The sequence below is a fragment of the Candidatus Polarisedimenticolia bacterium genome (assembly GCA_036001465.1).
Classification (GTDB): Bacteria; Acidobacteriota; Polarisedimenticolia; order Gp22-AA2; family Gp22-AA2; genus Gp22-AA3.
This window is the reverse complement of the sequence record DASYUH010000109.1, coordinates 1-57671: the sequence shown is the minus strand read 5'-3', so window position 1 is coordinate 57671 and position 57671 is coordinate 1. Positions and strand designations below refer to the sequence as shown.

The 57671-nt window shown below is 70.5% G+C and carries 37 protein-coding genes (1 of these 37 running past the window's edge); 30 read left to right on the top strand and 7 right to left on the bottom strand.

Features of this window, described 5'->3' with window-relative positions:
* Both VGV60_18410 and VGV60_18405 read right to left on the bottom strand, forming a co-directional pair.
* On the bottom strand, positions 1-1070 hold the 5' portion of the coding sequence (locus VGV60_18410) for a S8 family serine peptidase (protein HEV8703249.1). It extends 1309 nt beyond the left edge of the window; 1070 of the gene's 2379 nt are visible here — the first part of the coding sequence; the start codon lies at positions 1068-1070; its stop codon lies off the left edge, out of view.
* Positions 1071-1120: 50 nt separating this feature from the next.
* On the bottom strand, positions 1121-1675 hold the full coding sequence (locus VGV60_18405) for an outer membrane beta-barrel protein (protein HEV8703248.1): 555 nt from the start codon (positions 1673-1675) through the stop codon (positions 1121-1123).
* Positions 1676-1988: 313 nt separating this feature from the next.
* On the opposite strand from VGV60_18405, the gene VGV60_18400 reads away from it, so the two are divergent.
* Genes VGV60_18400 through VGV60_18325 form a run of 16 tightly spaced genes read left to right on the top strand, consistent with a single transcriptional unit; the run spans position 1989 to position 20639 of the window.
* Positions 1989-2429 carry a division/cell wall cluster transcriptional repressor MraZ gene (locus tag VGV60_18400; GenBank protein HEV8703247.1) on the top strand — a complete coding sequence of 147 codons (441 nt, stop codon included), beginning with the start codon at positions 1989-1991 and terminating at the stop codon, positions 2427-2429.
* A 24-nt stretch (positions 2430-2453) separates the two neighbouring features.
* Entirely contained in the window at positions 2454-3401 is a 948-nt protein-coding gene (gene rsmH / locus VGV60_18395) for a 16S rRNA (cytosine(1402)-N(4))-methyltransferase RsmH (protein HEV8703246.1), read from the top strand.
* On the top strand, positions 3398-3925 hold the full coding sequence (locus VGV60_18390) for a septum formation initiator family protein (GenBank protein HEV8703245.1): 528 nt from the start codon (positions 3398-3400) through the stop codon (positions 3923-3925). Before rsmH ends, VGV60_18390 begins: the two co-directional genes overlap by 4 nt.
* Positions 3926-3947: 22 nt before the next feature.
* Entirely contained in the window at positions 3948-6224 is a 2277-nt protein-coding gene (locus VGV60_18385; protein ID HEV8703244.1) for a penicillin-binding transpeptidase domain-containing protein, read from the top strand.
* 26 nt (positions 6225-6250) lie between these two features.
* Complete coding sequence (locus tag VGV60_18380; GenBank protein HEV8703243.1) at positions 6251-7777, top strand: UDP-N-acetylmuramoyl-L-alanyl-D-glutamate--2,6-diaminopimelate ligase; 1527 nt, start codon at positions 6251-6253, stop codon at positions 7775-7777.
* Between the two features lie 22 nt (positions 7778-7799).
* The gene (gene murF / locus VGV60_18375; protein ID HEV8703242.1) at positions 7800-9230 is read left to right on the top strand and encodes a UDP-N-acetylmuramoyl-tripeptide--D-alanyl-D-alanine ligase; all 1431 of its coding nucleotides are present in this window, start codon (positions 7800-7802) and stop codon (positions 9228-9230) included.
* On the top strand, positions 9230-10315 hold the full coding sequence (gene mraY, locus VGV60_18370) for a phospho-N-acetylmuramoyl-pentapeptide-transferase (protein ID HEV8703241.1): 1086 nt from the start codon (positions 9230-9232) through the stop codon (positions 10313-10315). The genes murF and mraY overlap by 1 nt, the downstream gene beginning before the upstream one ends.
* A gap of 5 nt (positions 10316-10320) precedes the next feature.
* A complete protein-coding gene (gene murD / locus VGV60_18365) occupies positions 10321-11709 on the top strand; it encodes a UDP-N-acetylmuramoyl-L-alanine--D-glutamate ligase (protein HEV8703240.1) in 1389 nt (462 codons plus the stop codon).
* Positions 11709-12800, top strand: a complete 1092-nt coding sequence (ftsW, locus tag VGV60_18360; protein HEV8703239.1) for a putative lipid II flippase FtsW — start codon at positions 11709-11711, stop codon at positions 12798-12800. Before murD ends, ftsW begins: the two co-directional genes overlap by 1 nt.
* A 43-nt stretch (positions 12801-12843) precedes the next feature.
* On the top strand, positions 12844-13920 hold the full coding sequence (gene murG, locus VGV60_18355) for an undecaprenyldiphospho-muramoylpentapeptide beta-N-acetylglucosaminyltransferase (protein ID HEV8703238.1): 1077 nt from the start codon (positions 12844-12846) through the stop codon (positions 13918-13920).
* Positions 13921-13954: 34 nt separating this feature from the next.
* Positions 13955-15331 (top strand): UDP-N-acetylmuramate--L-alanine ligase, encoded by a 1377-nt coding sequence (murC, locus tag VGV60_18350; GenBank protein HEV8703237.1) that lies wholly within the window; start codon positions 13955-13957, stop codon positions 15329-15331.
* Between the two features lie 16 nt (positions 15332-15347).
* A complete protein-coding gene (gene murB, locus VGV60_18345; protein HEV8703236.1) occupies positions 15348-16259 on the top strand; it encodes a UDP-N-acetylmuramate dehydrogenase in 912 nt (303 codons plus the stop codon).
* Positions 16250-17122, top strand: a complete 873-nt coding sequence (locus tag VGV60_18340; GenBank protein ID HEV8703235.1) for a cell division protein FtsQ/DivIB — start codon at positions 16250-16252, stop codon at positions 17120-17122. The genes murB and VGV60_18340 overlap by 10 nt, the downstream gene beginning before the upstream one ends.
* Before the next feature lies 1 nt (position 17123).
* Positions 17124-18359, top strand: a complete 1236-nt coding sequence (ftsA, locus tag VGV60_18335; GenBank protein HEV8703234.1) for a cell division protein FtsA — start codon at positions 17124-17126, stop codon at positions 18357-18359.
* A 20-nt stretch (positions 18360-18379) separates the two neighbouring features.
* Entirely contained in the window at positions 18380-19624 is a 1245-nt protein-coding gene (ftsZ, locus tag VGV60_18330; GenBank protein ID HEV8703233.1) for a cell division protein FtsZ, read from the top strand.
* 49 nt (positions 19625-19673) lie between these two features.
* Entirely contained in the window at positions 19674-20639 is a 966-nt protein-coding gene (locus VGV60_18325; GenBank protein ID HEV8703232.1) for a diguanylate cyclase, read from the top strand.
* A 321-nt stretch (positions 20640-20960) separates the two neighbouring features.
* Here VGV60_18325 and VGV60_18320 read toward each other — a convergent pair whose 3' ends face one another.
* Positions 20961-21143: a hypothetical protein gene (locus VGV60_18320; protein HEV8703231.1), complete on the bottom strand. Its 183-nt coding sequence runs from the start codon at positions 21141-21143 to the stop codon at positions 20961-20963.
* A 185-nt stretch (positions 21144-21328) separates the two neighbouring features.
* Entirely contained in the window at positions 21329-21613 is a 285-nt protein-coding gene (locus VGV60_18315) for a hypothetical protein (protein HEV8703230.1), read from the bottom strand.
* A 29-nt stretch (positions 21614-21642) separates the two neighbouring features.
* Here VGV60_18315 and cyaB point away from each other — a divergent pair, with 29 nt between their 5' ends.
* The 13 genes from cyaB (at position 21643) to VGV60_18250 (ending at position 55655) form a co-directional block, all read left to right on the top strand.
* On the top strand, positions 21643-22200 hold the full coding sequence (cyaB, locus tag VGV60_18310; protein HEV8703229.1) for a class IV adenylate cyclase: 558 nt from the start codon (positions 21643-21645) through the stop codon (positions 22198-22200).
* A 190-nt stretch (positions 22201-22390) separates the two neighbouring features.
* Complete coding sequence (locus tag VGV60_18305; GenBank protein HEV8703228.1) at positions 22391-23476, top strand: NDP-sugar synthase; 1086 nt, start codon at positions 22391-22393, stop codon at positions 23474-23476.
* A complete protein-coding gene (locus tag VGV60_18300) occupies positions 23455-24537 on the top strand; it encodes a phosphotransferase (protein ID HEV8703227.1) in 1083 nt (360 codons plus the stop codon). Before VGV60_18305 ends, VGV60_18300 begins: the two co-directional genes overlap by 22 nt.
* Positions 24538-24546: 9 nt before the next feature.
* A complete protein-coding gene (locus VGV60_18295) occupies positions 24547-25563 on the top strand; it encodes an iron ABC transporter permease (GenBank protein ID HEV8703226.1) in 1017 nt (338 codons plus the stop codon).
* Positions 25556-26371 (top strand): ABC transporter ATP-binding protein, encoded by an 816-nt coding sequence (locus VGV60_18290; GenBank protein ID HEV8703225.1) that lies wholly within the window; start codon positions 25556-25558, stop codon positions 26369-26371. The genes VGV60_18295 and VGV60_18290 overlap by 8 nt, the downstream gene beginning before the upstream one ends.
* A gap of 96 nt (positions 26372-26467) precedes the next feature.
* Complete coding sequence (locus VGV60_18285) at positions 26468-26755, top strand: hypothetical protein (GenBank protein HEV8703224.1); 288 nt, start codon at positions 26468-26470, stop codon at positions 26753-26755.
* A 104-nt stretch (positions 26756-26859) separates the two neighbouring features.
* Positions 26860-28257, top strand: coding sequence for a hypothetical protein (locus tag VGV60_18280; GenBank protein ID HEV8703223.1), 1398 nt, complete (start codon positions 26860-26862; stop codon positions 28255-28257).
* An 8-nt stretch (positions 28258-28265) separates the two neighbouring features.
* Positions 28266-29339, top strand: coding sequence for a metal ABC transporter substrate-binding protein (locus tag VGV60_18275; GenBank protein HEV8703222.1), 1074 nt, complete (start codon positions 28266-28268; stop codon positions 29337-29339).
* A 4-nt stretch (positions 29340-29343) separates the two neighbouring features.
* Positions 29344-30846, top strand: coding sequence for an iron chelate uptake ABC transporter family permease subunit (locus tag VGV60_18270; protein ID HEV8703221.1), 1503 nt, complete (start codon positions 29344-29346; stop codon positions 30844-30846).
* Between the two features lie 266 nt (positions 30847-31112).
* Positions 31113-31973 (top strand): cupin-like domain-containing protein, encoded by an 861-nt coding sequence (locus VGV60_18265; GenBank protein ID HEV8703220.1) that lies wholly within the window; start codon positions 31113-31115, stop codon positions 31971-31973.
* An 86-nt stretch (positions 31974-32059) separates the two neighbouring features.
* Positions 32060-33211, top strand: a complete 1152-nt coding sequence (locus VGV60_18260; protein ID HEV8703219.1) for an aminotransferase class V-fold PLP-dependent enzyme — start codon at positions 32060-32062, stop codon at positions 33209-33211.
* 258 nt (positions 33212-33469) lie between these two features.
* Positions 33470-43231: an amino acid adenylation domain-containing protein gene (locus VGV60_18255; GenBank protein HEV8703218.1), complete on the top strand. Its 9762-nt coding sequence runs from the start codon at positions 33470-33472 to the stop codon at positions 43229-43231.
* Positions 43215-55655: an amino acid adenylation domain-containing protein gene (locus VGV60_18250; protein HEV8703217.1), complete on the top strand. Its 12441-nt coding sequence runs from the start codon at positions 43215-43217 to the stop codon at positions 55653-55655. The genes VGV60_18255 and VGV60_18250 overlap by 17 nt, the downstream gene beginning before the upstream one ends.
* Here VGV60_18250 and VGV60_18245 read toward each other — a convergent pair.
* Positions 55582-55803, bottom strand: a complete 222-nt coding sequence (locus VGV60_18245; GenBank protein ID HEV8703216.1) for an MbtH family protein — start codon at positions 55801-55803, stop codon at positions 55582-55584. The genes VGV60_18250 and VGV60_18245 overlap by 74 nt on opposite strands.
* 146 nt (positions 55804-55949) lie before the next feature.
* On the opposite strand from VGV60_18245, the gene VGV60_18240 reads away from it, so the two are divergent.
* Positions 55950-56777 (top strand): class I SAM-dependent methyltransferase, encoded by an 828-nt coding sequence (locus VGV60_18240; GenBank protein ID HEV8703215.1) that lies wholly within the window; start codon positions 55950-55952, stop codon positions 56775-56777.
* 14 nt (positions 56778-56791) lie between these two features.
* Here VGV60_18240 and VGV60_18235 read toward each other — a convergent pair whose 3' ends face one another.
* Both VGV60_18235 and VGV60_18230 read right to left on the bottom strand, forming a co-directional pair.
* Complete coding sequence (locus VGV60_18235) at positions 56792-57454, bottom strand: hypothetical protein (protein ID HEV8703214.1); 663 nt, start codon at positions 57452-57454, stop codon at positions 56792-56794.
* A 56-nt stretch (positions 57455-57510) separates the two neighbouring features.
* The coding region (locus VGV60_18230) for a DNA-binding protein (GenBank protein ID HEV8703213.1) at positions 57511-57671 on the bottom strand (161 nt) is incomplete at its 5' end.

Genomic DNA, 57671 nt, shown 5'->3' with positions numbered 1-57671 from the left:
CCGACCAGCGCATCGATCGAGCGCTCGTCCGGATCGGTCCCGTCGTGCGCCCCGATGTCGGTGCCGAGGCTCATGTTGCCGACCCACGGTTTCCCGGCGGCCGCCGCCGTCTGGCTGATGAACTGCACGGCCGCCGTCAGGTCGCAGTCGCCGCAGAAGGTCCCGCTGTTGTCGAACACCCGGACGATCAGCAGGTCGGCCTCGGGGGCCACGCCCGCGAACGTCCCGGCCGGCACGCCGTTCCCCGTCCGCAGGCCGTTGCCGGCGGCGGTGCCTGCGACGTGCGTGCCGTGGCCGTGGCCGTCTCCGGTCAGGAGCGTTCCACTCGTGGCGATCGCCGTCTGGATGACGCTCTGCGGATACCAGGCGCCGAACGAGAACCCGGCGGGCGGCGGATGGGCCGGATCGGTCAGGGTCATGTCCCAGATGCCGAGGATGCGCGTGGTCCCGTCCCCCTTCCTGAAGTCCCGGTCGGCCCAGGCGATGCCGGTGTCCACCACGGCGACGATCGCTCCGGCGCCGCGCGTGAAGATGCCGTTCGCCTCGTCCGATCCCAGGTGCGCCGCAGAGGTGCTGACCTCGTTGAGCAGGTTGTAGCCGTGGGCCGCCTTCAGCCAGGCGATCTCGGGCCTCCTGGCCAGAGCTTCCAGGGCGGCGGCCGGGACCCGGAGGGATGCGACCGTGGCGACGCGCCCCTTCACCATGACCCCGAGGCCTGGAAGATCGGGCGAGAGGGACCTCCAGGCGCGGGCCCCGTCCGGCTCGTTCGCGGCGAGGCCGGCCTTGACGTGCACCAGCGGCTCGGCCCGCCGTTCGACCTGCAGGAATGCCGGCAGCGACCTGGCGAGCCGCTCCGATCGCCCGGGCACCGCCTCCCTGAACCGCCCCTCGGCCTTCACCGTCCCCAGGGCCAGCCGCCGCAGGAACGGATCGAGCTTGCGCTCCCAGGCCGATTCCGAGGCCTGGGCTCCGTTCCGCGGCGCGGGGCCTGCGGCGGAAGCGGACAGGGCCAGCAGAATGAGGACCGGAGCGGTGCAGCAGACCCCCCGGGCGTAGCGGGAAATTCTCATGCGGCGCTAAGTGTACGGTGGGATCCGGGCCCGGGCAACGACAGGAGTGTCTAGAAGTCGAAGCGGCCGCCCACGGTGATCAGCTGCACCGGGTTCGAGAGGTCCCCGGTCATGTAGTGGTAGGCGAGCTCGCCGTGTATGGCGAACCACCTCAGGAGCTCGACGTTCAGCCCGATTCCCCAGTTGATCCCGATTTCGACGCCGTTGTGGGTGTCCCGGTCATCGGTCAGGCGGACGTCGTAGAAGCCGACCCCTCCGGCCACGTAGGGGTTCACCATGCGGAAACGGGGCGTGAAAAGGACGTCCCCCGTGAGAAAGAAGGCGCTGGCGTCGCGGGTGCCGATGCTGGGGCTGATGGTCTCCCGCCCGCTCAGCGCGAAGAACCCGGTCGCGGCGCGATAGGCGGCGTAGCCGCTCTTCTGGTACTGCAGGGCGAAACTGAGCGTCTGGTCGGCTCGGTACGAGTTGTCGCTCTTGGTGCCGGACTCGCCGATCCCCGCGAAGAACGAGAAATCGCCGGGCTGGCTTGCCGCCAGGACGGTCCCGGGAATTGAACATGTCGCAAGCAGGATGACGAACGGCGCGACGGCCGCAGCCTGCTTCATGGCCGGATGCTATCACAGGTCGATTCCTGGTTTCGCAATTTTCCACACTATCTAGTGTCTATAATGAAACGCGTTCATACATATTGAGCTGTCTGGGTCCACAGATCGAAACGTCAGCTATCTGCTTGGAGGTGTTTAAGTTTGTGCTTGACAACAATGGGGCGACTCTCTATATTCGCGCGGTGGAGTGAAGTGGTCTAAAGTGGCCATTTGACCCTAGAAAAAAATTGACCGGTGCAGACAGCTCAGGGGGGGCTGAGTCAGCGTATTCCCCCGCCGGTGCAGCACGGCCGGAACCACCGACGAGGATCGGATGCTGAGGGGAAACACCCCGGCGAAGTTGGACGACAAGGGGCGCCTCAAGATCCCCAGCCTCTTCCGAAAACATCTCGAAGAGACCTACGGCCGCGAGTGTTTCGTGACCTCCCTCACCGGCCATTTCGTGCGGGTCTACCCGATGCCGGTCTGGCTGGAGATCGAAAAGAAGATCGCCGCCCACTCGTCCATGAGCCCGCCGGTGGCCCGTTTCCGGGACTTCGTGAACTACTACGGGCAATCGGCCGCCATGGACGACCAGGGGCGCATCCTGATCCATCCGCTCCTGCGCCAGAAGAGCGGCATCGACGGCGAGGTCGCCGTTCTGGGCAACCTGTCCTACCTGGACATCTGGAACCGCGAGAAATTCCAGGCGAAGCTCGACGCGGGGCCCCTGACCGACGAGGACTACAAAGCCCTTTCCTCCCTCGGCCTTTGAGGAGAGCGTGCAACGCGGAACGACATGGACGGCACGACGCACCGGCCGGTCCTCCTCAGGGAGACGCTGGAGGCTTTGCGCTGCCGGCCGGGCGGCTTCTGGGTGGACGGCACGGTCGGGGCCGGCGGCCATGCCGAGGCCATTCTGCGGGCCACGGCGCCTGACGGGCGCCTTCTCGGCTGCGACCGCGACCCGGACGCCCTCGCGGCCACCTCGAAGAGGCTGGCGCCGTGCGGCGAGCGCGTCCTTCTCCGGCACGCCGACTATCGGCGGCTGCCCGCCCTTCTGGACGAGCTCGGCCTCGATGCCGTGTCCGGGATCCTCCTCGACCTCGGCGTCTCGTCCCTGCAGCTCGACGATCCGGAGCGCGGCTTCTCGTTCCGCGAGGACGGGCCCCTCGATATGAGGATGGATCGGACGCAGCCGGCCACGGCGGCCGACCTGGTAAACTCCGCTCCTGCGGATCGGCTCGCCTCGATTCTCGAGACGTTCGGTGAGGAGCCGCAGGCGCGGCGGATCGCGCGGGCCATCGCGCGCGCCCGGGCCCGCGCCCCGATCACAACCACGCGGGCGCTCGCGGACATCGTGTCGGACGCGATCCCGGCGCGCCGCGGCGGGCGGATCCACCCGGCGACCCGCGCCTTCCAGGCGCTGCGGATCGCCGTGAACGCCGAGCTGGACGGGCTCGACCGCCTGCTCGAGGACGCCGCCCGACGGCTCCTTCCGGGCGGCCGGATCGTCGTCATCGCGTTCCATTCCCTCGAGGACCGGATCGTCAAGGGCTCGCTGCGCGGCCTGACCCGTCGCTGCCTCTGCCCGCGCGATCTTCCGGTGTGCGCCTGCGGCCGCCCGGGAATCCTGAAGCCCGTGACACCGAGGGCGGTGCGCCCGGCGACCGCCGAGATCGAGGACAACCCGCGCAGCCGCAGCGCGCGGCTGCGCGCCTTCGAACGGCTGGAGCCGGCCGCATGAGCCATCGCGCCGAGGCCCCGCGCCTCCTGATCAACGCGCGCATGGTCAAGGAGAAGGACCGCGCCCGCGCCCGCGAGCTGCGCCGTCTCCTCGTCTACGGCGCCGCGATCCTCGTGCCGCTCCTGGCGTACGTCTGGCAGCGCGTCGACTTCCTCCGGATCTCCTACCAGGTCGAGGCGCTCAAGAAGGAGCGCCAGGAGCTGCAGGAGCAGAACAAGCACCTCGCGGTCGAGCGCTCCTTTCTCATGTCGCCGGACCGCATCGAGCGCATGGCGCGCAAGGAGCTCGGCCTCGTCGATCCGTCGCCGACCGACGTGCGCAGGGTGTCGGTGATCGACGGCCGCATCAACCAGGTGCAGGCCCGGGCCGGGTCCCCGCGCGGCGGGAGCCGGGGCGGCGCCGGCGCGGCCCCCGCGGACGGCGGGGCCGGGGACGGGACCGGCGTCCTTGAAGCGGGCCTGGGAATCATTCCAGCGGTGGGGACGGTCAGGAAGGCACGGCCGGACAGGACGAATGCGCCCTGAGGGGGGCGGCGGGGGGACGACGATGAGGCGAGGACTTGCCGGAATCATCGACGGCGGCTGGCGACGATCGCGGGGACGCACCAGGGCGGGGCGCCCGCGCTCCTTCGCGGGCGGGCAGGCGCGCGCGCCGCGCGACGAGCGCGCCCCGCGGGGCCAGCGGGCCCGGCTGATCCTGCTGGTGGTCGGCGTGGCCGCCGGCCTGCTCGGGATCTTCGGGCGCTGCGCCCATCTTCAGGTGATTCGCGCCCCCGAGCTCCTGGACCAGGCCCGCTCGCAGCAGGAGCGGACCATCACCCTCGATCCGCTGCGCGGCCCGATCCTGGACCGGAACGGCAAGGAGCTGGCTGTGAGCGTGGACGTCGACTCGGCGTTCGCCGAGCCGGGGGCCGTGGACGACCCGGCCGCGGCGGCCCGCCGCCTCGCCCCGGTCGTCGGCCTGCCGGCGTCCGATCTGCGCGAGCGCCTCGCGAGCGACCGCCACTTCGTCTGGGTCAAGAGAAAGATCACGCCGGATCTGCGCCGGCGGATCGAGGCCCTGAAGATCGCCGGCGTCGGGTTCGTGCGCGAGAGCCGGCGCTATTACCCGAAGCGCGCCCTGGCCGCGCACGTCGTGGGCGCCTGCGGCCTGGACAACCAGGGGCTGGACGGGCTCGAGTTCATGTACGACGGCGCCATCCGCGGCACGCCGGGCCAGATGGTCGCCCTGCGCGACGGCCGCGGCGGGCGCGTCCTCGACCGCGAGAAGAAGGAGCCGGCGCCCGGGTTCGGGCTGCGCCTCACCGTGGACGAGGTCATTCAATACGACGTCGAGCGGGCGCTCGACGAGTCGATGCGGGAGACCCGGGCCGAGGGGGCCACCGTCGTGGTGCTGCGGCCTCGGACGGGCGAGGTCCTCGCCCTGGCCAGCCGGCCGGTCTTCGACCCGAACGCTTACTCGGAGGCGCGCGACACCGCGCGGCGCAATCGCGCCACGACCGACTACTACGAGCCGGGCTCCACCTTCAAGGTGGTCACCGCCGCCGCGGCCCTCGACACCGGGCGCGTACACCCGAAGGAGGTGATCTGGTGCGAGAACGGATCGATCGTGGTGGCGAAGCACCGGTTCAAGGAGGACCGCCTGCCCTACGGCAACCTGACGTTCTCCGAAGTGCTGGCCAAGTCCAGCAACGTCGGGGCCATCAAGGTGGCCCAGCGTCTCAAGGCCGACGAGTTCATCGGTTACATCCGGGACTTCGGTTTCGGCCGCAAGACCGGCGTCGACCTGCCGGGCGAGAGCCCCGGGATCCTGCGCGACGTGTCCGCCTGGTCCGGGCTGTCGCAGGCGTCCCTCGCCATGGGCCAGGAGATCGGCGTGACCACGCTCCAGCTCGCGGCGATGATGGGAGCCATCGCCAACGACGGCGTCTGGAAGCGGCCGCACATCGTGCAGGCGCTCATCCCGGCCCCGAACGGTCGCGCCGGGCTCCCCGGGGGCGTGTTCCCCTCGCAGGCCTCCGCGGGCGATGCCGGCCTCCCGGTTGCGGTCCCCGCCCCGGGCGCCCCCGCCGTCCCCGACGAGCGCCGCGTGATCGAGGCACGCACCGCCCGCACGCTGCGCTCGATCCTTCAGATGGTGACGACCGACGGGACGGGCAAGGCGGCGTCGGTCTCCGGCTACAGCGTCTCCGGCAAGACCGGCACGGCGCAGAAGATCGACTCGAGCGGCCGCTACGCTCGCGGCAAGTACGTCTCGTGGTTCGCCGGGTTCGTGCCGGCCGGCACGCCGGCCCTGGCGATCGTGGTCATGGTGGACGAGCCGAAGGGCGCGAAGTTCCACGGCGGGGACGTGGCCGCCCCCGTCTTCTCGCGCATCGCCTCCTCGACGCTCATGTACCTCAAGGTGCCGCCCGATCACGAGGAGCCCCTGGTCTTCGATCGATCGCTTCTGGCTTCGGCCGCGCCCGACGACGGCGACCTGCAGGACCGCGACCGGCCGGACCGCGCGCGTTCGCGGGACGGAGTGAGCCGGGCGCGTCGGGACGCGGTGGCCGCCGGCGCCGTTCCGGCCCTCCGGCGGACCGGCGGCGCGGTGCGCGCCTCGCTCGAAGGACTGCTCCCCGTGACGTTGCGGACGCTGCCGGCCCGGACGGCCACGGCGATGCCCGACATCGTCGGGCTCAGCCTGCGCCAGGCCACCGAGGCCCTGGCGGCCGCCGGCCTCTCGTGCCTCCACGACCGGAACGGCCCGAGCGTCGTCCGGCAGGACCCCGAGCCGGGAACGCAGGTCACGCCCGCGACCCCGTGCGCGGTGACCTACTAGATCGATCCGAGGAGGCAGGGACCCAGGTGCAGCTCTGGCAGCTACTCGAAGGCCTGGCGGACGCGAAGCTGGCCGGCAGCCCGTCCACCCCGATCCGGGGCCTCGCGTACGACTCGCGGTCGGTGGAGCCGGGATACCTGTTCGCCGCCCTGCGCGGCCAGAAGAGCGACGGCAACGAGTTCGTCGACTCCGCGATGGAGAAGGGGGCCGTGGCCGTCCTGTCGCACCGCGAGCCCGGCCGTCCCACGGGCGAGGTGGCCTGGGTGCAGGTGGACAACGAGCGCCGTGGCCTGGCGCTCATGGCGCGCAACTACTACGGCCGCCCCGACGAGCAGATGACCCTGGTGGGCGTCACGGGCACCAACGGGAAGACGACGGTCTCGTTCCTGCTCGAGTCGATCCTCGCCGAAGCCGGGCTGAAGCCGTGCATCCTGGGCACGGTCCTGTACCGCTACAACCGCGACGAGACGAAGGCGGGGCGCACGACCCCCGAGTCCCTCGACCTCTATCGGCTCCTCGACCGCTACGCCACCGCCGGGGCGCGCTCCTGCGCCATGGAGGTGTCGTCCCACTCGCTGGTCCTCGACCGTGTCGCCGGCCTCCGCTTCGCCGCCGCGGTGTTCACCAACCTGACGCAGGACCATCTCGACTTTCACGGCACGATGGAGCGGTACTTCGAGGCCAAGGCGGCCCTGTTCCGCGGGCTCGACCCCAAGGCGGTCGCGATCCTCAACGCCGACGACCCTCACGCCGGGCGCCTCCGCGGGCTCACGCGGGGTCGCGTGCTCACGTTTGGACAGCGCGAGGGGGCGGACGTGCGCCTCGAGGAGATCCGCGCCTCCGCTTCCGGCACCGAGATCGCCCTGGCCGTCGCGCCGGGCCTCCCCGGCCCGGGACGGCTCCGCGTGCACGCGCCGCTTCTCGGCCGGCCGAACGCCTTCAACCTGGCGGCGGCGGCCGCGACCGCCCTGGCCCTGGACGTGCCGCCCGAGGCGGTCGAGCAGGGCCTCCTGTCCGTGCGCGGCGTGCCGGGCCGTTTCGAGCGCGTCGACGAGGGGCAGCGGTTCACCGTGCTGGTGGACTACGCCCACACCGACGACGCCCTGCGCACTCTCCTCCTGGCGGTGCGCGACCTGCGCCCCCGGCGGGTGATCGCCGTGTTCGGCTGCGGGGGCGACCGCGATCGGGGCAAGCGCCCGCTGATGGGGTTCGCCGCGGCGGCCGGAAGCGACGTCGTGGTGGTCACCTCCGACAACCCGCGGAGCGAGGACCCGATGGCGATCATCCAGGACATCCTGCCGGGCGTGCGGCGGGCGCTCGGCGGGGACGCGGCCGGCCAGGAGCGCTGCCTGGTGATCCCGGATCGCAAGGAGGCGATCCGCCGCGCCCTGTCGCTCGCCGGGGAGGGGGACTGCGTCGTGGTCGCCGGCAAGGGGCACGAGACGTACCAGATCCTGGGCGACCGGACCATCCCGTTCGACGACCGCGAGGTGGCGCGCGAGGCCCTGCGCTCGCCGGCCGGCGGATCGGCGCGCGGCCAGGCGGCCTGCTGAAGGCCGGCGGGACATGCCCAGGATGAGTCTTCAGGCCATCGCGCGGGCCGTGGGCGGCGAGGTGGCCCTGGGGGCCCGGCCGCCCGAGGGGGGCGCGGGGCGCGAGGTCGACGGGTACAGCATCGACTCGCGCACCGTGAAGCCGGGGGAGCTGTTCTTCGCGATCGTCGGCCCGCGGGTCGACGGTCACGAGTACGTGGGGCAGGCGATCGCCGCCGGTGCGATCGCGGTTGTGGTGCAGCGGGGCGGCCCGGCGCGGTTCCCGGACGCCCCGGCGATCGTGAGGGTGAAGGACACGACGCGGGCGCTCCAGGATCTCGGGGCGCACGTGAGGCGGGCGCGGCCGCTGCGGGTCGCGGGCATCACCGGCAGCGCCGGCAAGACGACGGCCAAGGAGATGACGGCGGCCGTCCTGGCGCAGCGCTTCGCGGTCTTGAAGTCGGAAGGGAACCTGAACAACACCTACGGGCTGCCGCTGATGCTCTTGCGGCTGCGCCAGGGGCAGGAGGCGGCGGTCCTGGAGATGGGAATGAGCTACAAGGGCGAAATCGCCAGGCTGGTCGAGATCGCCGACCCGGACGTCGGGGCCATCCTGAACGTCCTCAAGGTCCATCTCGAGCATTTCGGGACGATCGAGAAGATCGCCGCGGCCAAGGGGGAGCTGTTCGCCGGGATGCGGCCCGACGCCATCGCCGTCTACAACGCGGACGACCGCCTGGTGGCGCGCCTCGGCCGCGCCTTCCCGGGGCCGTCCATCGCGTACGGCCTCAGGACGAAGAAGGCGCAGATGAGAGCCGAGGCGATCGAGGTGGACGGGCTCCGCGGCTCGCGGTTCGTCCTGCGCCACGACGGCGGGAGCGTGCCGGTGAGCCTGGCCCTGCCGGGGAAGCACAACGTCTACAACGCCCTGGCCGCGGCGGCGATCGGACGCGCCTTCGGCCTGAGCGGCGACGAGATCCGCCGCGGCCTCGAGACCGTCCGCCCGGCCAGCATGCGGGGCGTCCTGCACCGCCTCGCGAACGGAGTCGAGGTCCTGGACGATTCCTACAACAGCAACCCGGCGGCGATGGAGAAGGCCCTCGAGGCGCTGGCGGCCGCGTCGCCTCGCGGGCGGCGCGTCCTGGTCTCGGGCGACATGCTGGAGCTGGGGAGCTACGAAGGGCCGGCGCACGCCCGGCTCGGCAGGCGCGTGGCCGAGGCGGGCATCGACCTCTTCGTCGCCGTCGGGCCGCTGCACCGGAAGGCCGCCGGCGCCGCCGCCTCGTCGGGGGCGGCGGAGGTGCGGCATTTCGAGGACTCGGAGGCGGCCGCGGCCTTCGTCGCCTCCGCCATGCGGCCTGGAGACCTCGTCCTGGTCAAGGGATCGCGCGGCATGAAGATGGAGCGCGTGGTGCAGGCGCTCCTCGGCGCCGCAGGCGGCGCGCCCGCGGGCGGCCCGGGAGGGGTGCACTGATGCTCTACCACCTCCTGTTCGCTCTCTATCCGTCGATCAAGATCATGAACGTCGTCCGGTACATCACCTTCCGGGCGGCTCTGGCGACTTTGACCGCGCTTCTCATCAGCCTGCTCCTGGGACCCAGGCTGATCAACCGGTTGCGGGAGTTTCAGATAGGGCAGCAAATCAGACCCGAGGGGCCTCTTTCCCACCAAACCAAGAAAGGCACTCCCACCATGGGAGGGCTCCTCATCATCACCGCCGTGGTTCTTCCGTCGCTCTTGTGGGCGGATCTCACCAACCCCTTCGTGTGGATGGTTCTCGTGTCCATGCTCCTCTACGGGGTCATCGGATTCGCGGATGACTACCTCAAAATCACACGCAAGAGGTCCCTCGGGCTGACCGTGAAGCAGAAGATGATCGCGCAGTGGACGGTGGCTCTCCTGCTCGGAATGTGGCTCCTGTGGCTGGCCGATCAGGGGCGCTACACGACGCAGTTCAGCCTGCCGTTCTTCAAGAACTGGACGCCCGATCTCGGGATGTGGTACGTGCCCTGGGCGATGATCGTGATCGTCGGCGCGGCCAACGCCGTCAACCTGACCGACGGCCTGGACGGCCTGGCGATCGGCTCGTCGCTCATCGCCTCCGGCACGTACGCCATCCTCGCGTACATCGCCGGCCACGCGAAGGTGGCCGGCTATCTCGACGTTCCGAACGTCAAGGGAGCGGGGGAGCTGGCGATCATCTTCGGTGCTTTGGTCGGCGCCTCGCTCGGCTTTCTCTGGTTCAACTGCAACCCGGCCCAGGTGTTCATGGGCGACGTCGGATCGATGGCGATCGGCGCGTCGCTCGGCACCGTGGCCGTGGCGATCAAGCAGGAGGTCCTCCTGGTGTTCGTGGGCGGGCTGTTCGTCATCGAGGCGCTGTCGGTCATCCTGCAGGTGGGATCGTTCAAGATGCGCGGCAAGCGGATTTTCCGGATGGCGCCCATCCACCATCACTTCGAGCTGAGCGGCTGGCCCGAGCAGAAGGTCGTCATCCGTTTCTGGATTGTCGCCATCATTTTCTCGCTTTTGAGCCTGTCGACGCTCAAACTGCGGTGAGAGCCATGCACGCGATCAAGGAGCACCCGTCCCCGCCGAAGCTCGGCGGCAGCAGGGTCGTCGTCGTAGGCGCCCAGGCCAGCGGCCTGGCCATGGCCCGCTTCCTGCTGTCCCGGCAGGCCCGGGTCGTCCTCACGGACGTGCGCGGCTGGGAGGAGCTCGGTCCCGCCGTGGCCGAGCTGGCCAGAGACGGCGCGAAGCTCGAGCTCGGAATGCACTCCTCCGACACCTTCGCGGCCGCCGATCTCGTCGCGGTCAGCCCCGGGGTGCCGCTGTCCATCGCGCCGATCGCCGAGGCGCGCCGCCGAGGCGTGCGCGTGGTCGGGGAGATCGAGCTCGCCTCCTGGTTCCTGCAGGGGATCCTGATCGGCATCACCGGCACGAACGGCAAGAGCACCACGACCGCCCTGACCGCCCATCTCCTCTCCGGCGCCGGGCTCAAGGCGACCGCCTGCGGCAACATCGGCCTGCCTCTGACCGACCTGATCCCGCGCGACGCGCCGGACCACTACTATGTGGTCGAGCTGTCGTCGTTCCAGCTCGAGGCGATCGACACCTTCCGTCCCTGGATCGCCGCGCTCTTGAACCTGGCTCCGGACCACCTGGACCGCTACGACAGCCCTCTGTCGTACTACCACGCCAAGACGCGCATCTTCAAGAACCAGGGGCCGGCCGACAACGCCATCCTGAACCGGGACGATCCCGAGGTGTGGGGGATGGCCGGGACGCTGAAGTCGCGCCTGCATCCCTTCAGCCGCGCCCTCGAGGTCGAGGACGGAGCCTTTCTCAGGGACGCCTCCATCGTCGTGCGCAGCGGCGGGCGCGAGATCCGGTCGATTCCCCTGGAGAAGGTGACGCTGTTCGGCGCGCACAACATCGAGAACGTCATGACGGCCCTCCTCATCGCCGACCTGTGCGGGGTCCCCCTGCCCAGGGCCGAGCGCGGCCTGGCCTCCTTCCGGGGACTGCCGCACCGCCTGGAGAAGGTGCGCCAGGTCGGCGGGGTCGCCTACTTCAACGACTCCAAGGCGACCAACGTCGCCGCCACGATGAAATCGCTCGAGAGCTTCCCGCGGAATGTCGTGCTGATCCTGGGCGGCAAGGACAAGGGGGGGGACTTCACGGAGCTCCTACCCCTCATCCGCGGCCGGGTGGAGCACCTGGTCCTGATGGGCCAGGCGCGCGACGCGATCGCCTCCCAGATCGGCGCCGCCGTCCCGACGACGAAGGTGGTCACGATGGCCGAGGCGGTCGAGGCGGCCCGATCCGTGGCCCCCGCGGCGGGCGTGGTCCTGCTGGCGCCGGCGTGCGCCTCGTACGACCAGTACACGGGGTTCGAGGCGCGCGGCGAGGACTTCCGCCGGCTCGTCCTGGCGCTCGAGGCGGGGGGCTGATGGCGCGCAAGCTGGCGTTCGACAAGACGCTGTTCGGGGTGGGGGTCGGTCTCACGCTGTTCGGCCTCCTGATGATTTACAGCGCCTCGGCGGTCATCGCCATGGAGCGCTTCGGAGGGGCGCACCACTTCCTCCTGAAGCAGTCGGCCGCCGCGGTCGCCGGGCTCGGATGCATGGTGGCGGCGATGCACGTGGACTACCGGCGGCTCCTGAAGCGGCCGCTGGTCTACTTCGCCCTCCTGGTCAGCACGCTTCTCCTGATCGGCGCCCTGGTCGCCGATCGGACGCACCAGGTGCACCGCTGGATCGTCCTCGGCCCGGTGCAGATCCAGCCGTCCGAGATCGCCAAGCTGGCGCTGGTCCTGTTCCTCGCCTACCTGATGGCGCGCAAGGAGGCGCAGGTGAACGACGTCGTGGGGACCATCATCCCGTGCGCCGTCGTCGTCGGCCAGCTCGCGCTCCTGGTCTACCTGCAGCCCGATCTCGGGACCGCGGCGATCTACGTGCTCGTGGCGATCGTCATCCTGTTCCTCGCCGGGCTGCGCTGGCGGTATCTCGTCGTCTCGGGGGGCGGCTGTCTCCTGGCCCTCGGGCTGATGATCCTGCAGGCGCCGTACCGCGTGCGCCGCATCCTGTCGTTCATGAACCCGGAGGACGATCCGCTCGGGGCCGGCTTTCAGGTGCGCCAGTCGATCCTGGCCGTGGCGAGCGGCGGCCTGCACGGGCAGGGGGTGGGCGAGAGCCGCCAGAAGCTGTTCTTCCTGCCGGAGCCGCACACCGATTTCATCTTCTCGGTGATCTCCGAGGAACTGGGGCTCCTCGGCGCGGCGGCGGTGATCGCCGCCTTCGGCGTCCTGTTCTGGCGCGGCGTCATGGCGGCGATCGGAGCCCCCGACCGCGGCGGGTATTACCTCGGCATGGGGATCACGACCTGGCTGGTCGCGCAGGCGATGATGAACATGGCGGTGACGCTCGGATTGATGCCGACCAAGGGGATCCCTCTGCCGTTCCTGTCGTACGGCGGATCGAGCCTGGTCGTCAGCCTGTGCGCCCTCGGTGTGCTGCTGAACATCTCGCAGCACTCCTCGTAGGGCGGGATCCGGCCCGGGATTCGGGCCGGCTCCCAGGGGAGAGATGGCGGCCGAGACGTTCGTCATCGCCGGCGGCGGGACGGGAGGGCACCTGTATCCCGGCATCGCCATCGCCGAGGAGCTGGCGTCGCGGCGCCGCGGGGTCGAGATCGTCTTCGCCGGCGCGGGGACCGAGCTGGAGCGCCGCATCCTGGCCGCGCACGGGTACCGCCTGATCGCGGTGTCGAGCGGGGGCGTGGTCGGGAAGTCGTGGGCCGGAAGGGTGCGCGGGATCGGACGGGCGGTGGCCGGGTATCTCGAAGCGATCCGGGAGCTCATGAAGATGAAGCCGAAGGCGGTGATCGGGGTCGGAGGGTACGCCTCCGGCCCGATGGTGATGGCCGCGGTGACGCTCCGCCTGCCCAGCCTGATCCACGAGCAGAACTACCGCCCGGGCCTGACCAACAAGATCCTGGCCCCCGTGGTGCGCAAGGTGGCGGTGTCGTTCGAGGAGACGAAGCACTCGTTCGGCGGCCGCGGCGAGCTGTCGGGCAATCCGATCCGCGCCGGGTTCCGCGGGGCGAAGCGCAAGACCCGGGGGGATACGTTCAACGTGCTGATCTTCGGCGGCAGCCAGGGGGCGAAGGCCCTGAACGGGGCGGTCATCGACGCCCTGCCCCTTCTCGTCGCGAGCCGCCTCGGGCTGCGCTTCACCCACGGGACCGGACAGGCCGACTTCGAGCGCGTCTCGGCCGCGTACCAAGCCCTGGGATTCGAGGCCGCCGTCGTCCCCTACATCACGGCGATCCGCGAGGCGTACGAGTGGGCCGACCTGGTGATCTCCCGGGCCGGCGCCAGCAGCGTGTCGGAGATCGCGGCCTGCGGCAAGGCGTCGATCCTGGTCCCCCTGCCCACCTCGGCGCACGACCACCAGCGCTTCAACGCCCGCAAGCTGTCCGACACGGGCGCCGCGATCCTGATGGACGAGTCCGCCCTGACCGGCGAGTCGCTCGCCCGCGAGATCCTGGCCCTGCGCGGCGATCCGACGCGCGTCATGGCCATGGAGCGCTCCGTCGCGACCCTGGCCCGCCCCGACGCCGCGGCGCGCATCGTGGACATGATCGAGGAGATGCTCGCATGAGCGGGCGCGCGCCCGGCGGGAGGCGGCCATGGTGATGCTCCGGAAGACGCGCCGCATCCACTTCGTGGGGATCGGCGGCAGCGGCATGAGCGGCATCGCCGAGGTCCTGATCAACCTGGGGTACCAGGTGACCGGCTCCGATCTCGAGGAGGGGGCGATTGTGCAGCGCCTGCGCGGGCTCGGCGGCACCATCGCCCGCGGCCACCGGGCGGAGCACATCGGGGACGCCGACGTGGTCGTCGTGTCGTCCGCCGTGCGCCCCGACAACCCCGAGGTGCTGGAGGCCCGAAGGCGCCAGGTCCCGGTCATCCCGCGCGCCGAGATGCTGGCCGAGCTCATGCGCATCAAGTACGGCATCGCCATCGCCGGATCGCACGGCAAGACGACGACCACCTCGATGGTCGCCCAGGTCCTGTCGGGCGCGGGGCTCGATCCGACCATCATCATCGGCGGCCGGCTCGGGGTGATCGGCAGCAACGCCAAGCTGGGCAAGGGCGACCTGCTGGTGGCCGAGGCCGACGAGAGCGACGGCTCCTTCCTGCGCCTGACGCCGACCATCGCCGTGGTGACCAACATCGACGCCGAGCACCTCGATCACTACGGCGCCCTGTCCCGGCTGCAGGACTCGTTCGTCGATTTCCTCAACAAGGTCCCGTTCTACGGCGTCGGCATCGTCTGCCTGGACGACCCGGGCGTGCAGGAGATCCTGCCGCGCCTGTCGCGCCGCGTCGTGACCTACGGCTTCTCGGCCCAGGCCGACCTGTCGGCCACCGACGTCGAGCTGGAGGGGTTCAAGTCGGCCTACGCGGTCCGGCTGCAGGGGAAGAAGCTCGGGCGCGTGAGCCTGCGCGTGCCGGGGCGCCACAGCATCCAGAACTCCCTGGCGGCGATCGCCGTGGGGCTCGATCTCGAGATGCCGTTCGAGACGATCCTCGCCGAGATGGCCCGCTTCAGCGGCGCCGATCGGCGCTTCCAGCTCAAGGGGGAGGCGTCCGGGATCATGGTCATCGACGACTACGGCCACCACCCCTCGGAGATCCTGGCCACTCTCTCCGCCGCCAAGAAGGGCTTCGGCCGCCGGACCGTGGTGGTGTTCCAGCCGCACCGGTACTCGCGCGTCCAGGCCCTCCTCGGCGAGTTCGGGCGCTGCTTCTACGACGCCGACGTCCTCGCCGTGTGTGACATCTATCCGGCCGGCGAGACGCCGATCGCGGGAGTCACGGCCGAGGGCGTGGCGCGGGCCATCGAGGAGCACGGCCACAAGGACGTGACGCTGGTGCGGGACATCAAGGACGTCCCGGCCTGGCTCCTGGAGCGGGCGCGCGAGGGAGACATGGTGATCACGATGGGGGCCGGCAGCGTCTACAAGGCCGGCGACGAGTTCCTGAAACGCCTGCCGGGGAAGACATGAGCGGGTGGTGCTGACGATGGCGGCGAAAGACTGGGTGGCGGAGGCCGAGTCGATCCTGGCCGAATCCAAGGTGCATGTCCTGCGCAACGTGGCGCTCAGGACGCGCACGTCGCTCGGCGTCGGCGGGCCGGCGCGCCTCTTCCTGGTCCCCGCCCGGGCCGAGGACCTCGCCGACGTCCTGGAGCGCTTCGCCGAGGCGGACGTGCCGTTCGACTACCTGGGGGCCGGCTCGAACCTCCTGGTCGCCGACGCGGGGCCGTCCTTCGTCGTCATCTCGTCCGAGGGCCTCGACACGGCGCCCGAGATCGTCCGGGAGACGGTGCGCGTCGGCGCCGGCTATTCGGTGCCGAAGCTGGCGAAGCGGGTGGCCGCCGCCGGCCTCTCGGGCATCGAGTTCGCCGAGGGGATCCCGGGGAGCGTCGGCGGGTGCGTGCGCATGAACGCCGGCTGGCACGAGGGGATGTTCGGCGACGCCGTCTCGTCGTTCCTGGCCGTGTCGCGGCGCGGCGAGATCGAGGACCTGTTCACCGGGCCGGGGACCTTCGCGTACCGGCAGAGCCCGGGCGTCGGCGACCGCTTCGTGGCGGCGGCGACCCTGAGCCTGACGCCGGACGATCCGGCGCGGGTCAAGGAGAGGATGAAGTCGTTCCACGATCGGCGCGTGGCGACGCAGCCGACCGCCGCCAGGAACGCCGGCTGCATGTTCAGGAATCCGCCGGACGATCACGCCGGGAAATTGATCGACTCCTGCGGGCTCAAGGGCGTCGCCGTCGGGCAGGCGGCGGTGTCGGAGGTCCACGCCAACTTCATCGTCAACCGGGGCGGCGCGACCCACGCGGACGTCGCGGCCCTGATCGACCGGATCCGGGACGAGGTGAGCAGGAAGACCGGCATCACGCTCGAGACCGAGGTGGTGGTATGGACCTGAAGCGCCGGCGCATCGCAACGAACACCCGGGAGGCGGCGCGCTCCGCCGGCGCCGAGCCGCTCCGCATTCTCAGGCGGGGGCGCGGCGGGCAGGTCCTGCGGCGCCGGCGATTCAGGAGCGGTCTCCTGCTGGCGGTTCCCCTGTGCGCGCTGGCCGTCCTCGGCGGCGCGGCCTGGGGCGCCCGCCGGTACGTGAGGCATTCTCCGCGGTTCCTGCTGCGGCGCATCGACTTCTCCGAGACGCGCTACGCCTCCGCCGGCGAGCTGCGGCGCGTGCTGCAGCGCCACCTCGGGCGGAACATCTTCCGCCTCGATCCGGCCCGCCTCGGCCGCGATCTGGAGGAGCGCCGCTGGGTGAAGCGCGCCGTCGTCAAGCGCGTCCTCCCCGACGGCCTGTTCTGCGCCATCGAGGAGCGCGTCCCACGCGGCCTGGCGGCCCTGCGCGACCGGGTCTGGCTGGTGGACGGAGAGGGGGTGCCGATCGATCCCTACGGCGGCCAGACGCAGGACTACTCGCTGCCGATCTTCATCGGGATCGACGAGCGGAACCCCGACCGCATGCGCCGGCAGATGGCGCGGGGCGTGGCGCTGGTCGAATACCTTCAGGCATCGTATCCGTCCCTGGCGAAGGAGGTTTCGGAGGTGGACCTGACGCGCGACGACCGGATGGATCTGCGCATGAACAAGGGGGGGGCGGCGGTCCGGCTGGACCCGGTGGATTTCGGGGAAAACCTCGATCGATACCTGACGCTGCGCGACTATCTCGCCACCGATTTCGGCGACGGCGCCTACGTCGACCTGAGGTTCAAGGACCGCATCGTGTTCCGCCCTCTCGTGGCCTCGAACAGCAACAGGGGAGACTGACATGGCACGACCCGGCACCCACATCGTGGGACTGGACATCGGCACCACCAAGGTAAGCGTCCTGATCGCCGAGCCCCGGGAGGGTGGGGCGATCGACATCATCGGGCTCGGGTCCGCCCCCTCCCGAGGCATGCGCAAGGGGGTCGTGGTCAACCTGGATTCCTGCGTCGGCTCGATCAAGCAGGCGGTCGAGGAGGCCGAGCTGGTGGCCGGCTGCACCGCCGATCGCGCCTTCGTCGGCGTCGCCGGCGCGCACGTGCGCGGCCTGAACAGCCGCGGCGTCATCTCGATTCCGGGGCGCGATCGCGAGGTGACGCGCGACGACGTCGACCGCGTCCTGGCCTCGGCCCGCGCCGTGAACATCCCGCCGGAGCGCGAGATCTTCCACGTCCTGCCGCAGGAGTTCATGGTCGACGACCAGGATGGCATCCACGATCCGGCCGGCATGACCGGCACCAAGCTGCAGGCCAACGTGCACATCGTCACGGCCTCGGTCGCGGCGGCGCAGAACCTGGTCAACAGCGTCAACCGCGCCGGCGTGGAGGTGGAGGAGATCGTCCTGGAGCAGCTCGCCGCCGCCGACGCCGTCCTGACCCCCGACGAGAAGGAGATGGGCGTGGCGCTCATCGACATCGGCGCCGGCACAACCGACCTCGTGATCTTCGAGCGCGGCGCCATCCGCCACATCGCCGCCCTGCCGACCGGCGGCGAGCACGTCACCAACGACATCGCCGTCGGCCTGCGCACGCCGATCCCGGAGGCCGAGCGCATCAAGAAGAAGCACGGCTGCGCCCTGGCGTCCCTGGTGGGCGAGGAGGACACGGTGGAGGTGCCGACCGTGGGCGGGCGCAAGCCCCGCGTCCTGTCGCGCACGCTTCTCTGCGAGATCATCCAGCCGCGGGTGGAGGAGATCTTCGCGCTCATCGCCGAGGAGTTCGCGCGCAGCGCCTTCGACCGGTCGCTGCACGCGGGCATCGTCCTCACGGGCGGCGGCTCGATGCTCGAGGGGATCCAGGAAGTCGCCGAGCGCACGCTGAACATGCCGGTGCGCCGCGGCGCCCCGGTGGGCCTGGGGGGCCTCGCCGAGGCGGTCGCGACGCCGCAGCACAGCACGGTGGTCGGCCTGGCGATGTACGGGGCGCGCCAGCGCCTGAAGGCGCCGATGAAGATGCCGCACCCGTTCGTCCTGTCGCGGATGGGAGACATGGTGAAGGGCTGGTTGAGCGAACTCTTTTAAGGGAGGGTCACATGATCCTGATGGACGACAAGGAACAGAGAGGCGCATTGCGGCTCTCCTTCGACGAGAACAAGGCGGTCGGAGCCAACATCAAGGTGATCGGCGTCGGCGGAGGCGGCAGCAACGCCGTCAACCGCATGATCTCCACCAACCTGCAGGGGGTGGAGTTCATGGTGGCCAACACCGACTGCCAGGCGCTGAAGGGGTCGCGCGCGCCTCTGAAGATCCAGATCGGCGCCAAGCTGACCAAGGGGCTGGGGGCCGGCAGCAACCCCGACATCGGCCGGCAGGCGGCCCTCGAGGACTCCGAGAAGATCATCGAGGCGCTGCAGGGGGCGGACATGGTGTTCATCACCTCCGGCCTGGGCGGCGGGACCGGCACGGGGGCCGTGCCGATCATCGCCAGCCTGGCGTCCGAGCTCGGCGCCCTGGTCGTCGCCGTCGTCACCAAGCCGTTCGGCTTCGAAGGGAAGAAGCGCCGCGAGCAGGCCGAAAACGGCCTCACCGAGCTGCAGGAGGCGGTCGACACCGTCATCTGCATCCCGAACGAGAAGCTCCTGAACTCGGTCGACAAGGCGATGCCGCTCGGCGCCGCCTTCCTGTTCGCCGACGACGTCCTGCGCCAGGCGGTGCAGGGGATCTCCGACCTGATCACCATCCCCGGCGAGATCAACCTGGACTTCGCCGACGTCAAGACCATCATGAGCGGCATGGGGATGGCCCTGATGGGGACCGGCGTCTCCTCCGGCCCGAACCGCGCCATCGAGGCGGCGCAGCGCGCTATCACCTCCCCCCTGCTCGAGGACGCCACGATCGACGGCGCCCGCGGCATCCTGATCAACATCACCGGCGGCACCGACATGACCCTGCACGAGGTGGCCGAGGCCTCGAGCCTGGTGCAGCGCACCGCCGATCCCGAGGCGAACATCATCTTCGGCACCGTGATCGACAAGGCGATGACCGATGAGGTCAAGATCACCGTCATCGCCACCGGCTTCAACCGCGATGAGGCGGTGGCCGTCGCGGCCACGCCGGTCCAGCGCGGCTACGGCCGCCCGGCGGCCACGGTCGATGCCGTCGCGCCGCAGGGACGCGTCGTGCGCGATCTCGATTCTCCGACGTTCCTGAGGCGCGCCTCCGCCATGCCGGCCGGGACCCCGACCGCGAGCACGGCGACCGCGCGCCAGGCCGAGGCCAACGTCAATCTGGGGTACGCGTCCCTGCAGGACGAGTTGGACGTTCCCACGTTCCTGAGGAAACAGTAGGATTAGGCTGTCCGCGCACCCGGCCTGACGACCGGATGTCCGAGGGCGCATGCCCAATCACTACAAGATCCTGATCGCCGACGATCGCGAGGACAATTTGGGCCTCCTGCGCGAATGGCTGTCGTCGCAGGACTACTACGTGCGCTGCGCCCGGGACGGCCGCGAGACCCTCGCCATCGCCCGGAACGACCATCCCGATCTCGTCATGGTGGACAAGGTGATGCCCGAGGTGGACGGCCTGGTCGTCACACGCGAGCTGAAGAAGAACGATCCCACCGTCCCGGTCATCGTCCTCACCGGCCGCGAGGACACGCGCCGCGCCGCCATCTTCGAGGACAGCGGCGCCGACGATCTGATCATGAAGCCGTTCCAGTACGAGGAGGTCGAGACCCGCGTCCGCACCATGCTCAAGAAGCGCGAGGTCTTCCGCGCCCTGGAGATGGCCAACAAGGAGCTGCTGCGGGCCAACGAACGGATGTCCCGCCTCATCCAGTTCGACGACAAGACCGGGCTGTACAACTTCCGGTTCTTCATGGAGCGGCTGAACGAGGAGTTCAAGCGCGCCCGGCGCTATGGCAACCGTCTGACGCTGGCCATGTTCGACATCGACTACTTCAAGTCCGTGAACGACCGCCACGGCCACCCGGCAGGCGACCGGGTGCTGCGGGAGTTCGGCGAGATCATGGTCCGCTCCGCGCGCGAGACCGACCTGATCGCCCGTTACGGCGGCGAGGAGTTCGCGGCGCTCCTGCCCCAGACCACCGCCGTGCACGGCCAGCGCCTCGCCGAGCGCATCCGCCGCGTCACCGAAGGCTTCCGCTTCCGCGGATCGGACGACCCCGGCCCGGTCATCCGCGTCACCGTCTCGGCCGGTGTGGCCACCTATCCCCTCAACGACCGGATCCAGCGCCCCGAGGACCTGGTCAAGGCCGCCGACGACGCCCTGTACCGCGCCAAGGGCTCCGGCCGCAACCGCACCCATCTCGACCAGCACTCACTGGCCGTCGCGCGCTGACCTCGGCCGATCCACACCCAGTCCTGGCGGCGCCTAGCCCGGCCGCCCAGCCACCGGGCCTTCTCGATGAAACGCCTCACTATCTCGGGAGAAACGGCGGCGCGAGGGTTCCCTTCCACGTGCTCGCGGATTTCCTACGGGTCGTCGGTGGTCTCGAGCAGGCGGAGGATGCATCGCTGCCTGCTCCATACGAGATCTCTTCGCAGCCGTGCGTGAGCATCGCTCATGGTGAATTCGAAGTCCCCGCGGGAGGGCGCGCGTCCAAGGCGGCGTGACGGCGCGCCCCCCCGCGGTTTTTACGCGACTGGGCCCGGCCCGGGATTACGGATTGGGCTGGGGGGTGGCGCCGGCGGGCACTTCGGGGTTCGCGCTGCCCGACGGATTGCCGTTCGACCCACCGTCGCCCTGGTTTCCGGGCTGGCCTTCGTAACCGAGAAGCCCGGGTGCCATGTCAGGGGCGATTCGCTCTTCCAGCTGCTCGATGTCGAGCCTGAGATCTTCCATGATCTGGATCCTCCAGGTTGAATCGTCCACAGTGACCTGATCAGGTACCGCGGGAAGTGTGCGCCGCAATTCGCCTCGGAACCATTGGGGAATTCCTTCAATTGCGCCGGGACATACGCCCGCACGGACACCCAGGCATTCGCCGCACCTTCATGGGGTCGCCTGGACCGGTCGCTCAGCCGGGACTATCGTTCGCGGTGGGTGGTTCCCTTGCAGCTGACGCTGTCCGGCTTGGTGTTCTCGCACCGGATCGACTCGGTCATGCCGGAGGCGAGGCCGTTGCAGGCGCTGGTGACGGCGCTCTCGATCGCCCCCTTCTCGGTGCCCGAGGCGGCCGTGCGGCAGATCGTCTCGCCGCGGTAGGTGACGCAGACCTTGCATTCGAGGGTGGCGATGCGGGTGCTGAGGTAGACGACCGTCCCGATGAACAGGACGAGAAACACCAGGGTCGCCTTCGTCGTCTTCCCCATGACGGCACTATGATAAGTTAACGGCGCTTATGAAGAAGACCGAAGTCGAGGTCAAGCTGAAAGTGGAGGACCTGGAGAAGGTGCCGGCCCGTCTCCAGCAGATCGGCGCCCGCCTGGTCCATCCCCGCGAGTTCGAGGACAACCAGCTCTACGACTTCCCCGATTTCTCCCTGAAGATGAACCAGACGCTCCTGCGCGTGCGGATCCAGGACCGGGGGTCGCTGCTCACCTACAAGGAAGCTCCGCGTGTCGAGGGGGGGGCGAAGGTGAGGGACGAGATGGAGGTCACGGTCTCCTCGGGAGAGACGATGGTCGCCATTCTCGCGAAGCTCGGGATGCGTCCCCTGTTCCGCTATCAGAAATATCGCGCGGCGTACGAGTACTCGGATCTCATCATCACGGTGGACGAGACGCCGGTCGGAAACTACCTCGAGCTCGAGGGGCCCAAGCCCCTGATCGACGAGGTCGCCGGCAGGCTAGGGTACAAGCCGACCGATTACATCGCCAAGAGCTACCTGACCCTGTACCAGGATCACCTCAAGCTGCGCGGGCTTCCCTTGAAGGACATGCTCTTCGATGCACCTTGATCAGGACGATCAGAGATATGTTCAGACCCCATAGACCATCCCGATCGAAGGATTTTTTGGTTTACCGACATGAAAACAACGCCCCTGATCAGCCCGATTCTCACGGTCCATTTTTTCCACAGGCCTGTCCGGCGCGGCCTTCAGCCGATGTCGCGCCGCCGACTTATGGTTTAATCACATAATGAAAGCGATGGTATTGGCTGCAGGGCTCGGCGAGAGGATGTGGCCTCTGACCGAGGACCGCGCCAAGCCTTCCCTCCCCTTGCTCAACCGTCCGATCATCGCGCACACCCTCGAGCACTTGGCCAGGCATGGGGTGAAGGAGGCCGTGATCAACCTGCATTACGAGCCCGAGTCGATCAGGGGGATCGTCGGTGACGGCAGCAAGCTCGGGATCAGGGTCCATTACTCCGAAGAGCCGATCATTCTCGGCACCGCCGGAGGCCTGAAGAAGGCCGAGCCGCTCCTGCGCGGGTCGGGCACCTTCTTCATGGTCAACAGCGACAGTCTCAGCGACTGCGACCTGACCGCCGCCCTGAAGAAGCACCGCGAATGCGGCGCCCTGGCGACCATGGTCATGACTCCATTCGATCCGAAGGCGGGATACAGCGCCGTCGAGATGGACGACCGGGACCGGATCGTCCGGATCGCCGGCAAGCCCCCCGGTACCGCGGCCCCCGGGGAGGGGCGCTATTTCTTTTCCGGCATTCATGTCTTCGAGCCGGACATCTTCGACGCCATCCCGGCCGGGAAGTGCGACATCAACCGGGATGTCTATCCCCCTCTCCTCGCCGCGGACAAGGCGATCCGGGGATTCGTCCACACGGGATTCTGGAAGGAGCTGGGGAACCCGCGGCTGTACCTCGAGAGCGCCCTCGCCGTCCTGAAGGCGGGGAGAGACCCCTCCATCGTGCCGCTCAGGGCGCTGGACGGCATTTACCTCGATCGCGTCTCCGTGCCGGCCGACCTGGCGCTCGAGCCCCCGGTCTTCATCGGCAGGGGATCGACGATCGGCGCCCGGTGCGCGCTCCAGGGTGGGGTCGTCCTCGGCCGCCAGACGACACTTGGCAAGGGATGCTCCCTGCGCTCGACCCTCGTCTGGGACGGGGCCCGGATCGGAGACGGCTCCAACCTGTCGGAGTGCATCGTCACCTCCGGCGTCTTCGTCCCTCCCGGCGTGAGCCTTACGGGCAAGATCTTCCTGCGCGCCGACGGCCGGCACAAGAACAGGCAGAAACTCGAGCGCCTGGGCCAGTGCTGGACCCTCAATCTGTGAGCCGGCTCCCCAAGGGGAGTCTGATCACCCCCCCAGTCACGGCACTCCTCGAGCGATCGGTCGGATCCGGCTTCAGGATCGCGGAGATCGCCGGAGACGCTTCGACCAGAAGGTTTTATCGCGTCACCCGCGGACGAAAGACGGCCGTCCTGATGGTTCATCCGGAACCGCTCATCCCTGGCTCACCCCTGTTCAGCAACCACCGGGTCCTGAAATCGATCGGGGCGCCTGTCCCACGCATCCTGGCGTCCGATCCGGAAGCCGGTCTCGTCCTGGTCGAGGACCTCGGGGACGCGACCCTTCAAGCCCATCTGCTCGGCAAGCGTCCGGGCGGGCGACGCAAGAGTGGCGCGGGGCCGGGTGTCGGGCGGGCGCGTGGCTGGCGGCCGGCCTTGCCGCTCTACAGGCAGGCATGCGACCTGATTGTTCTTTTTCACAAGAAGGGGGAGGCAGCCCTCCGTCCGGATGACTTCGCCGCCTCCTCCGCCCTCGATTGCGACCGCTTCCTGTTCGAGCTCGACCACTTCCACCGACATTTCATCAAGGGGCTCAGGAAATTGGCCCCACCGGAGGGGGACGAGGCGGTCCTGCGGGCCTTTTATTCCGACCTGGCCCTTCGGTGCGACGAGTTGCCGCGCGTTTACTGCCACCGCGACTTTCAGTCGCGAAATCTCCTGGTGCGGCGAGGCCGTCTCGGTCTCGTCGACTTTCAGGACGCGCGGATGGGGCCGTACACCTACGACGCGGCATCTCTCCTGCGCGATTCGTCTCTCGATCTCGAGGAACGTCTCATCGATGAGATGATCGACCGTCTCTGCATGAGACTCGACATACCGGACGACGAGTTCCGGCGCGACTTCGACCTGATGGCCCTGCAGCGGAACCTCAAGGACCTCGGCACCTTCGGGTACATGGCCACCGTCCGCGGCCGTCCCGAATACCTCGACTACGTGCCGCGCACCCTCCGGTTCATCAGGCGCACGCTGTTCGCCGGCCGGCGCTACGACCTCTTCATGCCGGCCCTCGACCGCTACGTCCTGTCGTTCGAACGGGTAGGCTAAACTGGCCCCATGCCGCCGCTGACTTCCCGGCGTCTCTGGGTCTCCATCGGCCTGCTCTCGGCCGGCTTCGCCGTCTGCGTGGCGGTCTGCGCCAGCATCGGGAGCAGCCATCACACCCTGCTGGAGCTCTTCCGTCAGGCCCCCGACATCGACACGGCGGCGGCGACCATCCTGCGCATCCGGATGCCGCGCATCCTGATGGCGGCCCTCGCCGGCGCGGCGCTCGGCGCCTCGGGGGCCGTGTTCCAGGCGGTCCTGCGCAATCCCCTCGCCGATCCGTACATCCTCGGGGTCTCGGGGGGGGCGGCGCTCGGCGCCTTCCTGGCCACCGCGGTCGGCCTGCAGGCGCTCGCGCCGGCCCTGCCGGTGCGCGAGGCGGCGGCGTTCCTCGGGGCCTCCGCCACGGTCGGGTCCCTGTTTCTTCTGTCGAGCGCGGGAGGCCGGCTCCTCTCCTATCCGATGCTTTTGATTGGCGTCATCATGAACACCGTCTACCTGGCGGTCATTCTCCTCATCGAGACGGTGGTCGATTTCACCCGCCTGCACGGGGTCAGGCTGTGGATGATCGGCAGCATCCCGATCGAGGGGTACGGACTCATCGCCGGCCTGTCGGTCCTCATGGTCGCGGGAATCGCCTGCCTGTCGCTCACCGGACGCGATCTCAACCTGTTATCCGCCGGCGAGGACGCCGCACGGTCGCTCGGCGTGACCGTCGAGCGGACGCGCCTCGTGACCGTCCTCCTCGCGTCGCTGGTCACCGCTGCGGTCGTCTCGGTCGCCGGGCCGATCGGCTTCGTCGGGCTGATGGTGCCGCACGCCGCCCGCCTGGTCTTCGGGCCGGATCACCGGCTGCTCGTTCCGGCCTCCGCCCTGACCGGCGCCATCTTCCTGATGGCGGCCGACACGGCGGCCCGCACGGTGATGGCCCCCACCGAGATCCCGGTCGGCGTCATCACGGCGCTGTGCGGCGGGCCATTTTTCCTGTGGCTCTATCGCCGCCAGGGCGGAGGGGGCTACTTTGAGTGACCCGCGGGGAACGGTCGTCCCGATCCTCTCCGTCCACGGCGTCCGCTTCCGCCATCACGGCGCGGCGGCCGCGCTGTTCGAGGACCTGTCGCTGGCCGTGGCGCCGGGCGAATTCCTCGGGATGATCGGCCCGAATGGCTCGGGGAAGACCACGCTCCTGCACCTTCTGGCGGGCGTCGTCGAGCCCGCCGGCGGCGAGGTGCGGCTCGCCGGCCGGCCGATAAGGGCCATCGCCCCCTCCGAGCGCGCCCGTCAGGTCGCCGTCGTCTTCCAGGAGGCCCGCGTCCTGTTCAATTTCAGCGTCCTCGAAATCGCGCTCATGGGGCGCGCCCCGCGCCTGGGGCGCTTCGGGATGGAGCGCCCGGAGGACTTCGCCGCGGCCCGCGCCGCTCTTGCCGAGATGGACCTCGCCGGCCAGGAGGACCGGCACCTCCACGAGCTGAGCAGCGGAGAAAGGCAAAGGGCCCTGATCGCGCGCGCCCTGGCTCAGGAGCCGCGCATCGTTCTGATGGACGAGCCGACCGCCTTCCTCGACCTGAAGCATCGCCTGCAGATCTACGCCATCCTGACCCGGCTGAATCGCGATCGGGGACTGACCGTCGTCGCGACCAGCCACGATCTCAACCTGGCCGCGCGCCACGGCTCGCGCCTGGTCCTCTTGCACAAGGGCCGGGTGGCCGCGGACGGCCCGCCGGCCTCGGTCCTCACCGCGGCGCGGATCCGCGAGGTGTACGAGACCGACGCCCGGGTCGAGCGCGACGCCGCGACGGGAGCGCCGTACGTGGTCCCGATCGCCCCGCTCGGCTGAGGCCGTGGACGGGAGGCGGGTGAGGATCTCGTCGGGCTCTTTGACACCTGCCCCGGCGTCGGGTACGATTTCAACCCCGCTGAATAGGGAACCGTGATGCGGCCAACGATGCGGCTCGGCTGGACCCGGTGGTGCGCGGCAGTCCTCCTGGCGCTCCTCGCCCTGTCGATGCTGCACGCCGCGGCCCCGCACAGCGGGCCGCAGCGCGACTGCTCCACCTGCAAGGCCCTCAATTCCCCGGGGGTGGCCCAGATGTCCGGGGACCTCACGTCCCCGGTGATCGAGCCCTCCCGGATCGCCGTCCTGTCAACGTCCGGATCGCTCCGAAGCTCCGCTCCCTATCTCCGTCCGCTCCGTGCCCCGCCGGGAAGTCCAGGTGTCTGATTCGCTGGCGGCGCGGTCTTCCCTTCCCTGATCCGGCACCACAGGCCCCGGCTGGATGGGCAGACCGCACGGGCGTTCCGTGACCTTGAATTGTCGGAGGATCCATGAGATCCAGAGTGTCCATTCTGGCGGTGATGATCTTGCTCGGGCCGGCGCTTCATGCCGAGCCGGCCCCGCCCACGGCCGAGGACGTGGCGGAGCTGAGGCGTGAGATCGATGAGTTGAAGAGGCAGATCCAGACCTTGCGCGACCAGCTGCGGGCCGGGATCCTTCCGGATCAGGGGCCCGCTGCTGCGCCATCGGCCCCGGTACCGCCGGCCCTGGCGCCATCGGCAGAGGCGCAGCCGGTGCCTCCCGCGCCGGCGCAGCCAACCCCCGCCCTCCCCGGCGCCGGCGGCAACGCGCCGACGCGCGTGCAGAGCCTGCTCAACCCGGCGATGAGCGCCATTCTTCTCGCGTCCGGGACGACGTCACTCAAGCGCGAGAGCGACGCGAACGGGTTCGACATGAGCGAGGCGGAGATCGCGCTCCAGTCGGCCGTCGATCCGTTCACGCGGGTCGACCTCTTCCTGTCCTTCCCGTCCGGCGAGACCCCCGAGGTCGAAGAGGGGTTCATCAGCACGCTGGCCCTCCCGGGGCCGCTGCAGCTCAAGGGGGGCCGCTTCAAGAACGCCTTCGGGAAATGGAACGGCCTGCACACGCACGCGTTCTTCTCGGTCGACCGGCCGAACGCGCTGGTCAACTTCTTCGGAGAGGAGAGCCTCGCGACCGACGGGCTCTCCCTGAGCGTCCTGATCCCGAACCCGTGGGACCAGTACATCGACCTGTTCACCGAGGTCGGCTCGGCACTCGAAGGGACCTCCTTCAACAACGACCGTCGCAACCTGACGTTCCTCGAGCACCTCGCGTGGTTCTTCAACACCGGACCGAACAGCACGCTGGAGCTCGGCCTGACGGCGGCGCGCGGCCGGGCCGGGGCGTCCGAGGCGCTGCTTCAGGCGATCGACGACTGCGGCGGCGGCTGCGCCGGCCTCGGGCCGCGGGGCGAGCTCCAGTCGGCGGTCAACGGCGTCGACCTGACGTACAAATGGAAGCCGGTCCGGATGAACGTCTACAAATCCTTCCTGTGGCAGACGGAGGCGCTCGAGAGCCGCCGCCACCTGGACGTCCTCATGGACCCTCTCACGACCCCCTTCCTCGACGCTCAGGTGATCGAGGCCTCCGGAGGTTACAGCCATGTCGAATGGCAGTTCGCCAAGCGCTGGCGCGTGGGGACGCGCTACGACTGGTCCGGCTTTCCCGACGATGACCGGGCGCGCGAGCGGGCGATCTCGGGGATCGTCCGGTTCCTGCCGTCGGAGTTCCAGGAGATCCGGCTGCAGTACAAGCGGACGAGCCGCAACGACGACGCGGCGCTGCGGTTCGACGGCGAACGAGACGACAGCCAGCTCTTCTTCCAGTGGATCCCGGTCATCGGCGCTCACGGCGCCCACAAATACTGAGGAACGCCATGAGACTCCATTCCCGCGCTGTGCTGCCGCTGCTTTGGGCCGTTCCAGCCCTGCTGCTTTCCGACCCCGCGAGCGCCGCCGAAGGGCACGTCAAGGTGGTGTCGGCGCTCCCGAACTTCGGATCGATCGCCTCCGCCATCGCCGGCGACAGAATCGACCTGACCGTGATCGCCAGCGGCTCGCAGGACGCCCACTTCGTCGATCCGAAGCCGTCCTACATCGTCAAGTTGCGCAAGGCCGACCTGCTCCTGGTGAACGGCCTCGACCTGGAGATCGGCTGGGTCCCGCCCCTGACCCAGGGAGCGCGCACCGCGCGCCTCATGCCCGGTGGGGCGGGCTACATCGACTGCTCCACCGGCATCCGGGTGGTCGAGGTTCCCCTGAGCCTCAGCCGCACCGAGGGGGACGTGCACCCTTACGGCAACCCGCACTACCTGACCGATCCCCTCAACGCCGAGATCGTCGCCGGGACTATCGCCGAGGCGTTGAAGCGGTTCGATCCCGCGGGGGCGCAGGCCTATGAGGACGGGCGCCGCGCCTTCGTCCGCCGTCTCCACGAGGCGCTCTTCGGCAAGGACCTGGTGGACCTGGCCGGCGGCGCCAAGCTGTCGCGCGAGGCGTTCGCCGGGACGCTCGACGTCTTCCTGGACGGCACCTCGGTCGGGGGCTCCCCCCTGCGCGCGCACCTGGGCGGCTGGCTGGGCAAGATGCAGGCGGTGAAGGGGAAGGCGGTCGTGACCTACCACAAGGATTACTCGTACTTCGCCGAGCGCTTCGGCATCCGCGTCATCGATTTCGTCGAGCCGAAACCGGGGATTTCCCCGTCCGCCAAGCACCTGGAGGAGCTCCTGACGCGTCTCAAGCAGGGGGACGTCTCGGTGATCCTGACGCGCCCGTACGTCGAGCACCGCTCCACCGACTATCTGGCGGAGAGGACCAAGGTCAAGATCCTCACGCTGCCGATCGAGGTCGGCGGCGCCCCCGAGGCGACCGACTTTTTCCGGCTGTTCGACTACGCCACCGATCAGATCGTGCGGGCTCTGAGCGGCGGCCAGGCGGCCGCGGGGAGGTAAACCGGTGGCGCAGCAGCTCCAGGTCCTGTTCCTTCCTTTCCTGGCCTGCCTGATCCTGACCGGGATCCACGTCTATCTCGGCATCCACGTGATCAGCCGCAAGGTGATCTTCGTGGACATCGCCCTGGCGCAGATCGCCGCCCTCGGAGCGACCGTGGCCTTCCTTCTGGGCCACGACCCGCGCTCCGAGGGCGCGTACTACATCTCGCTCGGCTTCGCGATCCTGGCGGCGATCATCTTCGCCCTGACCCGCGCCCGGCACGAGCGGGTCCCGCAGGAGGCGGTGATCGGCCTGACGTACGCCACCGCCTCGGCGGCCGCCATTCTCCTGGCCGACATCTCGCCGCACGGCGCCGAGCACCTGCACGATCTCCTGGCCGGGAGCATCGTCTGGGTGACGCCCCATCAGATCATCAAGACGGCGGTGCTCTATTCCCTGATCGGCCTATTCCACATGGTGTGTCGCAAGAGATTCCTGCTGATCTCCCTGGACCCCGAGGCGGCCTTCGCCCGCGGCATCCGGGTGCGTCTGTGGGACTTCTTCTTCTATCTGTCGTTCGGCGTGGTGATCACGTCGTCGGTGCAGATCGCGGGCGTCCTCCTGGTGTTCTGCTACCTGGTCGCCCCCGCCGTCTTCGCCGTGATGTTCTTCGACGGCCTGAAGGCGCGTCTGATCACCGGCTGGACCATGGCGACGATCGTCAGCGCCGTCGGCCTGTTCTTCTCGTACGACCGTCCCTCCGGGCCGACGATCATGGTCGGCTTCGCCATCGCCCTGGCGCTGGGAGGCACGATCCGGGCGATCAGCCACGCCCCCAGCCGCCCGCGCGCCCTCGCGGTCGCCACCGCCAGCCTGGCGCTGGCGATCGGAGCCGGCTGGCTCCTGGTTCACTTCCGGCCCGGCACCGGGGCGCATGGCGAGGAGGTCGCCGATGCGGGGGTGGGCGCCGGATCCCTCGACCCGGGCGCCGAATCGCCCGGCCCGGGAGGCTCCACAGCGCCCGAGCACGAGGTCGGCGGCAGCATGGACGCCTTGCGCCGGGCGCTCAAGGACACCCACGAGAACGTGCGGGTCGCCGCCGTGAGACAGATCGCCTCGAGCGCCGACCCGCGCATTCTTCCCGACATGATCGAAGCGCTGCACGATCAGTCCCCCGCCGTGCGCGAACAGGCCGCATCCGCCCTGGGCCGTCTCGGGAATCGCTCCGCGCTGCCGGCGCTGCTTCAGGGCTTGAGGAACAAGGATGAGGACGAGTGGGTGCGGCTGCGGATCGCGCAGGCGGTCGCCGGCCTCGGGGACGCCGGCGCCATCCCGGTCCTCTTCGACCTGGCGCGCCAGGCCGACGCCAAGGTGACCCGCCTCGAGGCCATTGGCACCCTTGCCCGGCTGGCGAAGATGACCGACCCGCCCACCTCCGACCCCGACTCTCCCGAGGGGCAGGCGTTCCTCCAGAAGCTCGATCGCACCTTGTCTGGCGACGGGAAGCGCCAGCGGCACGGAGAGTGATAGTCCAGCAGAGATGATTCAGACGCGGGTTCGACCCCCGCCGCCTCCACCACCTATCCTGCTCTGCTGACGCGCCCCGCGGCCATGCCCGCTCGATGTCTTCGAGATCCGCCGCGCTCAGATCGATGTTGATAGCCGCGACGTTCTCCTCGGGGTGACAGAAACTGCTCGTTCCCGGGAGCGGCACGACACCGCCAACCCCGGAGTCGACGTCGGGTGGGGGAAATGAACGGGAGATAGGGCAGCGGGCTTATAATCCCGGCTTCATGCCCCAGGGAAGCGCCGTTCCGCGGATCCACCGGCCCGCGCCGCGAGCTTTCTTCCGGGAGTTCGTGTCGCGCCGGCGGCCGGCGATCCTCACCGGGGTCGCCGAAGTCTGGCCGGCGATCGCGCGCTGGGACCCCGGCCATCTCAAGGCGATCCTGCCGGACACGGAGGTCCGGGTCGAGGTCTGGGAGCGCGAGGAGACGCGCAACGATCCGGCCGACTACCTGCGGAGCGTCCGGCGCAGGCCGATGCGTCTCGGCGATTTCCTCGAACTCGTGCGGGCCGGCGGACCGGAATCGCGCAGCCACTATCTGGCGCAGTACCCGCTCTTGCGGGCCGTCCCGCGCCTGCGCGACGACATCCGCGAGCCGGACGAATACATGGCCGTGCCGGCCTATGTTCCGCGGGCGCTGGCGCGGCGGATGAGGCTCGAGCCGTCGCTCTGGATCGGTCCGGCGGGCGCTGTGACGACCCTCCACTTCGACTCGACGCACAACCTGTTCGTGCAGATCTTCGGGACGAAGAAGGTGCTCCTGGTGCCGCCGGAGGAGTCCGACCTCGTGTACTACCCCTGTGCGGCGTTCGGGCCGAACCTGCACTTCAGCCCGGTCGAGGCGGAGCGGCCCGATCCCGTCCGGCATCCAAGGTTCCTGCGGGCCTCGCTCCGGGAGCTCGTCGTGCGTCCGGGGGAGATCCTGTTCATCCCGGCCGCATGGTGGCACTACCTGCGCGCCCTCGAGCCCTCGATCTCCCTCAACTTCTGGTGGAACACCCCGGGCACACTCTGGGGTCCGCCCCGGCATCTCCTCCTGGAATGGGGCGAGAGGATCCGCCGTCTCGTGCCGGCGCTTCGGCATTGAGGCCGGCGTGGCGCCGTCTTCGCGCCGCGGGCCGGACGATGTATGATTCCGGCTCTCCTGAAATACCGCGCGCGGGAAGAATCACGTTGCCGGACGACGCGACGCCCTGGAAGCGACATTTCTCCGATTTCGGCGGCAAGGTCTACCTGGACTGCGCCGCGCAGGGGCCCTTCCCGGCCGAGACCGCGGCCGCGGTGCGGGGCGCCCTGAGGCTGAAGGAGCACCCGGAGGAGATCGCCGGCTCCCTCTATGAGTCCCTGCCGGGGCGGGCGCGCGAGGTGGTGGCGCGTCTCATCGGCTGCGACCCGGAGAGCATCGCCCTGGCCACGGGCGCCTCGCACGGTCTGAATCTCGCGGCCCGCTGCCTTCCCCTGAAGGAGGGCGACGAGGTGGTCCTGGCGCACGGAGAGTTCCCCGCCAACGTCTACCCCTGGCTCAATCGCGCGCTGGACGGCATCGCCGTTCGCGAGGTCCGCCCGGCGTCCGGTCGCTTCGTCGGGGAGCGGGACCTGATCGCGGCCATCGGACGGAACACGAGAGTCGTCAGCATCAGTCACGTCGCCTTCTCCTCGGGATACCGCGCCGATTTGAAGATACTGGGCGAGACCTGCCGCGAGCGCGGCATCTTCCTGGTGGTGGACGGCGCCCAGTCCGTGGGCGCAGTGGACTTCAAGGTGTCGGACCTGCCGATCGACATCCTGGCGACGAGCGGTGACAAGTGGCTTCTCGCCCCTTTCGGGACGGGCTTCACCTACGTCAATCCCGCGATCCTCGACCGGCTCAGGGTCGCGGACGTGAACTGGATGAACGTCGAAGGATCGAGCAACCTCAACGAGATCGACGGCTACCCGCTCCGCTTCCGCGACGGGGCCCGCCGCTTCGACGTGCCCGAGGCGGCGTCGTTCCTGAACCTGGCCGGCTTCATCGCATCGCTCTCGTTTCTGACCCGCGTCGGTGTCGGGGCCGTGGAGGTGCACGCAAGGCGTCTGCAAGACCTTTTGATCCGGGACCTCGAGAGGACCCGGCTGCGGGTCGCGTCGGACCTGACCCCCGAGCGCCGGTCGGGGATCCTGGCACTGGAGGGTCCGTGCCCCGAGGAGACGCGTGCCCTCTACCGCCGGCTGCGGGACCGCGGCGTGCTGGTCAGCCTGCGGGACAACCTCATCCGCGTCTCGCCGCACATCTACAACACCCGCGACGACATCGACTCCCTCCTCGATGCCGCCACGGGAACTTGAAGTCCCGCCCCGCAGTGAGGATGGAGAAGCTTGGTTTGACTCTCGCTGAGACGTCGGGTATCTTGCGGCCATCAAGGAATAGAGGGCGTTTCGGCAGGATCGACACTCATCGCCGGAGGGTCGTCCCCGTTGAAGGCATCTTCTTCCGACACCTCGCCTCATCGCCCCCCCGCAGCCTCCTGGGATCCTCCTGTCCCTGACCTGCCTCCCGCGGCCGGCGTTCCGGCGCTGACGGAAGTCGAGCGCCGGCGGGTGATCGTGGAATGGAACACCACCGGCGCGGAGTTCGGAGCTGCGGGGTGCGTGCACGAGCTCTTCGAGGCGCGGGTCGAGCGCTGCCCCGACGCGGTGGCGGTGGTCTTTGAGGACCGGCGCCTGACCTATGGCGACCTGAACGCGCGCGCCAACCGGCTGGCGCGGCGGCTCCGACGGCTGGGCGTCCCGGCCGACGGGCTCGTGCCGATCTTCATGGATCGCGCGCCCGGGCTGGTGACCGCCATCCTGGGCGCGCTCAAGGCGGGCGCGGCCTGGCTGCCGCTCGATCCGGCGTGGCCGAGGGACCGTCTCGCCTTCATGATCGGTGAGGCAGGCGCTGGTGTGGTTCTGTCGCAGGAGCGCCTTCGCGACAGGCTCCCCGCTTTCCACGGGCAGGTCCTTACAGTGGATCGGCCCGACGCCGATACCGAACGGCAGAGCGACGCGAACCTCGACGTCGCGGTGGATCGCTCCGCCGTCGCCTACGCCATCTATACCTCCGGCTCGACGGGGAAGCCGAAGGGCGTGCTCGTCCCGCACGCGGCGATCCGCAATCACATGCTCTGGATGAGCCGACGCTTTCCGCTGGACGCGGCCGACGGCGTCGTACAGAAGACACCGTTCACCTTCGACGCGGCGGTCTGGGAGTTCTTCGCGCCGCTCCTCGCCGGAGCCCGTCTGATCCTGGCGGGACCGGGCGCCCACCGGGACCCGGCCTCTCTGGTCCGGCTGATCGCCCGGGAGAAGGCCACGGTCCTGCAGATGGTGCCGTCGGGGCTGCGGGCGCTCCTCGACCAGCCGGGTCTCGAAGGATGCCGCTCCCTGCGCCGCGTCTTCTGCGGCGGCGAGGCGCTGAGGCCCGATCTCGTGGAGCGCTGCTTCGAACGTCTGGGCGCGGAGCTCGTCAACCTGTACGGGCCGACCGAGGCGTGCATCGACAGCACTTTCTGGATCTGCGAGCGTGGCGGCCGGACGGTCCCGATCGGGCGGCCGATCGACAACGTCCGCGCCTACGTCCTGGACCGGCGACTGCAGCCGCTGCCGGTCGGAGCCGCGGGCGAGCTGTGCGTCGCGGGCGCCGGGCTGGCGCACGGCTACCTGGGCCGCCCGGACCTGACGGCCGGCCGCTTCCTGCCGGATCCGTTCTCCGGCGAGCCGGGCGCGCGCCTGTACGCGACCGGCGACCGGGCGCGGTGGCTTCCAGACGGGAGCCTGGAGTTCCTCGGACGAATGGACGAGCAGGTGAAGGTGCGCGGCTACCGGATCGAGCCGGGGGAGATCGAGACGCTCCTGAACCGGCATCCGGCGGTCCGCGAGAGCGTCGTCGTCGCGCGTCCCGATTCGCGGGGAGACGCCATCCTGGCGGCGTACATGACGCTGCGGAAGGAGGACGGCGTCAAGACGCCGCCTCTCCCCGTCGGCCTCCTGCGCGACCATCTGAAGGAGTGGCTCCCCGACCACATGGTGCCGTCGGCGTTCGTCTTCCTCGACGAACTCCCGCGGACATCCAGCGGCAAGGTCGACCGGCGGCGACTGCCGGCGCCTGGCGCGGGAAGGCCGGATCTGGCCGTGCCCTTCGTCGCCCCGCGCGGCGAGGACGAGAGGCGACTCGCCGAGCTCTGGTCGCGGCTCCTCGGCCTGGATCGGGTCGGCGTCCAGGACGGCTTCTTCGATCTGGGAGGACATTCGCTCGTGGCGACCCAGGTGATCTCCCGGGTGCGCGACCTGTTCGGGGTCGAGCTGCCTCTGCGCGCCCTGTTCGAGGCGCCGACTGTGGCGGGCCTGGCCGAGCGTGTCGCCGCGGCGCGCCGCGAAGGGAGACGCCCGGAGTCGGCCCCCCGGTCCGTCCCTCCGGATCGGGAGCGCCCGCTCTCCTTCGCTCAGCGGCGGCTGTGGTTTCTGGATCAGCTCGAGCCCGGCAAGCCGTTCTACAACACCCCCTGCACGCTGCGCCTGCGCGGAGCGCTCGACGCCGGGGCGCTCGAGAAGAGCCTGAACGAGATCGTCCGCCGCCACGAGGTGCTGCGGACCGCGTTTCCGGCCGTGGACGGCAAACCGCTCGCCGTCGTGACTCCCGATCTGCGTTTGCCGCTGCCCGTCGAGGACCTCTCGGATCGGCCCGACCCCGAGCGCTGGCCGGCGGCCCTTCGCAGGGCGCGGGAGGAGGCGCAGGCGCCGTTCGACCTGGCGCGGGGACCGCTGGCGCGGGCCCGGTTGCTCCGCCTCGACGCGCGGGACCACGTCCTTCTCCTCACGTTCCATCACATCGTCACCGACGGCTGGTCGGAGGGCGTCTCCTACAGGGAGCTCGAGGCCCTGTACCCGGCGTTCGTGGAGGGGCGGCCCTCGCCCCTATCGCCCCTGCCGATCCAGTACGCCGATTTCGCGGCCTGGCAGCGCGACTGGCTCCGCGGCGAGACGCTCGACACGCAGCTCGCCTACTGGAGGCGGGCGCTCGCGGGCGCTCCGGCCGCCCTCGATCTGCCGACCGATCGGCCGCGGGCGTCCGTCCGCAGTCACCGGGGCGCGCGGCACATGGTCGAGCTGTCCCACCGGCTGTCGGAGGCGCTGCGCTCCCTGGGCCGCGCGGAGGCGGCCACCCCGTTCATGACGGTCCTGGCGGCGTTCAAGGTCCTGTTGCAGCGGTACACGGGGCAGGACGACATCGTGGTCGGCACGCCGATCGCCAACCGCAACCGCCTGGAGATCGAGGGCCTGATCGGCTTCTTCGTCAACACGCTCGTCCTGCGGTCCGATCTGTCGGGCGATCCGACCTTCCGCGAGGCGCTGAGACGCGTGCGTGGCGTCGCCCTGGCGGCGTACGCGCACCAGGACCTGCCGTTCGAGAGGCTGGTGGAGGATCTGCATCCGCCGCGCGACCTCAGCCGCACGGCGCTGTTCCAGGTGATGGTGGCGCACGCCGCGGCGTCGCGGCTCGACCTCGAGGGGCTGACCGCGGAGTTCGTGGATATCGACGACGGCATCTCCAAGTTCGACCTGACGCTCGAGGTGGATGACGGCGGTCCGGGCTTGGCGTGCGCCCTGGAGTACAGCACCGACCTGTTCGACGCCGCGACCGCGCGCCGGATGCTCCGGCATCTGGAGACGCTCCTGGAAGGGGTCGTCGCCGATCCCGACGGCCGGCTGTCGCGACTGCCGGTTCTTCCGCAGGAGGAGCGCCGGCAGGTGCTCGTCGACTGGAGCGGCCCGCGGGCCGAGTTCCCACACGAGCGCTGCATCCACGAGCTCTTCGAGGACCAGGCGGCGCGCGCGCCGGAGGCGATCGCGGTCTGCTTCGGACCCGACCGGCTGACCTACGCCGACCTGGACCGTCGCGCCACGACCCTGTCCCGGCGCCTGCGCCGTCTGGGCGTCGGGCCGGAATCGCCGGTGGTCCTGTGCGTCGAGCGCTCCATCGAAATGGTCGTCGGCCTGCTCGGGGTCCTGAAGGCGGGCGGGGCTTACGTGCCCCTCGACCCCGCCTACCCGGCGGACCGGTGTGCCCACATCCTGGAGGAGACCAGGGCGGGAGTGGTGCTGACGCAGCGGCGGCTCCTCGCCCGCCTGCGGGCGGACGGCACGCGCGTCGTGTGCCTCGACGAGGCGTCGGTCGAGGGCGCGGCCCCGGGGGAGGCGGCGGGCGACGTCCGCGCCGCCGCGCCGCAGAACCTGGCCTACGTGATCTACACCTCCGGCTCGACCGGCGCACCGAAGGGCGTCCTGGTGCCGCACCGCGCTCTCGTCAACCACAGCGTCGAGATGGCGCGCCGCTACGCTCTGCGGCCGGACGACCGGGTCCTGCAGTTCGCGTCGCTCAACTTCGACGTCGCCGCCGAGGAGATCTTCCCGACGCTGCTGCGGGGCGCGACGCTCGTCCTGCGGCCGGACCCGGTCTTCGTGTCGGTCCCCGAGTTCCACCGCTTCCTGGAGAACGAGGGCGTCACGGTGGTCAACCTGCCATCCTCCTACTGGCACGCCTGGGTCGCCGAGCTGGGGAGGGACGAGCGGCCGCTTCCGGCCTGCCTCCGGTGCGTCGTCATCGGCAGCGAGAAGACGTTCTCCGATCGACTGGCGGCGTGGAACGAGATCACGGACGTTCGTCCGGCGCTGTTCAACGCCTACGGCCCGACGGAGGCGACGGTCACGACCACCGTGTACGAAGCGCCCGGCGGGCCCGCCTCCGGGGCGGCGCGGCTGGTGCCGATCGGGCGGCCGATCGCCAACGTCCGCGTCTACGTCCTCGACGGCCACCTGAACCCCGTGCCGGTCGGCGTGCCCGGCGATCTGCACGTGGGCGGGGAAGGCGTGGCGCGCGGGTACGTGGGCCGACCCGACCTCACCGCGGAGCGCTTCGTCCCCGACCCGTTCACAGGCGCCCCCGGCGCGCGACTCTACCGGACGGGCGACCGCGTCCGCTGGCTCCTCGACGGCAACCTGGAGTTCCTCGGCCGGCTGGACGACCAGGTGAAGGTGCGCGGCTACCGGATCGAGCCGGGCGAGATCGAGCGCGCCCTCGAACGGCACCCGGCGGTCGAGGAGTCGGTCGTCGCCGCGCGCGAGGACGCCCCGGGCGAGACGCGCCTCGTCGCGTACACCGTCGGCAGGCCCGGCGCCGGTCCGCCGCCGTCCGCCCCCGATCTGCGCGCCTACCTGAAGGAGCGCCTGCCGGAGCACATGCTCCCCTCGGCGTTCGTGGCGCTCGAGCGGCTGCCGCGCACACCGTCGGGAAAGATCGACAGGAAGGCGCTCCCGGCGCCCGACGCCGGCCGGCGCGATCTCGAAGGAGGGCGCGCGGAGCCACGCACACCGGCGGAGCACACCCTGGCGCGGATCTGGTCCCAGGTCTTCGGTCGCGAGAGCGTCGGCATCCACGACAACTTCTTCGATCTCGGCGGCGACTCGATCCTCAGCATCCAGATCGTGGCGCGCGCCAACCAGGCCGGCCTGCGTCTCACGAGCAAGCAGATCTTCCAGCACCAGACGGTGGCCGAGCTGGCGGCGGTCGCCGACGCGCGCGTCGCGGCCTCGGCCGAGCAGGGCGCGGTGACGGGCGAGGCGCCCACAACACCGATCCAGCGCTGGTTCTTCGAGCACGACTTCGCCGACCCGCATCACTTCAACCAGGCCGTCCTGCTGGAAGCCCGACAGGCTCTCGACGAGGCGAAGCTCGAGCGGGCCTTAGGCGTCCTCCTGGCGCACCACGACGCGCTGCGCATGCGCTACCGCGAGGTCGGATCCGAGTGGCGGCAGATCGGCGCCGCCCCGGGCGGGCCGGTCCCGTTCCGCCGCATCGATCTCTCGGCCCTGCCCGCCGGGGAGCGGATCGCGGCGCTGGAGGCGAAGGCCGCCGAGCTGCAGCGGAGCCTGGACCTCGCCGAGGGCCCGCTCGTGCGAGCGGCGCTCTTCGATCTCGGATCGGACCTCCCGGCGCGCCTGCTGGTCGTCATCCACCACCTCGTGGTGGACGGCGTGTCGTGGCGCATCCTCCTCGAGGATCTGAACACCGTCTACCGGCAGCTCGAGCGAGGCGACACGATCGACCTGCCGGCCAAGACGACGTCGTACCGCCTCTGGGCCGAGCGCCTGGCGGAGCACGCGCGGACGGCCCCCGCGGATCCCGAGATCGATTTCTGGCTGGCCGAGGCGCGGCGGCGGGTCGGGCGGATCCCGGTCGATCACCCCGGGGAGGAGAATCTCGAGGAGACGGCGCGCGTGGCGACGAGCGTCTTCACGGAAGAGGAAACGCGCGCCCTCCTGCAGGACGTGCCGGCCGCCTGCCGCACCGAGATCAACGACGTCCTGCTCACGGCGCTCGCCCAGGCGGTGACCGGATGGACGGGGGAACGCTCCGCGCTGATCGATCTGGAAGGGCACGGCCGCGAGGAAGTCCTCGACGACGTCGATCTGTCGCGCACGGTCGGCTGGTTCACGACGATCAAGCCGGTCCTGCTCACCCTCGAGGAGGTGCCCGGGCCGGAGGAGGCGCTCAAGTCGATCAAGGAGCAGCTCCGGGCCATGCCGGCGCGCGGCATCGGGTACGGCCTGCTGCGCTACCTGAGGGGGGATCGGGAGATCGCCCGCAGGCTCGCGGCTCTGCCGCAGGCCGAGATCAGCTTCAACTATCTCGGCCAGTTCGACGCGACGGTGCCCGCCTCGGCGCCGTTCCGCTTCGCTTCCGAGTCCACGGGGCCGGTGGTGAGTCCGCGCGGCCGCCGCACCCACCTCCTGGAGATCGGCGGCTACGTGGCCTCCGGCCGACTGCGGCTCAGCTGGAAGTACAGCGAGGCGCTGCATGCCCGCGCCACGATCGAGGCTCTGGCGCGACGGTTCGAGAGGGCGCTGCGCTCGCTCATCGCCCTCGGCAGCCGGCCCGGGGCCGCGGCCTATACGCCGTCCGACTTTCCCCTGGCCCCTCTCGACCAGGCGACCCTCGATCGGCTGGCCCGCGACCATGCCCGCATCGAGGACGTCTATCCGCTCACGCCGATGCAGGAGGGGATGCTCTACCACACGCTGTCCGCGCCGGGCTCGGGAGTCTACGTCGAGCACCTGTCCTGGAGGTTCCACGGTCCCCTCGACGAGGAGGCTTTCGAGCGCGCCTGGCGGCGCGCCATCGAGCGCCACCCGATCCTGCGCACCGCCTTCGTCTGGAGCGGCGTCGAGAAGCCGCTGCAGGTGGTGCAGCGGAGCCTCCGCCTGTCGTGGGAGAGACGCGACTGGCGCGGCCTCGAACCCGAGGAGCAGGAGCGCGAGCTAAAGGGGTTCCTCGACGACGACATGCGGCGTGGCTACGACCTGTCGCGCCCGCCCCAGCAGCGCCTGGCGATCATGCGTCTCGCGGATGACGTCCACCGGTTCGTCTGGAGCCACCACCATGTCCTGCTGGACGGCTGGTCGCTGCCGGTCCTCCTGAAGGAGGTGGCCTCGCTCTACGAGGCGTTCCGCCGCGGCGAGGCGCCCGCGCTCGACGAGCCGGTCCCGTTCCGCGACTACGTCGCGTGGCTCCTGCGGCAGGACCTCGCCGCCGCCGAGGCGTACTGGAAGCGGGCGCTCGCGGGGCTCGGCTCGCCGACGCCTCTGGTCGTGGATCGCCCGGCCGGAGGGCCCGCCCAGCCGGACGACTACCGGCTGGAGCGGATCCGCCTGCCGCGCGCCGTCGTCGCGCGGCTCCAAGGCCTGGCGCGCCGGCAGCAGTTGACGCTCAACACGGTCCTGCAGGGGGCGTGGGCCATTCTCCTGGGCCGATACAGCGGCCAGAGCGACGTGCTCTTCGGCGGCGTCGTGTCGGGCCGGCCGGCCGACCTCCGGGGCGCGGAGACGATGGTCGGGCTGATGCTGAATACGCTTCCCGTCCGGGCGCGGCTCCGCGAGCGCGAGCCGGTCGTCTCCTGGCTGAAGGGACTGCAGGAGGAACAGGTGGAGATGCGCCAGTACGAATACACGCCGCTGACGCTGACCCAGAAGTGGAGCGGCCTGGCGCACGGCACGCCGCTGTTCGAGAGCGTCTTCGCGTTCGAGAACTACCCCCTCGACGCGAAGCTTCTGGAGCGCTTTGGAGATCTGGAAGTCCGCGACCTGCGGGCCGTCGAGTGGACGCATTACCCGCTCAACGTCGTCGTCCCTCCGGGGCCCGAGTTGTCGATCCAGATCAACTACGACGCCCGGCGCTTCCAGGCGCCGGTGATCCGGCGCATGCTCGGGCACCTCCGGACGATCCTGGAGGGGATCGCGGCCGACCCGCAGCGACGACTGGCCGACGTGCCGATGCTCGCCGCCTCCGAGCGCTCCTGGCTTAAGGAGCGCAACCCGGGGCTCGCGGCGCCGTCCGGCCGCTGCCTGCACGAGCTGTTCGAGGCCCAGGCGGCGCGCCGTCCCGAGGCCATCGCCGTCGTCTGCGACGGAGAGGCGGTCACCTACGGCGAGCTGAACCGGACGGCGAACCGCCTGGCGCGGCGCCTGCGGGAGCGCGGCGCCGGGGCCGAGACGCGCGTGGCCGTCTGCCTGGAGCGCTCGATCGAGATGATCGAGGCCATCCTGGCGATTCTCAAGGCGGGGGCCGCCTACGTGCCGCTCGACCCGGCCTACCCGAACGACCGGCTCTCGTTCATGCTTCAGGACGCGGGCGTGGTGGCTCTGGTCGCCCGGCAGGGAATCCTCGACAGACTGCCGGCGCATGCCGGCGGCGTCGTCCTGCTCGAGGCGGAGGGCGCTACCCCCCCCGCGGCTCCGGCCGGCCGGAGCGGAGCGGCGCCCGCGTGCGCCGACGACGCGAACCCGCCACCCGAGGCGGACCCCGACAGCCCGGCCTACGTCATCTACACCAGCGGCTCGACCGGCCGCCCGAAGGGGGTGGTGGTCACGCACGCGAACGCCACGAGCCTGTTCGCGGCGGCGGCCGCGCGGCTGAGCCTCGACGAGCGCGACGTCTGGACACTGTTCCACTCCTCGGCCTTCGACCTGTCGGTGTGGGAGATGTGGGGCGCGCTCGCGCACGGGGGGCGACTCGTGATCGTGCCGTACCTGGTCAGCCGTTCCCCCGAGGAGTTCCTGGACCTCCTGCGCCGCGAGCGGGTCACCGTGCTGAACCAGACGCCGTCGGGCTTCCGATCGCTGATGCGGGTGGAGGAGGAGGGCGCGGGCGGCCTCTCCCTGCGCCTGGCGAATTTTGGCGGGGAGGCGCTGAACCCGGATGACCTGAAGCCGTGGGTCGCTCGCCACCCGGACCGCCCCCTGCTGTTCAACCTCTACGGACCCACCGAGACGACCATGTTCGTCACCTGGCGACGGCTGCGCCCGGAGGACATGCAGGGCCGCCCGCGCAGCCCGATCGGCCGGCCGATCGAGAGCGCGCGCGTGCACCTCCTCGACGCCGCGATGCGGCCCGTGCCGGTCGGCGTGCCCGGGGAGATCTGCATCGGCGGAGCCGGGCTGGCGCGCGGCTACCTGGGGCGACCCGACCTTACCGCGGAGCGCTTCGTCCCCGACCCCTTCGGCGGCACCTCGGGCGGTCGCCTGTACCGGTCGGGCGATCTGGCGCGCTGGCGCGAGGACGGCGACCTGGACTACCTGGGGCGGCTGGACGACCAGGTGAAGATCCGCGGCTTCCGGATCGAGCCGGGAGAGATCGAGTCCGCGCTGCTGGCCCACCCGACGGTGCGCGAGGCGGTGGTCGTGGCGCGCCAGGACGGTCCGGAACAGCGCCGGCTGGTGGCCTACGTCGTGCCGCGGAACGCGGAGGACGCGGCGCCGGCGGCGCTGCGCGCCTTCCTGAAGGCGTCGCTCCCGGACTACATGGTGCCGTCGGTCTTCGTGGCGCTTCAGGCGCTGCCGGTCACGCCCAACGGCAAGGTCGATCGCGGGGCGCTCCCGGCGCCCGAGAGCGCCGCCTCCGATTCCGAATCTGCCCGCGTGCCGCCGCGCACGCTAATTGAGCAGGACCTGGCCCGCCTGTGGGGCGGCCTGCTCGGCGTGGACAGTCCGGGCGTCGAGGACAACTTCTTCGAGGCCGGTGGCCAGTCGCTTCTCGCCACGCTTCTCGTATCGAGGGTGCGCGCGCACCTCGGAGCGGAAGTGTCGCTGAAAGACTTCCTGGACGACCCGACGATCCGCGGCCTGGCCCGGAAGGTCGAGGAGGCGTACCTGCGTACGGCCGGTCCCAGCGAGCTGGACGCCGTGCTCGGGTTGATGGACGGGGCCCGGGGCGAGACGCGGGCGACGCCCGGACCTCCCGATGCCCGATGGACGGAGCATGTCGAGAACTCCTGAGCCGCAAGATCGCCTGAAGGATCTGTCCGCCGAGCAACGGGCGGCCCTGGTGCGGACGCTGCGGGAGAAGTCCGCGCGCCGGACGGCGCTCGCGTCCATCCCCAGGCGGCCAGCGGACCGGCCGGCGCCGCTCTCCTTCGCGCAACAGCGCCAGTGGTTCCTCGATCGCCTGAGCCCGGGCGCGCCGGTCTATCACATGGCCCGCGCCCTGCGCCTGCGCGGCCGCCTCGTCGTCGAGGCTCTCGAGCGCAGCCTGAACGAGATCGTCAGACGCCACGAAATCCTGCGGACGACGTTCGCCGAAGCCGCGGAGGGTCCGGTCCAGGTCGTCGCGCCGTCCCTGGTGCTGCGCCTGCCCGTCGTGGATCTGGACGGGCTGCCCGCGGATCGCCGGGAGGCGGAGGTCGCGCGCCGCACCGCCGAGGAAGCCCGCCGTCCCTTCGATCTGGGGCGCGGCCCCCTCTTGAGGACCCTTCTCCTGCGACTCGCCGAAGACGAGCACGTCTTCATTCAGACGCAGCACCACATCGTCGGCGACGGATGGTCGGCGGGTGTCTTCGACCGGGAGCTGGCCGCGATCTACGAAGCGTTCGCGGAGGGTCGACCGTCGCTTCTCCCGGACCCGCCGATCCAGTACGGCGACTTCGCGCACTGGCAGCGGCGGCGGTTCCAGGGCGAGGAGTTGCGCGCGCTCGTCGATTTCTGGCGGCGGCGCCTCGAGGGCGCGCCGGGCGTTCTCGACCTGCCCCTCGATCGCCAGCGCCCCCCGGCCCCGACCTACGGCGGCGCGCGCGTCTCGTTCGACGTACCGTCCGGCCTGGTCGGGCAACTGAAGGCCCTGGCCCGCGCCCAGGGAGCGACCTCCTTCATGGTCCTCCTGGCGGCGTTCCTGGCGCTCCTGAACCGCTGGAGCGGGCAGGACGACCTGTGCGTCGGGACGCCGGTCGCCGGCCGCACGCGTCTCGAGACCGAGTCGCTCATCGGCCTGTTCGTCAACACCCTCGTCGTGCGCGGCGATGTCTCGGGCGACCCGACGCTCCTCGATCTGGTGCGACGCGTCCGGGGCGCGGTCGGGGAGGCGCTCGGCCACCAGGAGGCGCCGTTCGAGAAGCTGGTCGAAGAGCTGCGGCCGAAGCGCGATCCCTCCCTCCACCCCCTCTTCCAGACGATGTTCGTCCTGCAGGACGTCCAGGCGGCGGCGCCGAACCTCTGTGGCCTGAGGTCGGAGCTGATCGATTTCGAGGCCGGAGTGACGCCGTTCGACCTGACGGTCGTCGTCTCCGAGGACAGCGAGGGGATGGAGGCGCTCCTGGAATACGCGACCGACATCTTCGAGCGCGCCACGGTGGAGCGGATGGCCGGCGATTTCAGGGCCTTGCTCGAGGCGCTGGCGGCCGATCCGGCGCGACGCCTCTCCGAGGTCCCTCTTTCCGGCCTCGGCGACGCGCGGAACGCGACGCGACGCGACGCGGGTCGGGCAGCGGCGCGCGGCCTCCTGGGGGCGCCGGCCCCCGGCGCCCAAGACGCCGCCGGGCCGGCGCCGTTCCTCCCGCCCCGCACCGACACGGAGCGGGCGCTGGCGCGGATCTGGACCGAGGTCCTCGGACGCGACCGGGTCGGAGTCCACGACGACTTCTTCGAGGCGGGCGGCCACTCGCTGCTGGTCCTGCAACTGGTCTCCCGGGTGCGGGAGGCCCTTCGGATCGATGTTCCGGCGCTTCGGGTGTTCGAGACGCCGGCGCTCGGCGCTCTGGCGGAGTGGATCGACTCGGAGGGGCGAAGCGGGCAGCCCTTCGACCGGGATCGGATCGAGCTCGCGGCGCGCGACGCGCCGCTGCCCGTGTCGTTCGCCCAGAAGCGGCTGTGGTTCATCGATCAGCTCCGACCCGGGAGCGCCGCGTACAACGTCCCTCTGGCGCTGCGTCTGCGCGGGCGGCTGGACGCGGACGCCCTGGAGCGCAGCCTCGAGGCGATCGTCGATCGGCACGAGGCCCTGCGGACCGTCTTTCGCCTCGTGGACGGCGAGCCGGTGCAGGTGATCCGGCCCGCGGGACCGTCGGTGTTGTCGCGTGTTGACCTGGCCGGGGGGGCGACCGTCCGGCGCGAGGCCGAGGCGCTCCGCCTGGCGGAGGAGGAGGGGCGCACGTCCTTCGACCTGGCGCGCGGCCCGTTGTTCCGCGCCCGGCTCCTGCGCCTGAACGACGAGGACCACGTCCTGTTCCTGACCCTGCACCACATCGTCAGCGACGGCTGGTCGCTCGGTGTCCTGCTGCGCGAGCTCCAGGCGCTCTACGAAGGGTTCGTCGCGGGGCGCCCGGTGTTGCTGCCGGACCTGCCGATCCAGTACGCCGACTACGCCGCGTGGGAGCGGCGCCGGCTGCAGGGCGAAGCGATCGACGCCCAGGTCGCCTACTGGAGGCGCCGCCTGGCGGGCGCGCCCGCGACGCTCGACCTGCCGTTCGACCGGCCGCGTCCCAGGGCGGCGACCTTCCGCGGCGCCTGGCGCCCGCTCCGGGTGGCGCGAGGGCTGACCGAGGCGATGGGCGCCCTGGCCCGGCGGGAAGGGACGACCCTGTTCGCGGTGCTGCTGGCGGCCTTCCAGGCTCTCCTGTGCCGCTACAGCGGACAGGACGATCTGTGCGTCGGCACGCCGGTCGCCGGCCGCAACCGGCTCGAACTCGAGCCGCTGATCGGCTACTTCATCAACACCCTCGTCCTGCGCGGCGACCTGTCGGGCGATCCGTCCTTTCGCGAGCTCGTGGGCCGCGCGCGCGAGGTCGTGCTGGGCGCCCAGACGCACCAGGACCTGCCGTTCGAGAGGCTGGTCGAGATGGTCTCCCTGCCGCGCGACCCGGCGCGCCAGCCGCTCTTCCAGGTCGCCCTCGTCATGCAGAACATGCCGGTCCCGGACCTGCGCCTGCCGGGCCTGTCGGTGGAGCCCCTGGACATCGACACCGGAACGGCCAAGTTCGACCTCACGCTCCAGGTGGCTGAGACTGACGACGGCCTCGCCGGGTCGATCGAATACAGCACCGACCTGTTCGACGCCGCCACCATCGACCGGATGATCGGCCACTTCGGCAGCCTGCTCGAGGGCGCGGCCGCCGACCCCGACCGGCGACTCTCCAGCCTTCCACTCCTGACCGGCGAGGAGAGGCGGGACCTGCTCGCCGCCGCAGACGTGGCCTCCTCACCCGCGGCCGGGACGGACGGGACGCGCTGCCTGCACGAGCTGTTCGAGGCGCGGGCGGTGCTCGCTCCCGATGCCCCGGCCCTGACCTTCGAGGGCGAGAGCCTGGATTACGGCAGGCTGAACGCGCGCGCCGACCGGCTGGCACGGCTCCTGCGCGCCCGCGGAGTGGGGCCGGAGACCATGGTCGGCGTCTGTCTCGACCGGTCGCCGGAGATGGTCGTGGCGATCCTGGCGGTGCTGAAGGCGGGCGGCGCCTACGTCCCGCTCGATCCGACCTACCCGCGGGATCGCCTGGCGTTCATCCTGGACGACACGCGGGCGCGCGTCGTCCTGACGCGTGGCCGCCTGCGGGACGCGCTGCCGCCTCCGGGCGCGGGGCAGGGTGTCTCGACGATCGAGGTGGAGACGATCGACGTGGACGCGGCCGGCGCGGGTCTCGAAGAGGAGAGCGCCGAGCCTCTCGCGAAAGGCGCGCTCCCGGACCATCCGGCGTACGTCATCTACACGTCCGGCTCGACCGGGCGGCCGAAGGGAGTCGTGGTCACGCACCGGAACGTCGCCCGGCTGTTCGAGGCGACGCGCGCCTGGTTCGAGTTCGGGCCGCTGGACGTCTGGACGCTGTTCCACTCGTACGCCTTCGATTTTTCCGTCTGGGAGATGTGGGGGGCTCTGCTGCACGGCGGCAGGCTGGTGGTCGTCCCGTTCCTCGTCAGCCGCTCGCCTGAGGCGTTCCTCCGGCTGCTCCGGGAGGAGCGGGTCACCGTCCTGAACCAGACGCCGTCCGCCTTCCGCCTCCTGATGCACGCCGACGCGGCGGCATCGACATCGCCGGCGGCCCCGGACCTGGCGCTTCGTCTCGTCATCTTCGGCGGCGAGGCTCTCGAGCCGGCCGCCCTGCGGCCCTGGTTCGAGCGACACGGCGATCGCCGGCCGCACCTGGTGAACATGTACGGCATCACCGAGACGACCGTGCACGTCACGTGCCGGCCGCTCTCCGCCGCCGACCTCGAGCGTCCGTCGAGCCCGATCGGCCGGCCGATTCCCGATCTGAGCCTGCACGTGCTCGATCAGAGGATGGAGCCGGCGCCGTACGGCGTGCCGGGGGAGATCTACGTCGGCGGAGAGGGGCTGGCGCGGGGCTATCTCGGTCGGCCTGAGCTGACCGCCGAGCGCTTCGTCCCCGATCCGTTTGCCGGCGGGCCGCTCGCGCGCTCCCTCCCCGGCGCGCGACTGTATCTCACCGGCGACCTCGGGCGGCGGCGCGCGGATGGGGAGATCGAATACCTCGGGCGGGTGGACGACCAGGTGAAGATCCGCGGCTTCCGGATCGAGCCGGGGGAGATCGAGGCGACCCTGTCCCGCTGCCCCGGCGTCCGGCAGGCGGTGGTGGTCGCCCGGCGGGAGTCGTCGGGCGAGAGGCGGCTCGTGGCCTACGTGGTGCCGGCGGCGGAGGCGCCCGGTCTCGACGCCCTGCGCGTCTTCCTGATGGAACGGCTTCCCGACTACATGATCCCCGGGACCTTCCTCTACCTGGAGTCCCTGCCGCTCACCCCGAGCGGCAAGATCGACCGGCGCGCCCTGCCGGCGCCGGAGCGCGCCCGGCCCGATCTCGAGGATCGCTATGTCGCGCCGCGCACCCCTGAGGAAAAGCACTTGGCCGAGGTCTGGTGCGAAGTGCTCGGCCTGGACAGGGTCGGGATCGACGACAACTTCTTCGCCCTCGGCGGCGATTCGATCCGCAGCATCCAGGTGCGGGTGAAGGCGGGGGAGAGGGGACTCGATCTCTCCCTGCAGCAGATCTTCGACCATCAGACGATCCGCGGTCTGGCGTCCGACCTGGCCCGGGCGCTTCCGGAGGCCCGGGCGGGGGGGCGCCCGGGGCCGTTCGAGCTCGTGCCTCCCGAGGATCGCCGGCGTCTCCCCGCGGACGTGGAGGACGCCTACCCCCTGTCGAAGCTCCAGGAAGGGTTCGTCTTCCACAGCGAGTACAGCCCCGACTACATCATCTATGTTAGCAGTGTCGAGATCCGGGCCCCCTTCCTGGGCGATCGGCTGGCGACCGCCGTGCGACGGATGGTCGCCCGCCACCCGATCCTCCGGACGTCGTTCGACCTGACCGGCTTCAGCGAGCCGCTCCAGCTGGTGCACCGCGAGGCCGCGATCCCGATCGCCCTCGAGGACCTGAGCCGTCTGTCGCCTTCGGAGCGGGACCGGGCGCTCGTCGCCTGGGTCGAAGAGGAGATGCGCCGGAGGTTCGACTGGGGCCGCGCGCCGCTCGTCCGCCTGCACGTGCACCTCCTGGGCGAGGAGAGGTTCCAGCTCACCCTGAGCGAGCCGTTCTTCGACGGCTGGAGCGTCGCCACCTTCCTGACCGAGCTCCTGGAGATCTACTCCGCCCTCATCGAAGTCCAGGCCCCGCCGCCCGGACCACCGCTCCGATCCTCGTACCGCGACTTCGTGGCGCTGGAGCGCGAGGCGCTGCGATCGTCGGCGGTGCGGGAGTTCTGGGCCGGGATCGTGGCCGACGCCACGGCCACGCGCCTGCCGCGCCGCGAAGGGGCCCGGCGCGACCCCGGGGCCCTCCCCGTCTGCCGGGTGGACGTGCCGCTGACCCAGGAGACCTCCGCGGCGCTGCAGCGCCTGGCGTGGTCGGCAGGGGTGCCGCTGAAGAGCGTCCTCCTGGCGGCGCACATGAAGGTCGTGAGCCTGCTCAGCGGACGGAGGGACGTGGTCACCGGTCTCATCGCCAACGGGCGTCCCGAGGAGCCGGACGGGGAGAAGGTCCTGGGGATCTTCCTCAACACCCTGCCGTTCCGGTTGCGCCTTCCGGGCGGGACCTGGGTCGACCTGGCGCGCCGGGCGTTCGAGGCCGAGCGCGAGATGCTGCCATACCGGCGCTTCCCTATGGTCGAGCTGCAGCGTCTGAGCGGCGGGCAGTTCCTGTCCGACGCGGCGTTCAACTACACGAACTTCCACATCTATAGGAGGCTGGATCGACAGGGGTCCGTCGATCTCTGGGGCGGGTACGGCTTCGAGCAGACCTACTTCGCCCTGACCGCCCAGTTCAACCTGGACGAGTCTTCCGCCACCGTGAGCGTGGCTCTCGACTACCGCTCGGCCGACCTCGCTCGCGAGCAGGTGGAGGAGATCGCCGACCACTACGCCCGCGTCCTGGCCGCGATGGCGCAGGACCCGGCGGCCCGGCACGAGAGACTCGACGCCCTGACGGAAGACGAGCGCCGGCGGGTGCTGGTCGAATGGAACGACACGCGCCGCGACTGGCCGCTCGATCGACGCGTGCACGACCCGTTCGAGGCGCAGGTGGCAAGGACTCCCGAGGCGATCGCCGTCGTGGACGGGACGGTCCGCCTCACCTACCTCGAGCTGAACCGCCGGGCCAATCAGGTCGCGCACCGCCTCAGACGGCTCGGCATCGCTCCCGAGGCCCTGGTGGCCGTCTGCCTGCCCCGGACGCAGGACCTGATCGTCGCCCTCCTCGGAATCCTGAAGGCGGGGGGCGCGTACGTGCCTCTCGATCCCGCCTACCCCCGGCAGCGCCTGGCGTTCATGCTCGAGGACACGCGGGCTCCCGTGCTGGTCACCCTGGAGGATCTGCTCGGGGCCTTCCCCCCGCACGCCGCGCGCGTCCTCTGCCTGGACCGTGACCGCGCGGCCCTCGAGTGCGAGCCGGGGGAGAATCCGCCCGGCGGCGCGTTGCCGGGCAACCTCGCCTACGTCATCTACACCTCGGGTTCGACCGGGAGGCCCAAGGGCGCGGCGATCGAGCACCAGAGCACGGTTTCTCTCCTGCACTGGGCGCGCGAGACGCTGACCGACGAGGATCGGTCGGGAGTCCTGGCCAGCAGCTCAGTCTGCTTCGACTCGTCGGTCCTCGAGATCTTCGGACCCCTGTCCTGGGGCGGCAAGCTCATCCTGGCCGAGAACGCCCTCAGCCTGCCGGCTCTCCCGGCCCGAGACGAGGTACGGCTGGTCAATACGGTGCCGTCGGCCTTCGCCGAGCTTCTTCGGCTGGGCGGCGTGCCGGACTCGGTGCGCACGGTGAGCCTGGCGGGCGAGGCGCTGCCGGGCGCCCTGGTCCGGAGGATCCACGAACAGGCGACGATCGAGCGGGTGATCAATCTCTACGGGCTGTCCGAGGCGACGGTCTATTCGACCATCGCGCGGCTCCGCCGCGGGGAGGAGACGGGAGCGACGCCGATCGGCCGGCCGGTGTCGAACACCCGCATCTACATCCTGGACGAGGACGGGAACCCGGTGCCGCCCTGGGTGCCGGGAGAGATCGTCGTCGGCGGGGTCGGGCCCGGCCGCGGCTACCTCGACCGGCCCGACCTGACGGCGGAGCGGTTCGTGCCGGACCCGTTCGCCGGCGAACCCGGCGCGCGGATGTACCGCACCGGCGACCTCGGCCGCTTCCGCTCCGACGGCACGATATACTTCCTGGGCCGCATCGACCAGCAGGTGAAGATCCGCGGCTTCCGGATCGAGCCGGGGGAGATCGAGGCCGTCCTGTCGGCCCATCCGAAGATCGCGGAGGCGGTCGTCCAGGTCCGGGAGGAGGCCGACGGCGACAGGCGGCTGGTCGCCTACGTCGTCCCGAAGGTGGGGCCGGCGTCGCTCTCGCTGCGGGAGCTCCGCCGCGACCTGGCGGGAAAGCTGCCCGAGCACATGCTGCCCGCGGCGTTCGTGCCGCTTGAGGCGCTGCCGAGGACGCCGAACGGCAAGCTGGACCGCAAGGCGCTCCCGGCGCCGGGGCCGTCGAGGCTGAGGGCGGAGGGGACCTACGTCGCCCCGGTCACCCCGGACGAGAAGAAGCTGGCGCGCCTGTGGGCCCGCGTCCTGGGGGTCGAAGCCGTCGGGCTCAACGACAACTTCTTCGAGGCGGGCGGTCATTCGCTCTTGGCGACGCAGCTCGTGTCGCGCCTGCGCGCGGCGTTCCGTGTCGAGCTGCCTCTGCGCGCCCTGTTCGAGGCGCCCACGGTCGCGGGCATGGTCCAGGCGATCGAGCGCCTCCGCTCCGCCGGCGGCGGGCGGAGGGCGCCGGCGCTGAGGCGGCGGCCGCGCGGCGGCGCCCTGCCCCTGTCGTTCGCCCAGCAGCGTCTGTGGTTCCTCGACCGTCTGGAGCCCGGCTGCGCCTTCTACAACCTCCCGGCTGCGATGCGTCTGCGCGGCCCGCTCGATATCGGCGCGCTGCGGCGCGCTCTGAACGAGATCGTCAGGCGCCACGAGGCGCTGCGCACGACGTTCAGGACGGTCCAGGGCGAGCCCGAGCAGGTCATCGTTCCGGCGCTCGAGCCGGAGCTGCCGGTCGAGTCGCTCGAAGGCCTGCCGGCCGCAGAGCGCGAGGTGGAGGCGCGGCGGCGGGCGACGATCGAGGCGCGCGCCCTGTTCGACCTGAAGCGGGGGCCCTTGGCGCGCGCCTCTCTCCTGCGTCTGGCCGCCCAGGACCACGTTCTTCTGCTGACGACGCACCACATCGTCAGCGACGGCTGGTCGATGAACGTGTTCCTACGCGAGCTGGCGCAGATCTACGGCGCGTTCCGCGACGGCCGCCCGTCGCCTCTGTCCGATCCGGACATCCAGTACGCCGATTTCGCCGCCTGGCAGAGGGACTGGCTGCGGGGAGACGTCCTGCGCGGGCAGATCGAGTACTGGAAGAAGCGCCTCGCCGGCGCCCCGACGGTGCTCGACCTGCCGGCCGACCGGCCGCGCCCGCCGGCGCAGACGTATCGCGGGGCGCGCCACCCGTTCGCGCTGCCGAAGGATCTGAGCGACGCGCTCCGGGACGTCGGCCGCCGCCAGGGCACGACACTGTTCATGACCCTTCTCGCGGGCTTCCAGGCGCTTCTGTTCCGCTATACCGGCCAGGAGCAGATGCTCATCGGGTCGCCGAGCGCCGGGCGCGATCGTGCCGAGACCGAGGGGCTCATCGGCTTCTTCGTCAACACGCTCGTGCTGCGCGGCGACCTGTCGGGCGACCCGTCGTTCGCCCGGCTCCTGGCGCGCACGCGGGAAGACGCCCTCGGCGCCTACGCGCACCAGGACCTGCCGTTCGAGAAGCTGGTCGAGTCGGTGCAGCCCGACCGCGACCTGACCCGGGCGCCTCTGTTCCAGGTGATGTTCGCCCTGCAGCCACCGGCGGAGGACGTCCCCGATCTTCCCGGCCTGACGATGCAGTACATGGAGGTCGATCCGGGCACGTCGCAGTTCGATCTCACCCTGTCGCTCAGCGAGGATGTGGCCGGCCTCGCCGGCGCGTTCGAGTACAGCACCGACCTGTTCGACGAGGAACGGATCGCCAGAATGGCCAGGCACCTCGAGACGCTCCTGCGGGCGGCCGCGGACGACCCGGCGCGGCGCGTCTCGGCCCTGCCGCTGCTCGCGCCCGCCGAGCGCCGCACGATCCTGGTGGACTGGAGCGGGGCGGCCGAGGAGTCTCCTCGCGGCGAGCGGACGGTCCTCGACCGGTTCGAGGCGCAAGCGGCCCGCTCGCCCGGGACGCCGGCCGTCGTCCGGGGCGACGCACGGCTGACCTACGCGGACCTCGATCGCCGCGCCGACCGGCTGGCCCGCGATCTGCGGGCTCTCGGCATCGGACCGGGGACGCCGGTCGCCGTCTGCCTCGAGCGCTCGCCCGATTTCCTGGTCGCGATCCTCGGGATCATGAAGGCCGGCGGCGCCTACGTTCCCCTGGACCCGTCCTACCCGCGGGAGTGGCTCGATTTCACTCTTCAGGATATCGGCTCCCCGCTGCTGCTGACGCACGGACGCCTGCAGTCGTCGTTGCACCTGCGCGCCCCGCGGGTCGTCTGCCTGGATGGGGGAGAAGGGACCGCCGGTGAGGACGATGTTCGGGCCGGCGCGCCGTTCGCGGAGGCTGCCGATGCGGGCGCGGGGCCCGCGGGCCGTCGCCCCGGCCCGCACGATCCGGCCTACGTGATCTACACGTCGGGATCGACCGGGCGGCCGAAGGGGGTCCTGGTGACGCACGCCAACCTGGAGCACTCCACGGCCGCGCGCCTGAGGTTCTATCGGGACCCGGTGACCGGCTTCATCCTGCTCCCATCATTCGCTTTCGATAGCTCGGTGGCGGGGATCTTCTGGACACTCTCTTCCGGCGGGACGCTCGTCCTGCCGCCTCAGGATTTCCACGAGGATCCCCGGCTGCTCCTCGAATGGATCGCGCGACAGCGACCGTCGCACTGGCTGAGCGTTCCGTCGCTGTACGCCTACGTCCTGGCGCAGGCGCGGCCGGAGGACCTGGCGCCGCTGCGGACCGTCATCGTCGCGGGCGAGACCTGTCCGCCCGATCTCGTCGAGAGGCATCGCGAGCTGGCGCCGGGCGCGGCGCTCTTCAACGAGTACGGACCCACGGAGGGGACGGTCTGGAGCACGGTCCATGAGTGCGGCGCGTCCCTGACGGGAGCGGGGAGCGCGCCGCCTCGCGTGCCGATCGGCCGCCCGATCCCGGGGACGCGCGTCTACCTCCTCGACCGGAACCTGGACCCGGTCCCGGCGGGGGTGGCGGGGGAGCTTTACATCGGCGGCGAGGGCGTGGCCGCGGGCTACCTGCGCCGCCCCGATCTGAGCGCCGCCGTCTTCGTTCCCGATCCGTTCGGCGGCGAGCCGGGCGCGCGGCTGTACAGGACGGGTGATGCGGCGCGCTTCCTGCCGGACGGGAATCTCGAGTTCCTGGGAAGGAGCGACGACCAGGTCAAGTTGCGCGGCTACCGCATCGAGCCGGGGGAGATCGAGGCGGTCCTGGCGCAGCACATGTACGTGCAGACGAGCGCGGTCGTCGTCCAGGAGCCGGTGCCGGGCGACCGGCGGCTCGTCGCCTTCGTCGTGCCGGAGCCGGGGGAGGTCGTGCTGGCGGGCGACCTGCGGTCCTTCCTGAAGCAGAAGCTGCCGCCGCACATGGTGCCCTCGGCGATCGTGGCGCTTGAGTCGCTGCCGCTGACGGCCAATGGGAAGATCGATCGCCGCGCTCTCCAGGCGAGGCCGATCGGGGTCGAGGCAACGGCCCCGGCTGCTGTCGCCCGCCCGGCGGGGCGCGCGTCCGCGCCCGCGCCACCGCGCGACGACGTCGAGCGGCGTCTCGCGGCGATCTGGGAGGAGGTCCTGAGCGTCCGTCCCGTCGGCGTCGACGAATCGTTCTTCGATCTCGGCGGGCACTCGATGCTCACCGTGCGCCTCATGGCACGCGTCGAGAGCGAGTTCGGCAGGAGCCTGCCGCTGTCGATCCTGTTCCGCGGCGGCACGATCGCCAACCTGGCCGACGCCCTGAGGAGCGAGACCGCGCCGGCCGCCCGGCCGCCCCTCGTGGCGCTCGCGGCCGGCGGATCGAAGCTGCCCTTCTACTGCGTCCACCCGATCGGAGGGACGGTGCTGTGCTATGGCGCCCTGGCCGCGCGGCTGGGAGCCGACCGTCCGTTCTTCGCCCTCGAAGCACCGGGGCTGCGGGTCGACACGAACCCGCAGTCCACCGTCGAGGCGCTGGCGGAGCGCTACCTGGCGGCCCTGCGCGAGCAGCGGCCGCGCGGGCCTTACGCGCTCGGAGGCTGGTCATTCGGCGGGGTGGTGGCATACGAGATGGCCTGCCGGCTGGCCGCGCAGAGGGAGCCGGTGGCCCTCCTCGCCCTCATCGACAGCCACGCTCCCGGATCGCTGCCGGCGTCCGCCAGCCCGGTGGACGGCGCGACCCTCGTCGCCATGCTGGCGCGCGAGCTGGGAGGCGTCTCGGGGGGCCTCGAGAGTCCGGCACCGGGTGACGACTCCCGCCTGCCGGAGTCCGACGGCCGGCTCGATCGGATCCTCGAGCGGGCGAAGGCGCAGGGGCTCCTGCCGCCGGAGATCGGCCTGGAGGAAGTCCGCCGGCTGGTCGAGGTCCTGCGGGCCAATCTGCGGGCGCTGCGCGGCTACCTGCCCGGAAGTTATCCAGGGCGGGCGACCCTGTTCCGCGCTGCGCAGGCGCAGCGGACCGGCCCCGACCCGGCGTACGGCTGGCGGGCGCTGGCCCTGGGAGGAGTGGACGTTCTCGAGGTGCCCGGCGACCATTATTCGATGGTCCGCGAGCCGCACGTCCAGGTTCTGGCCGAAAGGCTCCGGGCCAGGTTGCAGGACGCGGCTTCGGCCGCGATCAGGCCCGCCCCTTCCCCTGCTCCATCCTCTCGCGCAGACTCTTCGGCCTCATGTCCGTCCACACTTCCTTGATGTACGCCAGGCACTCCGGTTTCGTCCCGGTCTTGCCGGCGTCCCGCCAGCCCGGCGCGTTCTCCTTCTCCAGCGGCCAGATCGAATACTGCTCCTCGTGGTTCACCACCACCCTGTACAGGTCCTCGTCCTTCTCGTCGGCGCCCATGACGTCCTCCCGGCAGGAATATTAGCCGATCGGCGCCGCGCCGTCGCCGAGAGTGTGATGGTCCCGTGGCCTCGCGGGCCTCCTCGTGGTCCCGTCTTGTGCCCGGGGGCGCGTTCGCGGTATTTTAGATGCGACCCGGCTCCCTCATGAGCGGCAAACGCGATACACAGGCCGCCGGTCTCGATCCGTACGCCCTGATGGCGCGCTTCTATGACGCCGATTACAAGGCTGCGGGCTCCGTGGACGACATCGCCTTCTATTCGTCCATCGCGAAGGAACTGGGCGAACCGGTCCTGGAGATGGGATGCGGAAGCGGTCGGAACCTTCTGCCGATCGCGCGCTTCGGGATCGCCATCCATGGCATAGACGCCTCGCCCGCCATGCTGCGGGTGCTTCGGGGGAAGCTGCGTCTGGAGCCGCCCCGGGTCAGGCGGAGGACCCGTGTGTCTCAGGGGGACATCCGGAGCACGCACATCGGCGGGCGTTACGGCTTGGTGACGGCCCCGTTTCGAGTCGCCCAGCACCTGCTCCGGCCCGGCGACCGGCGGGCGTGGCTGCGCAACGTGGCCCGGCACCTTGAGCCCGCCGGACGGTTGTGCTTCGATGTCGTCAACCCCGGACCCGATCTGCTCTCCCACCCTTGCGAGGAGGCCGGTGTCATCGTGCGACCCCTGTCCACGGGCCGGCTCGTGGTTCGCAGCGTCAGCACCCGACCACGGACCGATTCAGGGATGATCGAGGTGAGGTACAAGTGGCAGGTCAAGGACGCACGCGGCACGCCGGTCGGCGAGTGGCGCACGCGCCTTGTGTTCCATCTCTACTCACGTCCCGAGCTGGAGGCCCTTCTCGAAAGCCAGGGCTTCGAGATCGTCAGCTACTGGGGCTCCTTCAAGCGTGAGCCGTTCGGGCCGCATTCGACCGATCATGTCATTCTTTCCCGGCTGCGCCCGCGATGTTCACCACCAGGGCATTGAGCGTCCGGGGCGTCTCACCCAAGCCGGGCTAGGTCAGCCTCGAGCCAGCACGCGCAGGCGGCAATGTGATCCTTGGGTCGATTCGGGTTGTAGAACACAGGAACGATCGAGCCCTCACTCACGCAGTACCCCCGGTCGTAGGCACGGCCCGAGACGGCCACTCCATGGGTCGTCATGAAGTGATACCGGATCGCCTCCCATGGATCCTCACCCGTGCTCGTTCGATGTTCGATGAGCGCCATGGCCACGGCGCCACCCCGGAGAAGCCGAATCTCACGACGGAGTTTGCGTATCGAGAGAGCAACTGCGAGAAGGGCGAGCGCCACGATACCGACCGCAATGGACCGGGCACCGCCATCACCAGCTTGCCAGGTCAACGAAACCAGGTACCACGGGAAGAACAGCACCGGAAGAATGGAGGGGCCGCGGACAGCGGCCCTCCAGGAAAGGTGGACGCGGCGCGGCGGGAAGCCGAAGCCCCGCTCGGCGATCCAGGGGATCGGTGCGAATCGTTGGACGAGCTGGGCAATCGCCATGGCGCCGCAAGTCAAGCCCACGGTCGGGACGAGAAACCAATACAGAATGCCGAACTCGTATTTCCAGGGAGACAGCGCCCCGAGCGCCAGCGAGAGGCCGACGTACAGAGTGGCCAGCCCGATGAAGAGCGCGAGTTGCATCGCCTCCGCCGCGCAGGTCTACAGTCTCATGCCTCTTCCCGATGACCGAGGACCGCCTACCCCTGATGCAACAGCCTGAAGGCGTGCGTCCAGTCGTTCCTCAGGAAGCCGGGGATGCACCAGAGGATGCAGAGCGGCTCGATGGCGCGCGCCGCTTCGGCCTTCCCCATGTCTTCGGTCTCCCAGCCGAACTGCTCGAGAATGCCGCGCACCGTGC

Excerpts from the sequence above, each read along its gene's own strand:
- VGV60_18405 (HEV8703248.1), bottom strand. The coding sequence starts at position 1,675 with ATGAAGCAGGCTGCGGCCGTCGCGCCGTTCGTCATCCTGCTTGCGACA.
- VGV60_18400 (HEV8703247.1), top strand. The coding sequence starts at position 1,989 with ATGCTGAGGGGAAACACCCCGGCGAAGTTGGACGACAAGGGGCGCCTC.
- rsmH (HEV8703246.1), top strand. The coding sequence starts at position 2,454 with ATGGACGGCACGACGCACCGGCCGGTCCTCCTCAGGGAGACGCTGGAG.
- VGV60_18390 (HEV8703245.1), top strand. The coding sequence starts at position 3,398 with ATGAGCCATCGCGCCGAGGCCCCGCGCCTCCTGATCAACGCGCGCATG.
- VGV60_18385 (HEV8703244.1), top strand. The coding sequence starts at position 3,948 with ATGAGGCGAGGACTTGCCGGAATCATCGACGGCGGCTGGCGACGATCG.
- murF (HEV8703242.1), top strand. The coding sequence starts at position 7,800 with ATGAGTCTTCAGGCCATCGCGCGGGCCGTGGGCGGCGAGGTGGCCCTG.
- mraY (HEV8703241.1), top strand. The coding sequence starts at position 9,230 with ATGCTCTACCACCTCCTGTTCGCTCTCTATCCGTCGATCAAGATCATG.
- murD (HEV8703240.1), top strand. The coding sequence starts at position 10,321 with ATGCACGCGATCAAGGAGCACCCGTCCCCGCCGAAGCTCGGCGGCAGC.
- ftsW (HEV8703239.1), top strand. The coding sequence starts at position 11,709 with ATGGCGCGCAAGCTGGCGTTCGACAAGACGCTGTTCGGGGTGGGGGTC.
- murG (HEV8703238.1), top strand. The coding sequence starts at position 12,844 with ATGGCGGCCGAGACGTTCGTCATCGCCGGCGGCGGGACGGGAGGGCAC.
- murC (HEV8703237.1), top strand. The coding sequence starts at position 13,955 with ATGCTCCGGAAGACGCGCCGCATCCACTTCGTGGGGATCGGCGGCAGC.
- murB (HEV8703236.1), top strand. The coding sequence starts at position 15,348 with ATGGCGGCGAAAGACTGGGTGGCGGAGGCCGAGTCGATCCTGGCCGAA.
- VGV60_18340 (HEV8703235.1), top strand. The coding sequence starts at position 16,250 with ATGGACCTGAAGCGCCGGCGCATCGCAACGAACACCCGGGAGGCGGCG.
- ftsA (HEV8703234.1), top strand. The coding sequence starts at position 17,124 with ATGGCACGACCCGGCACCCACATCGTGGGACTGGACATCGGCACCACC.
- ftsZ (HEV8703233.1), top strand. The coding sequence starts at position 18,380 with ATGGACGACAAGGAACAGAGAGGCGCATTGCGGCTCTCCTTCGACGAG.
- VGV60_18325 (HEV8703232.1), top strand. The coding sequence starts at position 19,674 with ATGCCCAATCACTACAAGATCCTGATCGCCGACGATCGCGAGGACAAT.
- VGV60_18320 (HEV8703231.1), bottom strand. The coding sequence starts at position 21,143 with ATGGAAGATCTCAGGCTCGACATCGAGCAGCTGGAAGAGCGAATCGCC.
- VGV60_18315 (HEV8703230.1), bottom strand. The coding sequence starts at position 21,613 with ATGGGGAAGACGACGAAGGCGACCCTGGTGTTTCTCGTCCTGTTCATC.
- cyaB (HEV8703229.1), top strand. The coding sequence starts at position 21,643 with ATGAAGAAGACCGAAGTCGAGGTCAAGCTGAAAGTGGAGGACCTGGAG.
- VGV60_18305 (HEV8703228.1), top strand. The coding sequence starts at position 22,391 with ATGGTATTGGCTGCAGGGCTCGGCGAGAGGATGTGGCCTCTGACCGAG.
- VGV60_18295 (HEV8703226.1), top strand. The coding sequence starts at position 24,547 with ATGCCGCCGCTGACTTCCCGGCGTCTCTGGGTCTCCATCGGCCTGCTC.
- VGV60_18285 (HEV8703224.1), top strand. The coding sequence starts at position 26,468 with ATGCGGCCAACGATGCGGCTCGGCTGGACCCGGTGGTGCGCGGCAGTC.
- VGV60_18280 (HEV8703223.1), top strand. The coding sequence starts at position 26,860 with ATGAGATCCAGAGTGTCCATTCTGGCGGTGATGATCTTGCTCGGGCCG.
- VGV60_18275 (HEV8703222.1), top strand. The coding sequence starts at position 28,266 with ATGAGACTCCATTCCCGCGCTGTGCTGCCGCTGCTTTGGGCCGTTCCA.
- VGV60_18265 (HEV8703220.1), top strand. The coding sequence starts at position 31,113 with ATGCCCCAGGGAAGCGCCGTTCCGCGGATCCACCGGCCCGCGCCGCGA.
- VGV60_18250 (HEV8703217.1), top strand. The coding sequence starts at position 43,215 with ATGTCGAGAACTCCTGAGCCGCAAGATCGCCTGAAGGATCTGTCCGCC.
- VGV60_18245 (HEV8703216.1), bottom strand. The coding sequence starts at position 55,803 with ATGGGCGCCGACGAGAAGGACGAGGACCTGTACAGGGTGGTGGTGAAC.
- VGV60_18240 (HEV8703215.1), top strand. The coding sequence starts at position 55,950 with ATGAGCGGCAAACGCGATACACAGGCCGCCGGTCTCGATCCGTACGCC.
- VGV60_18235 (HEV8703214.1), bottom strand. The coding sequence starts at position 57,454 with ATGCAACTCGCGCTCTTCATCGGGCTGGCCACTCTGTACGTCGGCCTC.